General features: G+C 69.2%; 51 protein-coding genes and 2 pseudogenes (1 of these 53 cut by a window edge). 40 read left to right on the top strand and 13 right to left on the bottom strand.

What is annotated here, in order from left to right:
- The 3 genes in view from ABD017_RS10900 to ABD017_RS10890 are tightly spaced (each overlapping or abutting the next) and all read left to right on the top strand, a layout consistent with a single transcriptional unit that may run on beyond the window.
- Positions 1–2326: the final stretch of a hybrid sensor histidine kinase/response regulator gene (locus ABD017_RS10900; RefSeq protein WP_343882777.1), read on the top strand. It extends 3764 nt beyond the left edge of the window; only the last 2326 of its 6090 coding nucleotides appear in the window; the start codon falls outside the window, past its left edge; its stop codon occupies positions 2324–2326.
- Positions 2319–4016, top strand: coding sequence for a chemotaxis protein CheB (locus ABD017_RS10895; protein ID WP_343882776.1), 1698 nt, complete (start codon positions 2319–2321; stop codon positions 4014–4016). The genes ABD017_RS10900 and ABD017_RS10895 overlap by 8 nt, the downstream gene beginning before the upstream one ends.
- Positions 4013–4546, top strand: a complete 534-nt coding sequence (locus tag ABD017_RS10890; protein WP_343882775.1) for a chemotaxis protein CheW — start codon at positions 4013–4015, stop codon at positions 4544–4546. The genes ABD017_RS10895 and ABD017_RS10890 overlap by 4 nt, the downstream gene beginning before the upstream one ends.
- 9 nt (positions 4547–4555) lie before the next feature.
- Here the strand turns inward: ABD017_RS10890 and ABD017_RS10885 are convergent, their stop codons facing one another.
- The gene (locus tag ABD017_RS10885; protein WP_343882774.1) at positions 4556–5290 is read right to left on the bottom strand and encodes a 16S rRNA (uracil(1498)-N(3))-methyltransferase; all 735 of its coding nucleotides are present in this window, start codon (positions 5288–5290) and stop codon (positions 4556–4558) included.
- 24 nt (positions 5291–5314) lie between these two features.
- The gene (locus ABD017_RS10880) at positions 5315–6679 is read right to left on the bottom strand and encodes an adenosylmethionine--8-amino-7-oxononanoate transaminase (protein ID WP_343882773.1); all 1365 of its coding nucleotides are present in this window, start codon (positions 6677–6679) and stop codon (positions 5315–5317) included.
- Between the two features lie 63 nt (positions 6680–6742).
- Between ABD017_RS10880 and ABD017_RS10875 the strand changes: the two genes are divergently transcribed.
- The 5 genes and pseudogenes from ABD017_RS10875 to ABD017_RS10855 form a co-directional block, all read left to right on the top strand.
- Positions 6743–7504 carry a type II secretion system protein N gene (locus tag ABD017_RS10875; RefSeq protein ID WP_343882772.1) on the top strand — a complete coding sequence of 254 codons (762 nt, stop codon included), beginning with the start codon at positions 6743–6745 and terminating at the stop codon, positions 7502–7504.
- A gap of 29 nt (positions 7505–7533) precedes the next feature.
- On the top strand, positions 7534–8310 hold the full coding sequence (locus tag ABD017_RS10870) for an inositol monophosphatase family protein (protein WP_343882771.1): 777 nt from the start codon (positions 7534–7536) through the stop codon (positions 8308–8310).
- A gap of 61 nt (positions 8311–8371) precedes the next feature.
- Positions 8372–8926 carry an ADP compounds hydrolase NudE gene (gene nudE / locus ABD017_RS10865; protein WP_343882770.1) on the top strand — a complete coding sequence of 185 codons (555 nt, stop codon included), beginning with the start codon at positions 8372–8374 and terminating at the stop codon, positions 8924–8926.
- A complete protein-coding gene (gene cysQ, locus ABD017_RS10860) occupies positions 8923–9735 on the top strand; it encodes a 3'(2'),5'-bisphosphate nucleotidase CysQ (RefSeq protein WP_343882769.1) in 813 nt (270 codons plus the stop codon). The genes nudE and cysQ overlap by 4 nt, the downstream gene beginning before the upstream one ends.
- Positions 9736–9757: 22 nt before the next feature.
- Positions 9758–10165: pseudogene (locus tag ABD017_RS10855) on the top strand (MazG nucleotide pyrophosphohydrolase domain-containing protein); the annotation flags it as partial.
- Positions 10166–10219: 54 nt separating this feature from the next.
- On the opposite strand, the gene ABD017_RS10850 reads toward ABD017_RS10855, so the two are convergent.
- Complete coding sequence (locus tag ABD017_RS10850) at positions 10220–10738, bottom strand: hypothetical protein (protein ID WP_343882768.1); 519 nt, start codon at positions 10736–10738, stop codon at positions 10220–10222.
- 142 nt (positions 10739–10880) lie between these two features.
- On the opposite strand from ABD017_RS10850, the gene ABD017_RS10845 reads away from it, so the two are divergent.
- On the top strand, positions 10881–11654 hold the full coding sequence (locus tag ABD017_RS10845) for a DUF4097 family beta strand repeat-containing protein (RefSeq protein ID WP_343882767.1): 774 nt from the start codon (positions 10881–10883) through the stop codon (positions 11652–11654).
- Positions 11655–11663: 9 nt separating this feature from the next.
- On the opposite strand, the gene ABD017_RS10840 is transcribed toward ABD017_RS10845, so the two are convergent.
- Genes ABD017_RS10840 through ABD017_RS10830 form a run of 3 tightly spaced genes read right to left on the bottom strand, consistent with a single transcriptional unit; the run spans position 11664 to position 16013 of the window.
- Positions 11664–12794 carry an SLC13 family permease gene (locus ABD017_RS10840; protein ID WP_343882766.1) on the bottom strand — a complete coding sequence of 377 codons (1131 nt, stop codon included), beginning with the start codon at positions 12792–12794 and terminating at the stop codon, positions 11664–11666.
- A gap of 40 nt (positions 12795–12834) precedes the next feature.
- Complete coding sequence (locus ABD017_RS10835) at positions 12835–15318, bottom strand: ABC transporter permease (protein WP_343882765.1); 2484 nt, start codon at positions 15316–15318, stop codon at positions 12835–12837.
- Positions 15315–16013, bottom strand: coding sequence for an ABC transporter ATP-binding protein (locus tag ABD017_RS10830; RefSeq protein ID WP_343882764.1), 699 nt, complete (start codon positions 16011–16013; stop codon positions 15315–15317). Before ABD017_RS10830 ends, ABD017_RS10835 begins: the two co-directional genes overlap by 4 nt.
- Between ABD017_RS10830 and ABD017_RS10825 the strand changes: the two genes are divergently transcribed.
- From ABD017_RS10825 to ABD017_RS10815, 3 genes are all read left to right on the top strand, one after another.
- Positions 16012–16665 (top strand): arylesterase, encoded by a 654-nt coding sequence (locus ABD017_RS10825; RefSeq protein ID WP_343882763.1) that lies wholly within the window; start codon positions 16012–16014, stop codon positions 16663–16665. The two genes, ABD017_RS10830 and ABD017_RS10825, sit on opposite strands and share 2 nt — an antisense overlap.
- Positions 16666–16752: 87 nt before the next feature.
- A complete protein-coding gene (locus ABD017_RS10820) occupies positions 16753–17484 on the top strand; it encodes a response regulator transcription factor (protein WP_343882762.1) in 732 nt (243 codons plus the stop codon).
- A 19-nt stretch (positions 17485–17503) separates the two neighbouring features.
- The gene (locus ABD017_RS10815; RefSeq protein ID WP_343882761.1) at positions 17504–18499 is read left to right on the top strand and encodes a sensor histidine kinase; all 996 of its coding nucleotides are present in this window, start codon (positions 17504–17506) and stop codon (positions 18497–18499) included.
- Positions 18500–18522: 23 nt separating this feature from the next.
- Here ABD017_RS10815 and ABD017_RS10810 read toward each other — a convergent pair whose 3' ends face one another.
- A complete protein-coding gene (locus ABD017_RS10810) occupies positions 18523–19881 on the bottom strand; it encodes a 3-oxoacid CoA-transferase (RefSeq protein WP_343882760.1) in 1359 nt (452 codons plus the stop codon).
- Positions 19882–20491: 610 nt separating this feature from the next.
- Here ABD017_RS10810 and gspG point away from each other — a divergent pair.
- From gspG to ABD017_RS10740, 14 genes and pseudogenes are all read left to right on the top strand, one after another.
- Positions 20492–20881, top strand: a pseudogene (gene gspG, locus ABD017_RS10805) (type II secretion system major pseudopilin GspG); the annotation flags it as partial.
- A gap of 89 nt (positions 20882–20970) precedes the next feature.
- Complete coding sequence (locus ABD017_RS10800) at positions 20971–21417, top strand: GspH/FimT family pseudopilin (protein ID WP_343883097.1); 447 nt, start codon at positions 20971–20973, stop codon at positions 21415–21417.
- Between the two features lie 149 nt (positions 21418–21566).
- The gene (locus tag ABD017_RS10795) at positions 21567–21998 is read left to right on the top strand and encodes a type IV pilus modification PilV family protein (protein WP_343883096.1); all 432 of its coding nucleotides are present in this window, start codon (positions 21567–21569) and stop codon (positions 21996–21998) included.
- A gap of 92 nt (positions 21999–22090) precedes the next feature.
- Positions 22091–22804, top strand: a complete 714-nt coding sequence (locus tag ABD017_RS10790; RefSeq protein ID WP_425543718.1) for a prepilin-type N-terminal cleavage/methylation domain-containing protein — start codon at positions 22091–22093, stop codon at positions 22802–22804.
- Between the two features lie 35 nt (positions 22805–22839).
- Positions 22840–23670, top strand: coding sequence for a type II secretion system minor pseudopilin (locus ABD017_RS10785; protein WP_343882758.1), 831 nt, complete (start codon positions 22840–22842; stop codon positions 23668–23670).
- Entirely contained in the window at positions 23667–24827 is a 1161-nt protein-coding gene (locus ABD017_RS10780; protein ID WP_343882757.1) for a PilN domain-containing protein, read from the top strand. Before ABD017_RS10785 ends, ABD017_RS10780 begins: the two co-directional genes overlap by 4 nt.
- The gene (gspM, locus tag ABD017_RS10775; RefSeq protein WP_343882756.1) at positions 24824–25444 is read left to right on the top strand and encodes a type II secretion system protein GspM; all 621 of its coding nucleotides are present in this window, start codon (positions 24824–24826) and stop codon (positions 25442–25444) included. The genes ABD017_RS10780 and gspM overlap by 4 nt, the downstream gene beginning before the upstream one ends.
- Positions 25441–26106 carry a hypothetical protein gene (locus tag ABD017_RS10770; RefSeq protein WP_343882755.1) on the top strand — a complete coding sequence of 222 codons (666 nt, stop codon included), beginning with the start codon at positions 25441–25443 and terminating at the stop codon, positions 26104–26106. The genes gspM and ABD017_RS10770 overlap by 4 nt, the downstream gene beginning before the upstream one ends.
- Before the next feature lie 2 nt (positions 26107–26108).
- Positions 26109–28649: a type II secretion system secretin GspD gene (gspD, locus tag ABD017_RS10765; RefSeq protein WP_343882754.1), complete on the top strand. Its 2541-nt coding sequence runs from the start codon at positions 26109–26111 to the stop codon at positions 28647–28649.
- Between the two features lie 358 nt (positions 28650–29007).
- Positions 29008–31506: an ATP-dependent helicase HrpB gene (hrpB, locus tag ABD017_RS10760; RefSeq protein ID WP_343882753.1), complete on the top strand. Its 2499-nt coding sequence runs from the start codon at positions 29008–29010 to the stop codon at positions 31504–31506.
- Positions 31507–31611: 105 nt separating this feature from the next.
- Positions 31612–34314: a bifunctional diguanylate cyclase/phosphodiesterase gene (locus ABD017_RS10755; RefSeq protein ID WP_425543717.1), complete on the top strand. Its 2703-nt coding sequence runs from the start codon at positions 31612–31614 to the stop codon at positions 34312–34314.
- 94 nt (positions 34315–34408) lie between these two features.
- Positions 34409–35101, top strand: a complete 693-nt coding sequence (locus ABD017_RS10750; RefSeq protein ID WP_343882752.1) for an ArsR/SmtB family transcription factor — start codon at positions 34409–34411, stop codon at positions 35099–35101.
- Between the two features lie 76 nt (positions 35102–35177).
- Positions 35178–35504 carry a DUF1161 domain-containing protein gene (locus ABD017_RS10745; protein ID WP_343882751.1) on the top strand — a complete coding sequence of 109 codons (327 nt, stop codon included), beginning with the start codon at positions 35178–35180 and terminating at the stop codon, positions 35502–35504.
- A 79-nt stretch (positions 35505–35583) separates the two neighbouring features.
- The gene (locus tag ABD017_RS10740; protein WP_343882750.1) at positions 35584–36834 is read left to right on the top strand and encodes a TIGR03862 family flavoprotein; all 1251 of its coding nucleotides are present in this window, start codon (positions 35584–35586) and stop codon (positions 36832–36834) included.
- A 57-nt stretch (positions 36835–36891) separates the two neighbouring features.
- Here the strand turns inward: ABD017_RS10740 and ABD017_RS10735 are convergent, their stop codons facing one another.
- Both ABD017_RS10735 and ABD017_RS10730 read right to left on the bottom strand, forming a co-directional pair.
- Positions 36892–37536 (bottom strand): Vgb family protein, encoded by a 645-nt coding sequence (locus ABD017_RS10735; protein ID WP_343882749.1) that lies wholly within the window; start codon positions 37534–37536, stop codon positions 36892–36894.
- Between the two features lie 9 nt (positions 37537–37545).
- Entirely contained in the window at positions 37546–38766 is a 1221-nt protein-coding gene (locus ABD017_RS10730; RefSeq protein ID WP_343882748.1) for a helix-turn-helix domain-containing protein, read from the bottom strand.
- Between the two features lie 113 nt (positions 38767–38879).
- Here ABD017_RS10730 and ABD017_RS10725 point away from each other — a divergent pair, with 113 nt between their 5' ends.
- Together ABD017_RS10725 and ABD017_RS10720 are read left to right on the top strand one after the other, a co-directional pair.
- Positions 38880–39644: a DUF899 domain-containing protein gene (locus tag ABD017_RS10725; RefSeq protein WP_343882747.1), complete on the top strand. Its 765-nt coding sequence runs from the start codon at positions 38880–38882 to the stop codon at positions 39642–39644.
- A complete protein-coding gene (locus ABD017_RS10720; protein ID WP_343882746.1) occupies positions 39622–40482 on the top strand; it encodes a copper chaperone in 861 nt (286 codons plus the stop codon). The genes ABD017_RS10725 and ABD017_RS10720 overlap by 23 nt, the downstream gene beginning before the upstream one ends.
- Before the next feature lie 35 nt (positions 40483–40517).
- On the opposite strand, the gene dbpA is transcribed toward ABD017_RS10720, so the two are convergent.
- Complete coding sequence (gene dbpA, locus ABD017_RS10715; RefSeq protein ID WP_343882745.1) at positions 40518–41897, bottom strand: ATP-dependent RNA helicase DbpA; 1380 nt, start codon at positions 41895–41897, stop codon at positions 40518–40520.
- 223 nt (positions 41898–42120) lie between these two features.
- Between dbpA and folB the strand changes: the two genes are divergently transcribed.
- Both folB and folK read left to right on the top strand, forming a co-directional pair.
- Positions 42121–42480, top strand: coding sequence for a dihydroneopterin aldolase (gene folB, locus ABD017_RS10710; RefSeq protein WP_343882744.1), 360 nt, complete (start codon positions 42121–42123; stop codon positions 42478–42480).
- Entirely contained in the window at positions 42480–42968 is a 489-nt protein-coding gene (gene folK, locus ABD017_RS10705) for a 2-amino-4-hydroxy-6-hydroxymethyldihydropteridine diphosphokinase (protein WP_343882743.1), read from the top strand. The genes folB and folK overlap by 1 nt, the downstream gene beginning before the upstream one ends.
- Before the next feature lie 7 nt (positions 42969–42975).
- Here the strand turns inward: folK and putA are convergent, their stop codons facing one another.
- A complete protein-coding gene (putA, locus tag ABD017_RS10700) occupies positions 42976–46152 on the bottom strand; it encodes a bifunctional proline dehydrogenase/L-glutamate gamma-semialdehyde dehydrogenase PutA (protein WP_343883094.1) in 3177 nt (1058 codons plus the stop codon).
- Between the two features lie 337 nt (positions 46153–46489).
- On the opposite strand from putA, the gene ABD017_RS10695 reads away from it, so the two are divergent.
- The 5 genes from ABD017_RS10695 to ABD017_RS10675 all read left to right on the top strand — a co-directional run bounded on the left by ABD017_RS10695 (position 46490) and on the right by ABD017_RS10675 (position 50753).
- A complete protein-coding gene (locus ABD017_RS10695) occupies positions 46490–46930 on the top strand; it encodes a DUF2244 domain-containing protein (protein ID WP_343883093.1) in 441 nt (146 codons plus the stop codon).
- Positions 46931–46950: 20 nt separating this feature from the next.
- Positions 46951–47886: a cytochrome c oxidase subunit II gene (gene coxB, locus ABD017_RS10690; protein ID WP_343882742.1), complete on the top strand. Its 936-nt coding sequence runs from the start codon at positions 46951–46953 to the stop codon at positions 47884–47886.
- A gap of 70 nt (positions 47887–47956) precedes the next feature.
- Positions 47957–49573, top strand: coding sequence for a cytochrome c oxidase subunit I (gene ctaD, locus ABD017_RS10685; protein WP_343882741.1), 1617 nt, complete (start codon positions 47957–47959; stop codon positions 49571–49573).
- 53 nt (positions 49574–49626) lie between these two features.
- On the top strand, positions 49627–49752 hold the full coding sequence (locus tag ABD017_RS10680) for a hypothetical protein (protein WP_343882740.1): 126 nt from the start codon (positions 49627–49629) through the stop codon (positions 49750–49752).
- Between the two features lie 113 nt (positions 49753–49865).
- Positions 49866–50753, top strand: a complete 888-nt coding sequence (locus tag ABD017_RS10675; RefSeq protein WP_343882739.1) for a cytochrome c oxidase subunit 3 — start codon at positions 49866–49868, stop codon at positions 50751–50753.
- Between the two features lie 153 nt (positions 50754–50906).
- Here ABD017_RS10675 and ABD017_RS10670 read toward each other — a convergent pair whose 3' ends face one another.
- Positions 50907–51122 (bottom strand): twin transmembrane helix small protein, encoded by a 216-nt coding sequence (locus tag ABD017_RS10670; RefSeq protein ID WP_343882738.1) that lies wholly within the window; start codon positions 51120–51122, stop codon positions 50907–50909.
- Positions 51123–51181: 59 nt separating this feature from the next.
- Here ABD017_RS10670 and ABD017_RS10665 point away from each other — a divergent pair, with 59 nt between their 5' ends.
- The 4 genes from ABD017_RS10665 (at position 51182) to cyoE (ending at position 54658) form a co-directional block, all read left to right on the top strand.
- Positions 51182–51910 carry an SURF1 family protein gene (locus ABD017_RS10665; protein ID WP_343882737.1) on the top strand — a complete coding sequence of 243 codons (729 nt, stop codon included), beginning with the start codon at positions 51182–51184 and terminating at the stop codon, positions 51908–51910.
- Positions 51911–51923: 13 nt separating this feature from the next.
- A complete protein-coding gene (locus tag ABD017_RS10660; protein ID WP_343882736.1) occupies positions 51924–52508 on the top strand; it encodes a hypothetical protein in 585 nt (194 codons plus the stop codon).
- Entirely contained in the window at positions 52508–53683 is a 1176-nt protein-coding gene (locus ABD017_RS10655; RefSeq protein ID WP_343882735.1) for a COX15/CtaA family protein, read from the top strand. Before ABD017_RS10660 ends, ABD017_RS10655 begins: the two co-directional genes overlap by 1 nt.
- 63 nt (positions 53684–53746) lie before the next feature.
- Positions 53747–54658 carry a heme o synthase gene (gene cyoE / locus ABD017_RS10650; protein WP_425543716.1) on the top strand — a complete coding sequence of 304 codons (912 nt, stop codon included), beginning with the start codon at positions 53747–53749 and terminating at the stop codon, positions 54656–54658.
- A gap of 23 nt (positions 54659–54681) precedes the next feature.
- Here the strand turns inward: cyoE and ABD017_RS10645 are convergent, their stop codons facing one another.
- Positions 54682–56277 carry a tetratricopeptide repeat-containing sulfotransferase family protein gene (locus tag ABD017_RS10645; RefSeq protein WP_343882733.1) on the bottom strand — a complete coding sequence of 532 codons (1596 nt, stop codon included), beginning with the start codon at positions 56275–56277 and terminating at the stop codon, positions 54682–54684.
- Positions 56278–56646: 369 nt separating this feature from the next.
- On the opposite strand from ABD017_RS10645, the gene ABD017_RS10640 reads away from it, so the two are divergent.
- On the top strand, positions 56647–56838 hold the full coding sequence (locus ABD017_RS10640) for a hypothetical protein (protein ID WP_343882732.1): 192 nt from the start codon (positions 56647–56649) through the stop codon (positions 56836–56838).
- The last annotated feature ends 105 nt before the right edge of the window (positions 56839–56943 follow it).

Below are 56943 nucleotides of genomic sequence, written 5' to 3'. Positions count from 1 at the left end.
CCTGGACCACGCCGATGGCGTGCTGGCGCAATGGCGCGCCGAGCCGACGGAACTCAGCTACGTGGGAGAGCTGCAGCGCGACCTGCATACGCTCAAGGGCGGCGCGCGCATCTCGGGCCTCGCGTCGATCGGCGACCTGGCCCACGCCATCGAGACCTTGCTGGAAAAACCGGTCGAATCGGCCGGTACGGCCGCGTTGATCGCCGCGCTGGAATCGAGCTTCGACCAGCTCAATGCCATGGTGCAGCAGGTGGCGCATCGCCAGGCGATCGAGTACCCGCAGGCGGCGATCGACCGGCTGCTGGCGCTCGCTGGCGAACAAGGCTTCACCAGCGACGACGTACTGGCCGCCATTGCGATGCCCGAAACGGTGGCGCCGGCGTCGAAGGCGGCGCCGTCGTCCGAGCGTGCGCCGGCCGTCGACCTGCCGGAACTGTTGCCGGAAACGGAGGAAGAAGTCCGCCCGACGCAGGAGCAGATTCGCGTTCGTGCCGATCTGCTGGACAGCCTCGTCAACCACGCCGGCGAAGTGGCCATCTACCGTTCGCGGCTGGAACAGCAGGTGGCCGGCTACCGTTTCAACCTGGTCGAGCTGGAGCAGACCGTGGCGCGCCTGCGCAGCCAGTTGCGCATGCTGGAGATCGAGACCGAGGCGCAGATCATCGCGCGCTTCCAGCGCGAGCATCGCGAGGCCGGGCTCACCACCGTGTTCGATCCGCTGGAGCTCGATCGCTATTCGCAGCTGCAGCAGTACTCCCGTGCGCTGGCCGAGTCGGTGTCCGACCTGGTCTCCATCCAGAGCACGCTGGACGAACTGACGCGCCAGGCCGAGACCCTGCTGATCCAGCAGTCCCGCGTCAGCACGGACCTGCAGGACGGCCTGCTGCGCACGCGCATGCTGCCGTTCGACACCATGGTTCCCAACCTGCGCCGCACGCTGCGCCAGGCGGCCCAGGAGGAAGGCAAGCACGCGCAGCTCTACGTGGACGGCGCGCACGGCGAAATGGATCGCAACCTGCTCGATCGCATCAAGGCACCGTTCGAGCACATGCTGCGCAACGCCATCGCGCATGGCATCGAGACGCCGGCGGAGCGGCGCAAGGTCGGCAAGCCGGCCGAAGGCGCGGTGCATATCCGGGTTGCGCGCGAGGCGACCGAGGTGGTGGTGCGTGTCAGCGACGATGGCCGCGGCCTCGATCGCGAGGCGATCCGCAGCCGCGGCATCGAGCGCGGGCTGCTTCGCGCCGACAGCAACCCCAGCGACGACCAGCTGCTGGGCTTGATCACCCAGGCCGGCTTTTCCACCGCCGGCAAGATCACCCAGCTGGCCGGCCGCGGCGTCGGCATGGACGTGGTGGCCAACGAGATCAAGCAACTGGGCGGCTCGCTGTCGATCGAATCGACTGCCGGCAAGGGCACCACCTTCGTATTGCGCCTGCCGTTCACCCTGGCGGTGACGCAGGCGATCCTGGTGCGCATCGGCGAGGCCACGTTTGCCATCCCGATGACATCGGTCCAGGGCGTTGCGCGGATCGATGCCGAGGAAATGGCGGCATTGCTGGATCAGGGCGAGCCCACGTTCTCCCACGGCAACGAGTCCTACGCCATCCACGACCTGGCCGAACTGCTGGGCCTGCCACCGGGCCTGCCGCCCGAGGGCGAGCAGCAGCCCTTGCTGCTCACCCGTGCCGGCGACCTGCGCGCGGCCATCCGGATCGATGCCGTCCTGGGCTCGCACGAAATCGTGGTCAAGTCGGTGGGGCCGCAGATCAGTTCGGTGCCCGGCCTGCTCGGCGCCACCATCATGGGCGATGGCTCGGTGCTGATCATTCTGGATCTGGCGCCATTGGTCCGCCACGGCATCACCCGCCGTGAGCAGCGTCTGGCGGATGGGCTCAGCGCCTTGCAGGCGCCGGTCATCGAGGAAGCCCGGGTGCGGCCGCTGGTGATGGTGGTGGACGATTCCATCACCATGCGCAAGGTCACCAGCCGCGTGCTCGAGCGCCACGAATACGAGGTCAGCACCGCCAAGGATGGTGTCGATGCGGTGGAGAAACTGCACGAGCGGGTTCCCGACCTGATGCTGCTGGATATCGAGATGCCGCGCATGGATGGCTACGAGCTGGCGACGCTGATGAAGGCAGACCCGCGACTCAGCGGCGTGCCGATCATCATGATCACCTCGCGCAGCGGCGACAAACACCGCCAGCGGGCACTGGACATCGGCGTGGAGCGTTATCTCGGCAAACCGTACCAGGAGGCCGACCTGCTGACGCAGATCGGCGAGGTCCTGGAACAGCATGCGTCGGAGTCCGCCCATGAGTGAAACCGGCCCCGGGGTCGCGCTGCTTTTCGATGATGGCGAACTGGGTAGCCAGTTGCGCCTTGCACTGCAGGAGCATGGCGCGCGGATCGTGCACGAAGGCAGCGTGGGTGGTCTCAGCCGGGACCTGCTGATGGAAAGCGGGGCCGAGGTCGTGGTGGTGAACCTCGACGACGACGATGACGATGCCCTCGATCGCCTGTATGACGTGATCGATGGCGATACGCCGCGGGTCGTTTTCAATGACGGCCAGGCCAGCCGTGCGCTGGAAGGTTGGGATCGCGCCCGCTGGGCGCGCCACTTGGCGGCCAAGGTCATGGCCTCTGCCGACGTCGACCCGCCCCGTCCGCCCACCGCGGCCAGCCTGGTCGTGCCTGCGCTGGAGACGCCGGTGCCCGAAAGCGCCGATCTCGCGAGCGACAGCGCTTCCGTGCAGGAGGACACCACCGCCGCAGCTGCATCCGGCCTGCCGGAAATCGGCAGCGGCACCGCTTCTGACGACCTCGGACCGACCGGGCAGGCTCAGGACGTCGCCGACGATACCGACCCTGGCAGCCTGGAAGCCGAGCTCGAGGCCATGCTGGCTTCCGATGCCTTGTCGACCAACGAGGATGAGTTCGGCTCGGGCCTGCGTTATTTCGACAACGCCCCGGCATTGCACGACGGCGAGTTCGGCGACGTCACGGACCCATCCGACGTATCCGACGCCGTGGACGCACCGTCCGCTGATGAAGGCGCCGGTACCGATCGCCTTGCCGTGGAACCTGCCGCCACCACGGCCATGGACTTCGCTTTCGATCACCTGCCTTCCGATCTGTCCCTGACCGACGACACCGCACCCCTCGTGGAGAAGACGCCGGCACCGACCATCGTGAGCGCGCCCGACAGCTGGGCCCTGCTGGACGATGACGCTCCCGTCGAGTCCGTGCAGGTGCCCGGCACGGCCTCGGCCACGGATTTCGGCGTGGTCAAGCAGAGCGCCGCCGAGTTCCTTTCGCCCGAGGTCGAAGACGCCGCGCCGTCGACCGAGCCGGTGATGAATCTGCAGTTGCTGACGATGGAGGAGGCGGTTGCGCCGCAACCGTATTCGCACGGCAGCGAAATGCACCTGGACGACAATGGTCGCCGCCTGCACCGGATCGTGTTGCTGGGCGCGGCGGCGGACGGACTGGATTCCGTATGCGACTTCCTGTCCGCCTTGCCGGAACGCTCGCGATCGACCTTCGTGCTCGTCCAGCACCTGGGGACGCAGTCGATGGCCGGGCTGATGGAGCTGTTGTCCGTTTGTGGGGGGCCGCTGCCCGTGCGCCTTGCCACCGATGGCGACCAGGCAATGCCGGGCGAACTGCTGGTGGTGCCGGCGGCGTCCCAGCTGGCGTTGCGGCGCGATGGCGCGCTGACGGTGCAGGGCAATGCGCCCGAGGCCGGCGGCGAGTCGTCGATCGACGCCAATTTCAGCACGGTCGCCAACGTATTCGGGCGCGACGTGGTGGCGATCGTGTTCGCCGGACATTCCACCGACGCGGTAGCCGGTGCCCAGGCCGTGCACGATCTCGGTGGCGAGGTCTGGGTGGAGGCCGCGCCGGATGTGCAGTATTCCGATATGGTCGGCAGCATTTTTGCCGAGCGACTGGTCAGTTTTTCCGGTGCGCCGCATGAGTTGGCGGCGCACCTGATCGAGGTATATCCATGAGTGATCCGCTGCCGCGCGAAATCCGCTGCATCCTGGTGCCGGTGGGCCACATGCGCCTGTTGTTGCCCAATGCCACCGTGGCCGAGGTCATCACCTTGCCCGACGCGGAGCCGGTTGCCGGCGCGCCGCCCTGGTTGCTGGGGCGCATTGCGTGGCGCGGCTGGCGCGTACCGCTGGTGTCGTTTACCCGCCTGTCCGGCGCGGAGGAGGGTGACGCCGAGCTCAGCTCCCGCGTGGCCGTGCTGAAGACGCTGGGCGGCAACGCGCAGATGCCGTTCATGGCGCTGGTCACGCAGGGTTTCCCGCGCCTTACCACGCTCAACGCCGAGCTGATCATCCCGACCCACGACGGCACCGCATTGCCGCCGGGTATCCGCGCCAGGGTGCTGGTGCGCGACGACGTCGCGGTGATCCCGGACATGGAAGGCATCGAGGCGGAACTGCTGGCCTTGCTGGAACAGCAGATGGCATCGGACGAAACCACCGACGACGCCAACCTCGAACGGATCGACGCCGCGTCCGACGACTGAACGCGCGTTTCAGGCGTCGCCGTGCAGCGCCTGCAGCGCGGCAAGTGCCGCCATGCCCGCGGTTTCCGTGCGCAGGATGCGCGGCCCCAGGCACAGCCCGGCAAAGCCGCTGGCGCTCAACGCCTGCCTGTCGCGTTCGCCAAGGCCGCCTTCGGGGCCGATCACCAGGATGCCGCCGGCCGGGCCGAAATTCAGTTCGCGCGCATGGCTGGTGCCGTCGGGCAACAGCGCCAGACGCACGGCGCCGTCGTCGGCGAGCTGATCCAGCCAGGCCTGCAGCGGCTGTGCGGCAAGGACCTCCGGCAACCGCGCCCGCCCGCTCTGCTCGCAGGCACTGGCCACCACCGAACGCCAGTGGGCCAGGCGCTTCTCGGCGCGCGCGGCGTCGAGCTTCACCTCCGAGCGCTCGGTCAGCAGCGGCACGATCCGCACCGCGCCGAGCTCGGTGGCCTTCTGCATGATCAGGTCCATCTTCTCGCCGCGCGCCACGGCCTGCGCCAAGGTCAGCCGCAGCGGTGATTCCGTCCCCGCCGGTAGGCCGTCGCCCACGCGCACCACAACCTCGCGCTTGCCGGCGTGTTCGATGGTTGCCGGGTAGTCGTGGCCGTCGCCGTTGAACAGGGTCAATGGATCGCCGGCAACCAGGCGCAGCACGCGGGCGACGTGTTCGCCGGCCTGCGCCGGCAGGGCCAGGGTGTTGCCGGCAATCAGCGGTACGTCGACATGGATGCGAATGGTGCGCATGCGGGCGGTCCGTGATCGCGAGGCTCAGCCTGCCAGGGCGCGTTCGATGCCGGCGATCGCGGTATCGACCAGCAGGTCGATTTCCTGCCGGGTCACGACGTAGGGAGGCATGAAATACACCACGTTGCCCAGCGGCCGCAGCAACACGCCCTGCTGCAGGCCATGCAGGTAGACGCGCATGCCGCGCCGCTCGGTGCTGTCGAATGGCCGGCGCGTGGCCTTGTCGGCCACCAGCTCGACCGCGGCGATCATGCCGGTCTGGCGCACATCGGCCACATGCGGGTGTTCGCGCAGCGGCGCCAGTCGCTGCGCCAGATGGGCGGCCAGTTCCCGGTTGCGATCGAGCACCGGCTCGTCGCGGAAGATCGCCAACGTTTCCAGCGCCACGCGACAGGCCAGCGGGTTGCCGGTGTAGCTGTGCGAATGCAGGAACGCCTTGCCGGCGTTGTATTCGGCGTAGAACGCGTCGTAGACGTCATCGGTGGTGAGCACCACCGACAACGGCAGGAAGCCGGCGGTCAGCCCTTTCGACAGGCACATGAAGTCCGGCGATACGCCCGCCTGCTCGCAGGCGAACAGGCTGCCGGTGCGGCCGAAGCCCACGGCGATCTCGTCGGCAATGAAATGCACCGCGAATTCGTCGCAGAGCGCGCGCAGGCCAGCCAGATAATCCGGGTGGTACATGCGCATGCCGCCGGCACACTGCACCAGCGGTTCGACGATCACGGCACAGGTTTCGTGCGCATGGCGCTCCAGCAGGGTGCGCAGGTCGCGCAAGCGGCGGGCGGCTGTCTGCTGCGGACTTTCGCCCGGCTCGCCTTCGTAGGCATCCGGCGAAGGCGTCAGGATCGGCGTCAGCAGCAGCGGCGCATAGGTCTTGCGATAAAGCGCCACGTCGCTCACCGACAGCGCGCCCAGCGTTTCACCGTGGTAGCTGCCGCTGAGCGCAATGAAGCGGGTCTTCTCGCCGTGGCCCAGGTTGAGCCAGTAGTGGAAGCTCATCTTCAAGGCGACTTCGACCGCCGAGGAGCCATTGTCGGCGAAGAACACCTTGTCCAGGCCAGGCGGCGTCACGGCAACCAGTTTCTCGGCCAGTTCAATCGCCGGTGGGTGGGTGAAGCCGGCAAAGATGACGTGTTCCAGCGTGCGTGCCTGGTCGGCAAGTGCGGCGGCGATGCGCGGATTGGCGTGGCCGAATATGTTGGTCCACCACGAACTGATGCCATCGAGGTAGCGGCGGCCCTTGGCGTCGATCAGCCAGGCGCCTTCGCCGCGCACGATCGGCACCATCGGTACGCTTTCGTGGTCTTGCATCTGGGTGCACGGATGCCACACATGTTTCAGGTCGCGTGTGGCCAGGGCGACGTTGCTGCTTGCCGGCTCGGTCATCCGGTTATGATCCGCCCTGCGCCGCGATCACTCAAGTGGTGCGGTTTTTCTTCTGGAAGCGTCTTGACGTATTTGCGGAACATCCTGCTGGGCTTCGGCATCCTGCTGCTGGCCGTGGCGATCCTCCTGTGGTTTTTCCCGGCGCGGTGGGCGGTGGCGCTGCTCGCGCCGCGATTGCACGGCATGCAACTGCAGCAGGTCTCGGGTTCGGTATGGCAAGGCCATGCAGCCCACTGGCGGGACACCGGTGGCCACGATCTTGGGCGCGTGCAATGGCAACTGTCGCGTCGCGCGCTGTGGGGCGATGTACGTTTGCAGCTCGACATCGACGGGCCGCAGCTGGATTTCAGCGGCAGCATGCGCAGGATTTCATCGGACACCTACGATTGGCGAAACGTGCAGGCGCGCGTGACGCTGGGCGCGCCCTGGCAAGGCTGGCTGGCCGGCATCGGCCAGCCGCGCGGCGAAGTACGATTGTCGATCGACCGGGCGCGGCTGCGGAACGGCTGGCCCATGGACTTGCAGGGCACGGCACATTGGCGCCATGGCTCGCTTCGAGGCCCCAATGGCGAGATCGCGCTGGGTGACTGGCAGTTGCAGGCACAGGCGCGCGACGGGTGGATCAAGGCACAATTCCACAGCGAGGCTGACGCACCGCTGCGCGGTCACGGCCAACTGCAGGGAAACCTGCTGGGCTGGCGACTGCAGGCGACGTTGCAGCCGCGTGATCCCGGTGGCGCGCTGCGCCAGTGGCTGCATCGATGGGGAAGCGTCGATGCCGACGGCACCGTGCATGTCGATCGCCGCGGTGGCCTGGCCATCTGACATCCACTTTTCTACGAACAGGACGCAACATGGATTCCGCAACACTCGCCAAGGCGCTCGCCGCCGCCAGGGAAGCCGCCGCCGCCGCCGGTGAAGTCATTCGCCACTACTGGCAACAGGGTGTGGCGGTGGAACTGAAAGACGACGCCACCCCCGTCACCGTCGCCGACCGCGAGGCGGAGCAGGCGATCCGCAAGATCCTGCAGGCGGCTTTGCCGCAGGCGTCCATCTACGGCGAGGAATACGGCCTGGATGGCGAGCGTGGCGGCCTGATGTGGCTGGTCGATCCGCTGGATGGCACCAAGAGCTTCGTGCGGCGCACACCGTTCTTTTCCACCCAGATCGCGTTGATGGAAGGCGACGAGCTCATCCTCGGCGTGTCCAGCGCACCGATCTACGGCGAGACGATGTGGGCCAGCGCCGGCGGCGGCGCGTGGATGGATGGCGCGCGGGTGCAGGTAGCGGGCACCTCGGCGATGGCGCAGGCATCGGTCTCCATCGGCAACGTCAAGACGCTGACGACGGATGGGCGCTGGGACGCGCTGGGCGCGTTGATCCGCGACAGCAACCGCATCCGCGGCTACGGCGATTTCTGCCACTACCACCTGCTGGCACGCGGCGGGCTGGACCTGGTGATCGAGTCGGACGTGAACATCCTGGACATCGCGGCGCTGGCGGTGATCGTGCGCGAGGCTGGCGGCGTGTTCACCGAACTGGACGGCGCGCCGTTGACGCTCGACACGCGCAGCGTGCTGGCCGGCACGCCGGCCATCCACGCGCAGGCGCTGCAGCGGCTGCACCTCTGAGCACCACGGGCTGACGACGCCCAGCGTCGATTTCTGCGGTGCGGGCTTCTAGAATGACCGGATGCCCAAACTGCCGATCATCCACGCCACGCGCGACGTTAGCCACGGCCGTTTCCAGGTCGAACAGGTCGACCTGGAATTTTCCAATGGCGTGCGACGTACCTACGAGCGCCTGAAAGGGGGCGGCCTGGGTGCGGTGATCATCGTGCCGATGCTCGATGACGACACCGTGCTGCTGATACGCGAGTACGGCGGCGGTGTGGGCCGTTACGAACTGGGCTTGCCGAAAGGGCGCCTCGACCAGGACGAAACGGCCGAGCAGGGCGCCAACCGCGAGTTGAAGGAAGAGGTCGGCTACGGCGCGCGGGAGCTGAAAATTCTGCACAACCTGTCATTGTCGCCCTCGTACATGACGCACATGGCACATGTAGTGCTGGCGCAGGATCTCTACCCCGAGCGGCTGCCTGGCGACGAGCCGGAACCGCCCGAAGTGGTGCCCTGGAAGATGTCCGAATTGCACACGCTGCTGGGGCGCGACGACGTCACCGAGGGGCGGTCGATTGCTGCGTTGTTCATGGCGCGCGAGTACCTGGCCGGCCGGTTTCAGCGCTCATGATCGATCTGGCCTTTGCGCAAGAAGTCGGCGCCATTGCCCGCGCCGCCGGCGACGCCATCATGGCGATCTACAGCGGCGATTTCGCGGTGCAGACCAAGGCCGACGCGTCGCCGCTCACCGCCGCCGATCTGGCTGCCCAGCAGGTCATTGCCGCCGCGCTGGCCGGGCTCGATCCGCGGCTTCCGATCGTATCCGAGGAAGCCCGCGCGGCGGATTGGTCGCAGCGCCGGCAATGGTCGCGCTACTGGCTGGTCGACCCGCTCGACGGCACGCGCGAGTTCGTCAAGCGCAATGGCGAGTTCACCGTCAACATCGCCCTCATCGACAACCACCGGAGCGTGCTGGGCGCGGTGCTGGCGCCGGTGACGGGTGAGCTCTATGTCGCCGCGCGGGGCGCTGGCGCCTGGCTGCAGCAGGCGGTCGACGGACCATGGCAATCCATCCGCGCCCGCGCGCTGGTACAGCCGGCCACGGCGGCCGGCAGCCGTTCGCACGGCGGGGCGGAGCACGCCTTGCTGAGCCAGTTGGTGGGCGACGACTACGACCGCCTGCCGATGGGCTCCTCGCTGAAGTTCTGCCAGATCGCGCGCGGCGCCGCGGACGTCTATCTGCGCCTGGGGCTTACCAGCGAGTGGGATACCGCCGCCGCGCAATGCGTGTTGGAGGAGGCGGGCGGCGCGGTGCTCGACCTGGCCGGTGCGCCATTCCGCTACAACCGTGGGGAATCGCTGCTGAATCCCGAATTCCTGGCGGTCGGCGACGGCTCGCTCGACTGGTCCGCGCGCCTGCAAGCCGCCACGCGGGATTGACGTGGCGAACCGGCGCGCCTTCGACTCCAGCGCGCTGGCCGGCGTACCGCACGGCCTGCCCGCGTGGAAACGTGCGCTGCGGCTGCAGCAGCGCGCGGCGGCCACCGGCTTCGAATGGACTGAGCCGCAGCCGGTGCTGGACAAGCTGCTGGAAGAGGTCGGGGAGGTGCGCGCCGAGTTCGTCAACGGCGCCGATCCGGCGCGGCTGGAAGACGAGATCGGCGACGTGTTGTTCGTGATGGTCAACCTGGCGCGCCACGCCGGCGTGGATTTCCCGCGCGCGCTGCGCCACGCCAACGCCAAGTTCGAGCGCCGGTTTCGACGGATGGAACAGCTCGCCAGCGAAGACGGGCGCGAGCTGGCGACATGCAGCCTGGCCGAACAGGAGCGGCTGTGGCAGCGGGCGAAATCCGCCGAGCGGCAGCCATGAACGAAACGCGCGAAGGTCGCCCTTCGCGCGTTCCGCCCCGGTGCCGGCTTGCGTTTACCTGGCCGTTGTCGGCGTGGCACCCTTAGCGTGGCGCGATTGCCATTCGGCGCGCATCTTTTCCTTCGCTGCCTGCATCTTCGCGTCATTGGCCAGGCTTTCGTCCAGCCCCTTGCGCAACGTGGCGATCGCCTGGTCCACGTTCACCGGGCGCGCCTGCAAGCGGGCCAGGTGGTGATAGACGTAGTTGCGCACGCGCGGGTTCTGCGACTTGGCCAGCACGTCGTTGTACAGCGCGGTCAGCTCCTTGCTGCGACCGGACTCCAGGTACAGGCGCTCCAGCTGGCGCAGGTCGCCGATCACGCCGGCGCGGTCGCGATCGAAGCCGTGCCGCTGCATGCCGTGGCCGCGCATGCCGTGATGCATGCCGCGGGCGTCGTGCATCTTGCCGGCGCTTTGCGGGGCGGTGGCTTGCGGGGCGGTTGTCGGGGCGGTCGCATTCTGCGCGATGGCAAACGAAGCGGTGCCGGCCATCAGCACGGTCAGCGCGGAAGCGAGCAGGGTCTTGCGATGCATGGCGGATCTCCGTCGGTAGGTGGTGGGAAAAACGTGCGCCTGGCAGGTGCGTTGACAGGACCGTTCAAGCACCACTCAGCTTTGCAACCCTTTCGGCGCGCGCTGCATCGAAGGCCCATTGCCCACCGTCGAGGAATCGCCCATGCGTCGTCTGCCGTTCGCCGTGTTGTTTTTCGCACCCCTGGCCGCGATGGCCGGCACGCCGTGCGAGTACCAGGCGCCGCGTCATCTGCAGTTGGATCTGACCGGCGTGCGCGGGGTGCAGATCGAGGTGAACAGCCACACGCTGCACGTGCGTGGTGGCGATGCCAAGGGCCTCACGCTGGACGGCCGGGCCTGCGCCTCGGATGCCGCGTCGCTGGCCTCGCTGCAGGTGACCCATCGGCGCGAAGGCGACCAGCTGATCCTGGACATGGGCGGCGACAGCGGTGCCGTCGTCCATCGGATCGGCGGGGTTTACCGCGACCTGGAGGCCACGGTGCAGTTGCCCGCCAACCTGCCGCTGCGGCTGGACGTGGGCTCCGGCGACGCGGACGCGCAGGATCTAGGCCAGTTGCGCGGCAGCGTGGGCTCGGGCGACCTGCGGGCCAGCCGCATTGCCGGCGTTTTCGATGCCAGCGTGGGCTCCGGCGACATCGACGCCAGCGACATCGGTCGCCTGAACCTGGGCTCGGTCGGTTCGGGCGACGTTCGGGCGAAGGCGATCAAGGGCGACGTGCGCATCGGCAGCATCGGTTCGGGCGACGTCAGCCTGGACCAGGTCGGCGGCTCGGTGCGCGCCGACACGCTCGGTTCCGGCGACCTGAAAGTGCGCGACGTGGCCGGTGATTTCACTCTTGGCGCCAAGGGCAGCGGTGATGTCGACCATCGTGGCGTCAAGGGCAGGATCGACGTGCCGCACAGCGATGACGATTGACGCGCACGGCTAGCCCAGCCAGCGCCACGCCAGATACACCAGCGGCGCGGCCAGCAGCAGGAACGGGATCGATACCGCGTGCAGCAGCCGCAGGCCGTGCGGCTGTCGCGCCAGGCGCAGCGCGATCAGGTTGGCCAGCGAGCCGATCACCAGGCCGAAGCCGCCCACGTTGACCGCCACCGCCAGCGCTACCGCGTCCGGCGCGTGATCGAGCAGCAGGACGGTGGCCGGCACGTTGCTGATCGCCTGCGAGGCGACGATGGCGCCAAGGTAGACCGTCAACGGCTGGCTGAAATCCGTGGACTGCAGGATGCCGCGCACCCACGGCAGCTCGGCGAAGTGTCCCAGCCCCACGAAAATCGCGGCGAAGGTCAACAGCAGCAAACCGTCCACCCGCCGCAGGCTCGGGCGCGCGCCCAACGCAAACACCGCCAGCAGCACGGCGGCGCCCAGCGGCGCCAGGCCGTACTCCATCGCTACCACCATGCCGACCAGCGCCAGCGTCGAGCCGATACCGAGGCGCAGGGAAATCGTGGCGTGTTCGAGCCGTTCGCTGGTCAACGCCACTCGACCGCGCGGCAGCCACAGCACGGTCAGCAACGCGACCATCGCCAGCATCACCGCGGCAGCCGGCAGCATCGCCGCCACGAACTGCGCGAAGCCCAGCGCCGAGTGCTGCCACAGCAGTAGGTTCTGCGGGTTGCCGATCGGGCTCAGGGCCGAGCCCGCGTTCACCGCCAGCGCCTCCAGCACCACCATGCGCAATACCGGCAGGTTGGACATCGTGCCGATGGCTAGCGTCAACGGCACCACCAGGAACAGGCTCACGTCGTTGGTCAGCACCATCGACAACACGGCAGTGGCAGCCACCAGGCCCAGGCCGAGCCCGCGCAGCGAATGCGCCCGCGCCATCGCCGCCGCCGCCGCGCGCTGCACCAGGCCGCTGTCGCGAATGCCCTGGATCGCCAGCAGCAACCCCGCGAGCCCGGTCAGCGTGGGCCACTGCAGCCAGCGCCGGTAGTCGGCGATGGGTCGGGGATCGAGCAACGCCAGTGCGCCGGCAAAGGCGGCGAACAGCAGCAACAGCCATTCGTCGCGCAACCATCGGCGCCATGGCAGCGAGGGAACGTCAGGCGTCATGGCGAGCGGCGTCTGCGGTTGGGTGTCATCGGAGGAAACCTCACCCCTCCCGCAGCAACCGCATCGGCGGCGTGCGGCTGACCTTGCGCGTACCGACCAGTCCCAATGTCATCACCACCAGCGCGGCGATGATGGCGGCCAGTGCCAGCGGGGCCAGCGGCGGCACGAAGTGTTCGATATGGAACACGGCCCGGCCCAGCCACCAGCCGGCACCGGCGGCGCCCAGCGCGGCGGTGAGGCTGGCGATCAAACCCAGCAGCGCGAACTCGCAGGCCGCCGCCACGCGCAACTGCGCTCGGCGGGCGCCCAGCGTGCGCAGCAGTGCGGCCTCGTGCTGGCGTTCGGCCGCGCTGGCGGCCAGCGCGGCCGCCAGCACCAGGGCGCCGGCCAGCAGGCTGAAGCCGAGTATCCAGCGCACCGCGTTGCCGACCCGGTCCACGATCTCGCGCACGCGGTCCAGCAGCGAATCCACGTCGATCAGGCTGAGGTTGCCGTATTCGCGCGACAGTTGCGCCAATCCTTCGGCGTGCCCCGGTGGCAGGTAGAAGCTGGCCAGCCAGGTGTGCGGCAGGCCGCTGGCGTGGGCCGGGTCCAGCATCAAAAAGAAGTTGACCCGGAACGAACTCCAGTCGACCTTGCGGATGCTGGTGATCGTCGCGTCGATGCGGCCCTCGCCGATGTCGAAACGCAGCGTGTCGCCCAGCTTCAGCGCAAACATGTCGCGCCACGTGGTATCGATGGATGCCTCGGCCTGCGCCGGGTGCGACTCCGGCCAGCGTCCGGAAATCACCTGGTTGCTCGGCGGCAAAGCGTCGGCCCATGACAGCCGCAGCTGGCGATCCGCGCGGTCATTGGCGCGTTCGTCCTCGAAGTGCAGCTGGTCGATCGGCTGGCCATTGATCGCCATGAGCTTGCCTACCGCCAGCGGCATCATGTTGAGCTTCTCGCCGCCGATCGCTCCCAGCGCCCGGGCGAAGCCCTCGCGTTGGTCGTCCTGCAGGTTCATCGCAAACCAGTTGGGCGTATCGGCGGGCAGCTCCTGGCGCCAGCCCTGCAGCAGGGATGGCGCCACGATCGCCAGCAACAGCAGCGCGCACAGGCCCAGGCTGAGCGCGGTGGCCTGGATCAGGCTCAAGATGCGCCGCCGCGCCAGCGCCGCCAACCCCAACCGCAGGGCCGGATGCGCGCCCGGCGCCACGCGTCGCGCCAGCCACAGCATCAAGGCCGCCAGCAGGGCCGCAACCACGGCCACGCCGAGCAGGCTGGCAGCGAGGATGCCGGCCAGCGTCAGCGACCGGCTTTGTGCCCAGATCAAACCCAGCGCCACCAGCAGAGGTACCAGGTACAGCGCGTCGAAGCGTCGCGTTGTTCGCGTGGCGCTCTGGCGAAACACCGCCACCGGCGGCACCTCGGCCAGCCGCGCCAGTGGCGGCAGCGCAAAACCTGCCAGTACCGCCAGGCCCATGGCCGCCGCCGCGAACGACGGCGCCAGCGGCAACGCGGTGGGCACCGAGCCGAACAGCGTGTTGGCGAACACCCACGCCAGCTGCGACAGGCCCAGGGCCAGCACCGCCCCCAGCGCCGTGGCCGGTATCGCCAGCGCACCCAGGGTGCCCAGCAGCAGGCCCATCACCTGCCGGCGCGGCGTACCCAGGGCGCGCAGCAGGGCGACCTCGGCGGTCTTGCGCCGCGCGTAGCGTTGCGCCGACAGCGCGATGGCGATGCCGGCCAGCAGCGCCGACAACAAGGCGGTGAGGCGCAGGAAGGCGCCGGCGCGGTCGAACGAGGTGCGCATGCGCTCCTGCGTCTGTTCGGGCGTGATCAGCTGGGCGCCTTGCGGCAACGCCGATGCCTGCACCTGCTGGTGCCACGCCTCCACCGCCGCCGGTTCGCCTGCCAGCAGCAATTGATGGCGGGCGCGGCTGCCGGGATCGAGCAGCCCGGCCTGGCGGGCATCGGCCAGGTTCATCAGCGCGCGTGGGGCCAGCGCCAGCAGCTGGCCGCCGTCGGGCTGGCGCTGCAGTTCCGCGGCGATAGTCAACTCGCGGCCGCCCAGCTGCAGCGGCTGGCCCACTTTCAGGTTGAGCGCCACCAGCGCGCGATGGTCGAGATAGACCTGGCCCGGCGCCGGCGCGTGGCCCACCTCACTGCGACCGGCCGCATCACCGATCTGCAGCGTACCGCGCAGCGGGTAGTGCGGCCCGGCGGCCAGCACGTCGAGCAACTGGGTCTGCTCCCCGGCAAAGGCCACGCTGGGGAAGCTGGCGCTGTGCGCCACCTGCAGGCCGCGCTGGCGCGCCGCTTCGGCGTAGCTTTCGGGCAGCGCCTGCGGCGAAGACAAGCCGACGTCGCCGCCGATCAACTCGGCCGCGCCGGCCAGCATGCCGCGCTCGATCCGTGCCGCCAGCGTGGCCACCACGCCCAGCGCCACCACCGCCAGCACCAGCGATGCGGCCAGCGTGCGCAGCTCCGGCAGATGCCATTCCCGTCGCAGGCTGCGCATGGCCAGCCACAGCGGCCTCACGAGCGGGCGTCCGCGGTGGTCACGACGCGGCCCTCTTCGAGCTCGATCCGGCGGTCGCAGCGCGCGGCCAGTTCGGCGTCGTGGGTCACCAGCACCAGCGTGGTGTGGTGATCGCGGTTCAATGCGAACAGCAGGTCGCAAATGTGGTGGCCGGTGCGCTGGTCGAGGTTGCCGGTGGGCTCGTCGGCGAACAGCACGCGCGGGCCATGCACGAACGCGCGGGCGATCGCCACGCGCTGTTGTTCGCCACCGGACATTTGCGCCGGGTAGTGCCGCCGCCGCGACGCCAGACCCACCGCGTCCAGCGCCTGCCGGGCGCGTGCACGCGCGTCGCTGGCGCCTTCCAGTTCCAGCGGCAGCATCACGTTTTCCTCGGCGGTGAGCGCCGGCAGCAGGTGGAACGACTGGAACACGAAACCCACCAGGCGCCGGCGCAGGTCCGCTCGCGCTTCCTCGTCCAGCGACTCCAGCGCATGGCCGTCCAGACGGATGCTGCCGCTGCTGGACGTATCCAGCCCGGCCAGGAGGCCGAGCAGGGTGGTCTTGCCGGACCCCGATGCGCCCACGATGGCGAAGCTTTCGCCGGAAAGGACCTGCAGGTTCACTCCGCGCAGGATGTCCAAGGCGCCCTCGGGGCCAACGACCGACTTGCTAACATCGCAGGCCACGACAAGCGGATGGGAAGAATCACTCATGCATCGATGCCCTGGTTGGAGGATATGGAGCGTATGGGTGCTGCTTTGTTGCATCGGCATCGGCAGCGCGCAGGCCGCCACGCCGAAAACGGTGCTGGTGCTGGGTGATTCGCTGTCCGCCGCGCACAACATTCCGGTCGAAGCCGGCTGGGTGCACTTGCTGGACGCGCGTCTGCGCAAGATGGTGCCGGAATGGCGCGCGGTCAATGCCAGCATCAGCGGCGAGACCTCGCTCAGCGGCCGCAACCGCCTGCCCGGACTGCTGCAGAAATACCGGCCGCAGGTGCTGGTGATCGAGCTGGGCGCCAATGACGGGCTGCGCGGTTTGCCGTTGCCGGCCCTGCGCGACAACCTGGAGGCGATGATCGCCATGGCGCAGGAAAGCCACGCCCGGGTCCTGCTGGTGGGCATCGAATTGCCGGTGAATTACGGGTCGCGCTACCGTGACGGCCTGCGCGCGATCTACGCCGACCTGGCCGCGAGTCGGAACCTGGCGCTGGTGCCTTTCCTGCTCAAGGGCGTGGCGATGGACCCCGCCCTGATGCAAAACGATGGCCTGCACCCCGTCGCGGCGGCGGAACCGACCGTGCTGGAAACCGTGTGGCAAGGGCTGCGCCCGCTGCTCGACGGTCGCCGTCCCAACGGTTCCTGAACCGCCCGGAACCATTTCACGCGCCCCTCACCCCACAACCGTTTAGATCTTCACATTTGTGAAATCCCAACGCGCGAGGACGACGATATGACCGTACACGACGAGCAAGCCGGGTTGATCCTGTTGGTCGAAGACAATCGCCAGATAGCGGAAATGGTGGGCGAATTCCTCGAACGCCGCGGGTATTCGGTGGATTACGCGGCCGATGGCGTCAGCGGCCTGCACCTGGCGGTGTCCAACAGCTACGACGTGATCGTGCTCGATCTGATGCTGCCGGGGCTGGACGGGCTGGAGGTCTGCCGCAAGCTGCGCAAGGAGGCGCAGAAATCGACGCCGGTGCTGATGCTTACCGCGCGCGACACGCTGGACGACAAGCTGGTCGGGCTGGAAGCCGGCGCCGACGACTACCTGGTCAAGCCGTTCGAGGTGCGTGAACTCGAAGCGCGTCTGCGCGCGCTGATCCGCCGCGATCGCCGCCAGGTCTCCACCGAAGTGCTCACCGTGGGCGATATGACGCTGGATACCGCCACGCTGCGCCTCACCCGCGACGGGCAGGAGCTGGTGGTGTCCCCGATCGGCCTGAAGCTGCTGGCGATCCTGATGCGCGAATCGCCCCGCGTGGTCAGCCGGCGCGACATCGAGCGCGAGATATGGGGCGACACCTTGCCCGATTCCGACACCTTGCGCTCGCACCTGTACAATCTGCGGCGCGTCATTGACAAGCCCTTCCCGCGGCCCCTGCTACATACCATTCACTCGGCCGGCTACCGCCTCGCGGATCTTGAATCGGAGGTGGCGCTGACCGCCCAGACGGCTTGAAACCGATACGGCGAAGTCAATGGACGAAAGGGTGAAAACGGCGACCACCTGCCGGGTGGGAGCCTTCCGTCGGCGCATCACCTGGGTGTTCGGCTTGCAGTTCGTGGCCGTGGTGATCATCTGCATCATGGGCATCTACGACGTGGCGCCGACCCTTGCCGTCGTCACCGTGATCATCCTCACCACCACGCTGGGCTGGTTCGCCACCCGCCGCGAATGGCGGCCGGTACGGGCGCTGGCCCGGCTGGTGGCGGGCTGGGATGGGCAGCAGCCCGATCCCGATGCGCTGCAACTGCACAAGCTGTCCACCCATACCGATGCCGACGTGGCGTCGCTGGCGCGCGGGTTGCACGGGTTCGCCACCCGCATCGCCGGCTACAACCAGCGCGAGCGCAATTTCACCCGCGACGCCAGCCACGAGCTGCGCAGCCCGCTCACGGTGATCAAGATGTCGGTGGACATGCTGGCTGACGAGGAGGGCCTGACGGAATTCGGCACGCGTTCGGTGCACCGCATCCGCCGCGCCACCCGCGAGATGGAAGTGCTGGTCGAGGCGATGCTGATTCTGGCACGCGAGTCCGACACGGTGATCGACAACGAGCGCTTCGTGGTCAACGACGTGCTGCAGCAGGAGTTGCAATCGGCCCGCGAACTGCTGGTTGGACGGCCGATCGAACTGGAGCTGGAAGAACCCGCACGCTTCGCGCTGGAAGGCTCGGCGCGGGCGTTTTCGGTGCTGTGCTGGCAGCTGATCCGCAACGCCTGCCAGCAGACCGAGGAGGGCCGCGTCATGGTTACCGTGACGCCTGGCGTGGTCAGCGTCAGCAACCACGTACCGGCGCCATCGATGGACGACACCCATCCCAAACGCTTGCACGCCGCCGACCGGCACGGTTTCGAGCTGGCCATCGCGCAGCGCATCAGCGACCGCTTCGACTGGCCGCTGGAGCTGCAGACCCAACCGGGCCACGAGAACGTCGCCCGCATCCGTTTTCCGCACCCGTTGCCGGATTAGTCGCCGGCGGGAATGCCGCGCCTTCAGCCCTGCAGCGATGGCGACACGTTGAACGCGCAGCCGGTTTTCGCCTTCACGTCGTCCAGCGAGACGCCGTCGTTGAGCTCGATCAGCGTCAGCCCCTTGCCCTTGGCCACCTCGAACACGCACAGGTCGGTGATGATCAGGTCAACCACCTGCTTGCCGGTGAGCGGCAGGTCGCATTGATCCTTGATCTTGGGGCTGCCGTCCTTCGCGCAGTGCTCCATCAGCACCACCACGCGCTTGACGCCGCTGACCAGGTCCATCGCGCCGCCCGGGCCCTTCACCATCTTGCCCGGCACCATCCAGTTGGCCAGGTCGCCGTGCGCGGAAACTTCCAGGCCACCCAGGATCGACAGGTCGATATGGCCGCCGCGGATCATCGCGAACGAATCGGCGCTGGAGAAGAAACTGGAGCCGGGCAGGGTGGTGATGGTCTGCTTGCCGGCGTTGATCAGGTCCGGATCGAGCTGGTCCTCGGTGGGGAACGGGCCGATGCCGAGCAGGCCGTTCTCCGACTGCAGGGTGACGCTGACGCCCTCGGGAATGTGGTTCGCCACCATGGTGGGAATGCCGATGCCCAGGTTCACGTAGAAGCCGTCGCGCAGTTCCTGCGCGGCGCGCTTGGCCATCGCCACGCGAGTGGGGTTTTCCTTGCCGGAGACCACGCCCGCGATGGTGCGGAATTCGATCCGCTTCTCGTACTTTTCGCCCTGCACGATGCGGTCGACGTAGATGCCCGGCACGTGGATGTTGTTCGGGTCCAGCTCGCCAACGGGTACCAGATGCTCCACCTCGGCCACGCAGGCCTTGCCGCAGGTGGCGATCATCGGGTTGAAGTTGCGTGCGGTCTCGCGGAATACCAGGTTGCCGTGGGCGTCGCCCTTCCACGCCTTGACGATCGACAGGTCGGCGGTGATCGCCTCCTCCAGCACGTATTCCTTGCCGCCGAAGACCTTGGTCTCCTTGCCCTCGGCCAGCTTGGTGCCGAACGCGGTGCGCGTATAGAAACCGGGGATGCCCGCACCACCGGCACGAAGTTTCTCCGCCAGCGTGCCCTGCGGCGTAAGGTGCAGCTCCAGTTCGCCGGCCAGCGTCTGCCGCTCGAATTCCTTGTTCTCGCCCACGTAGGAGGCATACACGCGCTTGACCTGATGGGTCTTCAGCAACGGACCCATGCCGAAATCGTCCACGCCGGCGTTGTTGCCCACGATGGTCAGGTCTTTGGTGCCGGCCTCCAGCAAGGCACCGATCAGGTTTTCGGGAATGCCGCACAGGCCGAAGCCGCCGGCCGCGATCGTCATGCCGTCGAACAGCAGCCCATCGAGGGCTTGCGCGGCGCTGGGATAAACCTTGTCCATTGCATGTATTCCTGCAGCAAGAGTCGTCGCAAGAATACGACGGAATGCTTCGACGAGCTTTCCGCCTGCTGAACTGCGCGCTGTGGGAGCAACTTCAGTCGCGATGCTCTTGCCGTTTGTAGGAGCGACTTCAGTCGCGATGCTTTTGGGTTTCGTGTGGCCTCAGAGCAAGAGCAAGAGCAAGAGCTTTCGATCGCCTACGGCGCTCGAGTTACTTTTCTCTTGCGTGGCCAAGAGAAAAGTAACCAAAAGAGAAGGCCACCCCGCTTCCGCGCCTTGCGGGCATCCTGCCCGCAAGGTTCGCGGGCGGGCTACGGGGTTTGTCGACAGTCCATCCATGGACTGACGCCAAACTGGCTTGCATCCATGCAAGCCACCCTGCGGGCTGATCCTCCGCCCGCCCGCCGCTGCAGAGGGGCCCCGGGAAGAGCGCCGCGCCATCGTGGCGCGGACTCGGTGCGCCGCGGCTGTGCCCCGGGGGGGGGGGGGGGGGGGGGGGGGGGGGGGGGGGGGGGGGGGGGGGGGAACGGGTACAGCGAAAAGCTGGCGCTCCCCCGCCTTTCCCGCTCCCCGTTCCCCGTTCCCCGTTCCCGGGCGCGCTTCGCGCGCCAAAGGTTTCACCCTGCTGGAAATGCTGGCCGTGATCGTGCTGATCGGCATCGTGGGCACCATCGTGGTGCGGCAGGTGGGCAACAGCGTGGACAAGGGCAAGTACGGCGCGGGCAAGGCGCAATTGCAGGTGCTGGGGCAGGCGATCGACAGCTACGCGCTGGACAACGGCATGCCGCCGCGGCAACTGCAGGACCTGGTGGCCAAGCCCGCCAACGCGCCCAACTGGCAGCGTCCCTACGCCAAGCCATCCCAGTTGCTGGACCCCTGGGGCCATCCGTTCGGCTACACCGCACCCGGCGAGCACGGCAATTTCGACCTGATCTTCTACGGCCGCGACGGCAAGCCCGGCGGCGAGGGCTACGACAAGGATGTGGGTAGTTGGCAGTGAGGCCGGGAATGGGGAATCGGGAATCGGGAATAGGCAAAGCCGGCAAACACCGGCTTTTCGCTCTTCCGATTCCCGATTCCCGATTCCCCATTCCCGGGCGCGCTTCGCGCGCCCAAGGCTTCACCCTCCTCGAAATGCTCGCCGTGATCCTGCTGATCGGCGTGGCCACGGCGGCGGTGGCGTTCTCGGTGACGCAAGGCCTGGCGGGCGCCCGCGCCGCGTCGGCCAGCGCCGACCTTGCCGCGGCGCTGCGCGCCACCCGCGCCCAGGCGATCGTGCGCGGCCAGACCCGGGTGTTCGACCTGGATACCCGCGCCAACCGCTGGCGCAATGCGCGCGGGCAAACCGTGACCCTGCCGCCCGACATGCGCCTGAGCATCACCAGCGCCCGCGAGGATGCCCCCGACGACCACACCGGCCGCATCCGCTTCTTCCCCGACGGCAGCTCCACCGGCGGCCACATCGTGGTGCAGCGCGGCCAGCGCCAATGGCGGATCGACGTGGCGTGGCTCACGGGCGCGGTGGTGGTGCGATGAGAGCGGGGAATCCCACAAGGGGACTTCCTTACGGTCGTGGGGAATGGGGAATCGGGAATCGGAAAGGCCGGCAAGCACCGGCTTTTCGCTCGTCCCATTCCCCATTCCCCATTCCCCATTCCCGGCTCTCAAACCATTCCCGATTCCCGATTCCCGATTCCCCGCGTGCTTCGCGCGCCGCCGGCTTCACCCTCCTCGAAGTCCTGGCTGCCATCGCGCTGCTCGGCATCGCCTTCGCCGTCCTGATGCAGGTGGCCGGTGGCGCGATCGGGCTTACCGGTCAGGCGGCCGATGCCAGCCAGGCGGCGATGTGGGCGCGCAGCAAGCTCGACAGCGCCTATGTGGTGGAACCGCTGCAGCCAGGTCGCAGCAGCGGGCGCTTCAACCGCAAGTTCCAGTGGCAACTGAATGTGACGCCCTGGCATGCAGAGGGCGCCACCGACCCGACGTCGCTGCAGCTTTACCAGCTGGATCTGCAGGTCAGCTGGGGCGCCGCCGCGCATCCGCATACGGCGAATTTCCGCACCCTGCGTCTGCTTGCGACCCGTCCGGGCGCCGATCCGATGGCACCGACGCCATGATGGGGCGCGGCGAGGGTGCGATGGGAACCGGAGCTCGGTGGACCGCGCCCGGGAACAGGGAACGGGGAACGGGGAACGGGAAAGGCCGGACAGTGCCAGCTTTTCGCTCTTTCCGTTCCCCGTTCCCCGCTCCCCGTTCCCTGCGCGCCACGCGCGTCCACGGCTTCACCCTCCTCGAAGTGCTCGCGTCGCTGGCCCTGCTGGGCCTGCTGATGCTGGGTGTCTACGCCGGCGTGGGCATCGCCACGCGCAGCGTGCATGCGGGCACCGCGCGGGTGGAGCGGCTGGACGAGGTGCGTGCGGCGCAGCAGCTGTTGCGGCGCGAGCTGGCGCAAGCGATGGCGCAGACGATCGATCACGACGACCGGGGCGTGCCGCTGGTTTTCGAGGGGGCTCCCCGGCAGATGCGCTACGTGGCGCCGCTGCCCGGTTACCTCGGGGCGTTGGGGCCGCAATTGCAGACCTTGCGCCTGGCCGACGACGGCGACAACGGCCTGCGGCTGGAACTCGGGCTGGCACTGTTGCCGCCCGATGGCAGCCAAGCGCAACCGGTGGGCAAGCCGCAGCTGCTGGTCGATCACGTGCGCTGGGCGCGCTTCAGCTACCGCGGCGTCGATGCGCGCGGCCGCGCCACGCCATGGCTGGCGCGCTGGACCGACGGTCGCACGCTGCCACGGCTGGTACGCGTGGAGCTGCAACTGGACGGCCAGGTGCCCTGGCCCACGCTGGAGGTGCCGCTGCGGGTGGATGCCGGCACGGGCGGCAGCACCTCGCTCCTGCCGATGCGCCGGGCGGGCACGCTGTGAGGCGCACGTGGCCATCATCCCGACGCCAGCGCGGCGTGGCCTTGCTGCTGGTGCTGTGGGCCTGCGCGCTGCTGGCCGTGCTGCTGGGCGGCTACGCGGCCGTGACGCATACCGAGGCGGTGCTGGCGCGGTACCAGCTGGCCCATGCCCGCGCCCACTATGCCGCCGAGGCCGGGCTCATGCGTGCGCTGCGCGGCCTGCACGACCCCGACGCCGCACGGCGCTGGGTCGGTGACGGCCGTCTCTACACGCTGCGTTTCGGTGACGCCGAACTGCGCATCCGCGCGGTGGACGAGGCGGGCAAGGTGGATCTGAACAGCGCCTCGCCGCAGGTGCTGCAAGGCCTTTTTCGCGCCGCGGGGATGGCGGCGCAGGAGGCCCAGGCGCTGGCGACGCGCGTAGTGGCATGGCGCACCCGTCCCGAAATCGAGGGCACGGCCGACGATGGCGCCGACTACGCGGCGGCAGGGCGGCACTACGCCCCGCGGCACGGCCCGTTCGCCAGCATCGAGGAGCTGCAGATGGTGCTCGGCGTAACCCCGGCGCTGTATCGCACGCTGGCCCCGCACCTCACGCTGTGGTCGGGCCAGCCCGGCCCCGATCCCAACGTTGCCACCTCGCTGGCGCTGGCCGCGATCCCCGGCATGACGCCGTCGCGGATGCAGGAAATCATCGCGGCCAGGCAGCGCAACGCGGCTGATCCGGCGTTGGCCGTGGGCGTGGGCGTTACCCACAGCGTGCGTTCGCAAGCTACGCTAGCGGACGGCACACGGGCCGTGCTGCGCGCCACCATCCGATGGCAGGCGGCGCGTATCGGCGGAACACCTTACACAGTGCTGCGCTGGCAGGAGGGAGACCAGGAATGAGTACGCTGCCGCCATCGCCGCCGTCGGGGCGCGAGCGCCTGCGCCAGGCGTGGCGCGGCTCGCGCGTGCCGGCGTTCCTGGCCGCCTGGGGCGCCGAATTGCAGGCGGCGCTGCCGCCACGCTGGCGAGGATGGGTCGTCTCCGCCGCGGTGTGGCATGGCCTGCGCCGCGACCGGCACGAGTGGGTGCTGTACCGCATGGGGCAGGCGCAACCGCTGGCCCGCTGGCGCGCCGATGACCCCGCCACCGCGCAACAGGCGGCGCTGCAGGCCGCGCTGCAGGCAGTGGATCGCGAAGACCGCCGGCTCGCGCTGCTGCTGGACCCGCACGACGTGCTGCGCCGCGTGGTCAGCCTGCCGCTGGCCGCGCGCCATCACCTGGCCCAGGTGATGGCGTTCGAGATGGACCGGCAGACGCCGTTCACGGTCGACCAGGTGCATTACGCCGTGCGCGAGCTGGCCCCCGCCGAAGCCGGCCCGGCCGGCCATCTCCAGGCCGAGCTGCTGGCCACCCCGCGGCGCGTGCTCGATCCGCTGCTGGCGCAGCTGGGCGCCAGCGGCATCGTCATCGACGCGGTGGACCTGGCCGAGGGCGAGCATCGGCTGGGCGTCAACCTGCTGCCACCCGCGCGGCGGCCGCGCCACGCCCACCCGCGGCGGCGCCTGAATGCCTTGCTCGCCGCCGCCTGCGTGCTGCTGGCGCTGCTGGCGCTGGGCCAGTACCGGCACAACCGGCAGCAGTTGCTCGATCGCATGCAGGCCCGGGTGGAATCCATGCGCGCCGACGCGCAGGAGGTGATGGCGCTGCGCCAGCAACTGGCCGACAACGCCGGCGCCGCCGGTTTCCTGGTGGCGCGCAAGCAGCGCTCGACCACCATGCTGGCGTTGCTGGCCGATCTCACCCGCCGCCTGCCCGACACGGCCTGGCTGGAACGCCTCAGCATCGACGCCAGCGGCCAGCTGGGCCTGCAGGGTCAGAGCCAGCGGGCCGCCGGCCTGCTGGATGCGCTGAAGGATTCGCCGCTGATCACCGGCGCCGCGTTCCAGGGCGCGATCCAGCCCGATGCCACCACCGGCAAGGAGCGGTTCTACCTGGTGGCGCAGTTGCGCAACGCGCCGGCGTCCACCGCCCCCGCCGCCAGCGGCAGCGCGCCATGAGGCCGTTGCTGGCCAGTGCGCGCCAGCGCCGGATCGGCGCCGTGCTGTTGTTGCTGCTGGCGCTGCTGCTGGCCTATGTGTTGCTGGTGCACTGGTGGCTGGTGGCGCCGCTGCGGCAGATCGATGCGCGCATCGACGAGCTGCAACAGACCCACGCCCGCTACGCGGCCGCAATCGCGGAGAAACCGCGACTGCAGCAGCGCATCGCCGCGCTGGGCGCGGGGCAGGCCGCCAGCAGTGCCTTCCTGCCCGAGGACGACACGAACACCGCGGCGGCCGGCCTGATGCAGCGCGTGGTCGACGTGGTGGCCGCGCAGACCGGCGAGGGCGGCTGCGTGGTCAGCCAGAAAACGCCGATCGCCAATCCGCCGGCCACGCCCGGCGAGCCGTATCGCAAGGCCGCCGCCAGCATCAGCCTGAGCTGCTCGATCGAATCGCTGGCTGCGGTGCTGCATGCGCTGGAGCAGGGCACGCCGTACCTGTTCGTCGACGAGCTCAGCATCTACCGCAACCCGGTGGCGGTGCAGCAGGATCGCCGCGCGCCGCTGGAGGCGCAGTTCACCGTATCGGGCTATGTGCGCCCCGCGCGCGCATCCGCCACGCAGGTGCAGCCATGAACGCCGCCGGCCAGCGTCGCCTCACCCCGGTGCTGATGCTGGCGCTGGCCGCGCTCGGCGGGCTGTGGCTGGCCTTGCTGGGTGGGTGGGGCAGCGAACCGCGGTGGTCGACGGTAGCCGCCGCCACGCCGGCGCCGGCGGCCGATCGCGCGACACCGTTGCCGCCGCCGGCGCCTCTGGGCCAGTTTGCGCTGATCTGGCAGCGGCCGTTGTTCAGCCCCGACCGCCGGCCCGCCGCGCAGGAGCTGCAGGGCAGCAGCATCGGCGAGCTGCAGCTCACCGGCGTCATCCTCACGCCGACGCTGCAGCTGGCGCTGCTGCACGATCGCCAGGGCGATCGGGAACTGCGCCTGCACCGCGGCGAATCCGCGCCGGGCGGCCAGGTCACCCTGGTCGAGGTGCGCCCGCGCTCGGCCGTGTTCGACACCCCCAACGGGCGCGTGGAGCTGCACCTGCCGGCCGGGGCGCCGATCGATGCCAACGCGCCGCCCGCGGCGCCCGATGCCGCGCCCGCGGAACCGGCCGCGGCGCCCGCCACCGACGCGCCCGCAGCAGGCCGCGCGCCCGACCAGACCCAGGCGCAGCGCATCCGCGCGCTGCGCCAGATCATCCAGAAACGCCGTGCCGCCCAGGCCGCCGCGGTACACGAAGGAGACCATTGAGCATGCATCGCACGCACAGACAGGTACTGCCGCGGCGGCTGCTACGCGCGTTGGCGCTCGCCCTGGCGGTTTGGCTGGTGGGCTGCGCCAGCCTGCCGCAGCCGCGCGACGACAACGCCCTGCAACGCGAGGCCGTGGCCGGCACCCGGGACCCGGTGCCCTCGCCGCTGCCGCTGCCCGCCACCGCGGCGCCGGATGCGGCCTCGGCGCTGCGCCCGCAGCTGAGCCAGGGCAACGGCCAGTTCATCCGTCCCACCGGCCTGGCCGCGCCGCGCGCGTCGGCGGCCGGGCCCGAAGGCGTCACCTTCAACTTCGAGAACCAGCCGGTGCAGGCGGTGGTGAAGGCGATTCTCGGCGACCTGCTCAACAAGAACTACACCATCGTGCCCGGCGTGCAGGGCAACATCTCGTTCTCCACCGCCGAGCCGGTCGATGCCAGCGAGGCGCTGCCGATCCTGGAGACGCTGCTGTCGTGGACCGGCAACGCGCTGATCCAGCGTGGCGACAGCTACGTGGTGCTGCCGGCGAAGGACGCGCTGGGCGGCAACCTGGTGCCCAGCCTGGGCGCGGCCGCGCCGCAGGGCGGCCTGCAGGCGCGGCTGTTTCCGCTGCGCTACATCTCGGCCACCGAGATGCAGAAGCTGATCAAGCCGTTCGCGCGGCCGGATTCGATCCTGCTGGTCGATCCGGCGCGCAACCTGCTGGTGATGTCCGGCACCGCGCAGGAGCTGGCCAATTACCAGCGCACCGTGCGCACCTTCGACGTGGACTGGCTGCGCGGCATGTCGGTGGGCGTGTTCAGCCTGCAGCGCGCCAGCGTCGCCGAGCTGATGCCCAGGCTCGACAGCATGTTCGGCCCCAAGGGCGACACCCCGCTGGCGGGCATGCTGCGCTTCATCCCGATCGAGCGCACCAACGCGCTGGTGGTGATCAGCACCCAGAGCGACTACCTGCGCGAGGTGGGCGACTGGATCGCCCGCATCGACCGCGGCGGCGGCAACGAGCCGCAGCTGTTCGTCTACGACGTGCGCAACATCAAGGCCTCCGACCTGGCCCGCTACCTGGCGCAGATCTACACCAACGCCGCGGCCGGTGGCGGTGGCGCTGGTGAAGGAGGCGAGGTCGGCCCCGGCCTGACCGCAGGCACGCTGGGCAACGCCGACAACGGCACCGGCGACGCGATGGGCCGCGTCGGCGGCAACCTGGGCGGCAATGCCTACGCCAACGGCACGGGCGCAGGCGGCGGCTTCGGCGACAGCGGTGGCCTGGCGCATACCACCAGTGCCGCCAGCGACCAGCAGTTCAGCTCGTCCGACGGTTCGATCCGGATCTCCTCCGTCGATGCCAACAACCAGTTGCTGGTGCGCGCGCGACCCTCGCAGTGGTCGGAGATCGAGACGGCGATCAAGCGGCTGGACACCGTGCCGCTGCAGGTGCAGATCGAGACGCGCATCCTGGAGGTGCAACTGACCGGCAAGTTCCAGTTCGGCGTGCAGTGGTACCTGGAAGGCCTGGCCGGCGGCGCGCCCAACAGCAGCGGCGGCATCACCCCCGGCCAGCCCGGCAATCGGCAGCAGTGGGCGCTGGGCAAGGGCGGCATGAGCTACAACCCCACCGGCGACTCGTTCTTCTACTCCTTCCTCAACAACAACCTGCAGGTCGCGCTGCACGCGCAGGAGGAGAACGGCAACGTCAAGACCTTGTCGGCGCCCTCGCTGGTGGTGATGAACAACCAGGTGGCGCGCATCCAGGCGGGCGACCAGATTCCCGTCAACCAGACCTTCTTCACCCCCGGCCTGGGGAGCGTGGCCAACGGCGCGCCGACCACGGTCGGCCAGGTGCAGTACATCAGCACCGGCGTGATCCTGGACGTGCAGCCGCGGATCAATCCGGGCGGCCTGGTCTACCTCAACATCAAGCAGCAGGTGAGCGTGCCCGGCACCAAGGACGCCAACGGCAACTACACCATCCAGCAGCGCGAGATCGCCACCCAGGTCGGCGTGCAGAGCGGCCAGACCGTGCTGCTCGGCGGCCTGATCCGCCAGGACGAGGGCAATACGGATACCGGCATACCCGGGCTCAACCGCATCCCGCTGGTGGGGCGCCTGTTCGGCAGCACCGACCGCCACCGCAACCGCTCGGAACTGATCGTGCTGATCACGCCGCGCGTGATCGGCTCCAGCGAGGACGCCCGGCGCGTCACCGACGAGTACCAGGCCAAGTTCGAGTCGCTGGCCCCGCTGCGTGCCGAGCAGGCGAGACAGCCGCCACCGCCGGCCGCCTCGCCGGCGGACGTGCCGCTGCCCCGGCCACCGGCAACGGCCGAGCAATTGAGCGACCAGGCGGCCGCCGCGCTGGCGCAGGGCGACTACGCCAGCGCGCAGCGCCTGGCGCTGGAGTCCTGGCGCAACGGCGCCCAGGAGGGGCGGCTGTGCGCCCGCAACTGGCAGCTCATCGCCAGCGTGCGCACGCAACTGGGCGACACACGCGGCGCGGAAACGGCGCACCGGTGGGTGACCCAATGCATCGCCGGCGACAAGTAGTGCTCGGGGCAGGGTGAAAGCCGGAGCTTGGGGCGTCTGAGGTTCTGACGGAGGTCGGGGGTCTCTGCTTCCTCTCCCCCGTGGGGAGAGGACCGAGGAGAGGGGCCGGTGCTTGCGGGGAAGCTGATGGTGGGCTCCTGGCGTCGTGGGCAGCGTCGTTGGGGGTTCGACGCGGCGTGGCTCGCTTCGTTGGCAGTTCCCCGCGGCATGTCCCCCTCTCCCCAGCCCTCTCCCCAGCCCTCTCCCCGCAGGGGAGAGGGGATTACGGTTTTCTTCCAGTTCGCGGCGCGGCGCGCGGTCGCTTCCCACGCTGCGGCGGGGCGCGGGCAGCCGCACCCTCGCCGCTATCATTCGCTGGATGACCGCGTTCCCCATCAGCCCGCTGCTGCCCGACATCTGCGCCTCGCTGGCCGCCCACCCGCGACTGGTGCTGGAGGCGCCGCCGGGCGCCGGCAAGACCACCCAGGTGCCGCTGGCCCTGCTCGACCAGCCGTGGTTGGCCGGCGGCAGGATACTGATGCTGGAACCGCGCCGCATCGCGGCGCGCGCGGCGGCGCAATACATGGCGCGGCAGCTGGGTGAAACGGTGGGGCAGACGGTCGGCTACCGCATCCGTTTCGAGGCGAAGGTCGGCCCCGCCACGCGGATCGAGGTGGTCACCGAGGGCATCCTCACCCGGCTGATCCAGCGCGATCCGGAGCTGGTCGGCATCGGTGCGATCGTGTTCGACGAATTCCACGAGCGGCACCTGGCCGGCGACCTGGGCGCGGCGCTGGCGCTGGACATCCAGGCGACCTTGCGACCGGATCTGCGGCTGCTTCTGATGTCGGCCACGCTGGATGGCGAGCGCATCGCGCAATGGCTGGATGCGCCGCGCATCACCAGCCCCGGCCGCAGTTTTCCCGTGCAGGTCGTGCATCCGCCGGCGCGCACGCAGGAGAGCATGGAGCAGCAGCTGGCGCGCGTGACCCGGCTGGCGCTGCAGGAAGATGCCGGCGACGTGCTGGCCTTCCTGCCCGGCCGGCGCGAGATCGCGCGGGTGCAGGCCTTGCTCGCCTCGGTCGCCGACGACTACCCCGAGCTGGAGATCGTGCCGCTGCACGGCGAGCTTTCGCTGGCGGAGCAGCAGGCGGCCCTGGGCGATGCGGAGCCGGGCACGCGCCGCGTGGTGCTGGCCACCAACGTGGCCGAATCGAGTATCACGCTGCCGGGCATCCGCGCGGTGATCGACAGCGGCCTGGCGCGCGAGCCGCGCTTCGATCCCAATTCCGGCTTTACCCGCCTGCAGACGGTGAACATCTCGCAGGCCTCCGCCGACCAGCGCGCGGGCCGCGCCGGCCGCGTCGCCGCGGGCACGGCGTACCGGTTGTGGCCGCAGAGTCGGCGGCTGGAAACCGCGCGCACGCCGGAAATCGCCCAGGCCGACCTGTCCGGCCTGGCGCTGGAACTGGCGGCCTGGGGCAGCGACGCGCTGCCCTGGCTGGACCTTCCGCCGCCCGGCGCCCTGGCGCAGGCGCGCGACCTGCTGCGCGCGCTGGCCGCGGTGGACAACGACCACCGCATCACCGCGCTGGGCCGCGACTTGCTGGAGCTGGGCGCCACGCCGCGTCTCGGTGCGGCCGCGTTGCGCGCGCCGGCCACGCTGCGCCCGCTGGTTGCCGACCTGCTGGCATTGATGGAGGCGCGCTCGCCACTGCGCGGCGAGTCCTCGCGCAGCGACGATTTCCGTGAGCGGGTCAGCGTCCTGCATGCGTGGCGCGACCGGCGCGGCACGCTGCCCCGTGGCGCGGTGGATGCCGGCGCGCTGGCCGCCATCGAGCAGGCCAGCAAGGGCTGGCGCAGACGTCTGGACGTCCATACGTCTGCCAGCGGCACGCCCGGAAGCCACGCCGTGGGCGACCTGCTGCTGCACGCCTTTCCCGACCGGGTGGCGCACCGCAGCGGCAACGATCCGCTGCGCTACACGCTGGCCAACGGCCGCGGCGCGCGATTGCACGAGAACACCGCCCTGCACGGCGAGCCGTGGCTGGTGGCGCTGGATCTGCGCCACGAGGCGCGCGACAGCCTGATCCTCGCCGCGGCACCGCTGGACCCGGACGTGCTGGAGCGCGACTACCCCGCGCTGTTCACCCGCCAGCGCACGCAGCGCTGGAACGACGAGCGCGGCGCGGTCGAGGCATTCGAGGAACGCCGCTTCGGCGCGATCGTGCTGGAGCGGCGCAGCGTGCCGGTGGATGCGCGCGACACCTTGCCGACCCTGCTTGCCGCGCTGCGCGCGGGCGGGCTCGGCCTGCTGCCGTGGAGCGAGTCGGCCCGGCGGCTGCGCGCGCGCCTGCAGGCCGTGCGCGAGTGGATGCCCGAGCTCGGCCTGCCCGACGTTTCCGACGCGGCGTTGCTGGCCACGCTGGAACAGTGGCTGGCGCCGTACCTGGATGGCGTGCATCGGCTCGACGCACTGGATGCCGGCAGCCTGTTGCAGGCGCTTTCGGCGCTGCTCGATCATGCGCAGCGCCTCGCGCTGGATCGCCACGCGCCCGAGAGCCTGGTCGTTCCCAGCGGCCAGCAGCGGCGGCTCGACTACGTGCCCGGCGAGCCGCCGGTGCTGGCGGTGAAGCTGCAGGAGTTGTTCGGCCTGGCCGACACGCCGCGCGTGGGCGGCGGCCGCGTCGCGGTCACCCTGCACCTGCTGTCGCCGGCGGGGCGGCCGATCCAGGTGACGCAGGATCTTGAGGGTTTCTGGCAGCGCACCTATCCGGAGGTCAGGCGCGAGCTGAAAGGCCGTTATCCGCGCCATCCGTGGCCGGACGATCCGTGGACGGCGCAGCCCACGCATCGCGCCAAGCCGCGCCCGCGCTGAAGATCGCCCGATCGTTCCCGCCCGCTTCGTCCGGGAGGCTGCGGTATTCGTGCTGCGTGGTTATCTGTACCATCGATTGCGCCATGGCCATCCGTGGGGGACGTCTTGCGCGCCATCAAACGCTCCACCGCTCCAGCGCCGCCGGACACGAGGCCCGGCCAGGACCGGGATACGCCGACGCCCGCGCCACGGCGTTTCTCTCCCTACGGGTGGAGTCTGCTGGCGTTGCTGCTGGGCCTGGCACTGACGATGCTGCTGCGCCATCAGCAGATCCAGCGGGAACAGGCTGCGCAGGAGCTCGCCCGCAGCGCCCTGGTCGACAAGAGTTCCGTGGCGCTGGTGACGCAATTGCAGTCGGCCGAAACCCTGCTGCGTGCGGTGCAGAGCCTGTTCCTTTCCTCCGACGAGGTCAGCGAGCGGGAGTTCGCCAACATCTATGCCAACCTGCAGCCACGCCGCCGGTTCCCCTCGCTGCAGGCGTTGGCCTACGCGCGAAAGGAGGTGCGCGCGGATGGCGACCACTACGTCACCACCTGGGTGCAGCCGCTGACAGGCAACGCCGCCCTGGCCGGGCTGGACGTCAACGCGCAGCCGAACAACCTGCTGGGCGTGATCGAATCGCGCGATTCCGACCTGCCCACCTTGTCGGCGCCGTTCCGGTTGGCGCAGCAGGTGGGCACGATGCCGCGCGACGACGGCATCACCTTGCGCATACCGATATTCAGCCCCGGGCCGCCACCGGTGTCGGTGGGCGAACGGCGTCGGCGCGAGACCGGATCGCTGGCGGTGTCGTTTCGCCTCAGCGGCCTGATCGGCAATGCGCTGTCACCGGACGTCACGCAGATATTCCGCGTGCGCATCACCGACGTCACCGATGCCAGGGAGCGGCTGTTGTTCGATTCGACCACGACGGCACCGGTCGATGGCAGCAAGGACTTCCAGCGCCGGATTGCCTATGGTGGGCGGGTGTGGCGGATGGACATGCAACCGCACGTGGTCGCCCAGACCGGATTCGACCTGGGCGACTCGGCGTTGCCCGTCGGCGTGCTGGCCAGCCTGCTGCTGGCGATGCTGGTATTCACCATTGCCAGCACCCGCCAGCGGGCGATCGCGCTGGCCTGGCACATGACCCGCCGCTACCGCGAGAGCGAGGAGCGCTTTCGCGCCCTGAACGAGCTGCTGCCGGCGCTGGTGCTGCTGGCCGACGCGGATGACGGAGCCATCACCTATGCCAACCGCGCGTCCCGCGAGCGCTTGGGCGAGAGCGTGGACCGGCGGCGACTGTCGGACCTGTTCGAGGATGCGCGCCTGCTGCCGGACCTGCGGCAGCCGGACACGCGCGATTTCCACCGCATCAGCGCCGCGCTGTGCGACGAGCAGGGGCTGCGCTTCTGGGCCGACGTGGCGCTTTCGAAAGTGGTGCTGGACGGTGCCGAGAAGTTGCTGATGGTGGCGATCGACGTCACCGAGCAACGGCAGCTCAACGAGATGCTGAGCTTCCAGGCCAGCCACGATGCGCTGACCGAGCTGTACAACCGGCGCGAGTTCGAGAGCCGCCTGCAGGGCATCCTCAACGCCACCGAAACCGGCGCGCCGATGGCGGTGCTGCTGTACATCGACCTTGACCAGTTCAAGCTGATCAACGACACCTCCGGCCATATCGCCGGTGATCACCTGCTGGCGCAACTGGCCGCCACCATGCACAAGCAGCTCTCGGCCAGCGACGTGCTGGCGCGGCTGGGCGGCGACGAGTTTGGCGTGCTGGCGCTGGACATCCCCGACCGGCAGGCGGCCGAGGCGGTGGCCGAGCGCGTGCGCCATTGCATCGACCAGTGGGTGTTCGTGTGGGAGCAGCGCAGCTACACGGTCAGCGCCAGCATCGGCGTGGTGATGATCGACCAGCCCGGCATGACCATGAAGGACCTGCTGGCCCGCGCCGACACCGCCTGCTACATGGCCAAGGAGCTGGGCCGCAACCGCGTGCATTTCTATTCCGAACGCGACGACGAGGCGGCGCGCCGCCGCGGCGAGATGGAATGGGCCAACCGCCTGCGCTGGGCGGTCGACGAACAGCGCCTGGTACTGGTCTACCAGGAGCTGACGCCGCTGTCGCCGCGGCTGGAGTCCGGTCCGCGGGTGGAGCTGCTGCTGCGCTTCCGCGACGATTCCGGCACCCTGGTATTGCCCGGCGTGTTCATGCCTGCCGCCGAGCGCTACAGCCTGATGCCGATGCTCGACCGCTGGGTGGTGGAGACCGCGCTGGCGCACTTCGACCAGCTGCACCCGGCCGGCGCCGACCTGCGGCTGGCGACGATCAACCTGTCCGGCGCCAGCGTCGAGGACGACGCGCTGGCCGACCTGATCATCGCCTTGCTGAAGAAACACCGCGTGGCACCGTCGCGCGTGTGTTTCGAGATCACCGAAACCGTGGCGGTGCGCAACCTGTCCCGCGTGGCCCGTTTCATGGAGCAACTGCGCCAGGTCGGCTGCAAGACCGCGCTGGACGATTTCGGCGTGGGCATGTCGTCGTTCGCGTACCTGAAGAACCTGCCGATCGACATCATCAAGATCGATGGCAGCTTCATCCGCGACATGCTCACCGACCCGGTCAGCCACGCCATCGTGCGCGCGGTGGCCGACATCGGCCAGCGGCTGGGGCTGGAAGTGGTGGCCGAGTGGGTGGCCGACGAGGAAACGCTGCGCGTGCTCACCGCGATGGGCGTCAGCCATGCGCAGGGCTTCAGCCTGCACGCGCCGGAGCCGGCGCGGTTCCAGTACGCGGCGGCGCCTTCCGCATCGCCGCCCTGACCACCGCCGGTTCGATGCGCCGGGCCGTGCCATGCCCGGGATGTTTCGCTCCGCGACGAAGCGTGCGGCCGCCCGCGCTGGGTAGACTGCGGCCATGACCGATGCCGCCGGACCCAACCGCTACCAACTGGCCGAGATGGGCGCCTTGCTGGCCGAGCCGGCGCGGGCGGCGATGCTGCTGGCGCTGATCGACGGCACCGCCCGCCCCGCCGGCGAGCTGGCACGGGCCGCGGGGGTCAGCGCCGCCACCGCCAGCGCCCACCTGAAGCGGCTGCTGGAAGGCGGGCTGCTGGGCGTGCACGTGCAGGGCCGGCATCGCTACTACCGCCTGGATGACGACGATGTCGCCGCCTGGCTCGAAGCCATGGCGCTGCCGCGCGCTGGCGGCGTGCGTTCCGTTCCGCGCGTCGACCCGCCGCTGCGCCGGGCGCGCACCTGCTACCGCCATCTCGCCGGCCAACTCGGCGTGGCCGTGTGCGAAGCGTGGCTGGAGCGCAACTATCTGGCTGCCGACGGCGGCGGCCTGCGCCTGCTGGGGGCGGGCGCGCAGGCACTGGCGGAGGCGGGCCTGGCACTGCCGCCTTCCGCCAAGCTGCTGGCCCTGCGCGGACGCGGCTGCCTGGACTGGACCGAACGCCGCCTGCACCTGGGTGGCCCGCTCGGCGTGGCGGTAACCGGCGCGATGCTGGACGCCGGCTGGCTGCGCCGCGCGGCGCAGGGCCGTGCCCTGCGGCCCAGCGCGGAGGGCCTGCGGCGACTGGCCCTGCTGGGTGCACGGCTGGACTGACGCGACGGCGTTCTTCGACGCGGCGTTCATCCGCCGCGGCGTCTGATGCGCGGACATATCATCCCTGGAGGGCACCATGAACATGCGTATCGGACTGGGAATCCTGGCGCTGGCGCTGCTGCCGCTGCTCGCGCACGCCTCCTGCGACAGCGTGAAGGCAAACATCGACGCCAGGATCAAGGCCAACGGCGTGGCCGACTACACGCTCGCGGTCGTGCCCGCGGGCCAGGAGCCGGCGTCGGGCAAGGTGGTCGGGCATTGTGAGGGCGACCAGCAGATCGTCTACACGCGCGGCGCCGCCGCATCGAGCATGGGCGACAGCGCGGCCAAGCCGGCGATGCCGATGAACGACGGCAACGCCAGCGACAGCGAGCCGTCGCCGTCGTCCACCGCGGGCCATTGATCCGGGAGCTGCGCCCATCGCGGTGCGCCAGGGCTGACCGCGCCGAAGACGTGGAGGGCCGTCGTGCGACCATGGCCGCATGACGCAACAAAAAACTCCCCCGCGCCTGGCCATCATCGGCGGCGGCCCCGCCGGATTGATGGCGGCCGAGGCCGCCGTCGCCGCCGGCGTGGCGGTCGACGTGTACGACGCGATGGGCTCGGTCGGACGCAAGTTCCTGCTCGCCGGCAAGGGCGGCCTCAACCTCACCCACGGCGAACCGCGGGCCGACTTCGTGCGGCGCTACGGCGAACGCCAGCAGGCCGTGGCGGCGTGGATGGCGGCGTTCGATGCCGACGCCCTGCGCGCCTGGGCGCGCACGCTGGGCGTGGAAACCTTCGTGGGCAGTTCCGGCCGCGTGTTCCCGCGCGACATGAAGGCCGCGCCCCTGCTGCGCGCGTGGCTGCGCCGGCTGCGCGAATCGGGCGTGCGTTTTCACATGCATCATCGCTGGCTGGGCGGCGATGTCCGCGACGCGCTGCGCTTCGCCACGCCCGCCGGCAAGCGTGACGTGCAAGCCGATGCCGTGCTGCTGGCGCTGGGTGGTGCCAGCTGGCCGCGGCTGGGTTCCGATGGCGCCTGGGTCGACGCGCTGCAACGTCTCGGCGCCGCGGTGGCGCCGCTGCAACCGGCCAACGGCGGTTTCGACGTGCGCTGGAGCGAGCATCTCGTGCAGCGTTTTGCCGGCGCGCCGTTGAAGCCGGTGGTGGCGCACTGGCGCGATCGCGCCGGGCAGGATCACGCCCGCCAGGGCGAATGCGTGATCAGCGAATACGGCATCGAGGGCAGCCTCATCTACGCCATTGGCGCCGAACTGCGCGAGCAACTGGCCACGCGCGGCGAGGCCACGCTGAGGCTGGACCTGGTGCCCGGCTACAGCGAGCGCGTGCTGGCCGAACGCCTGGCCGCACCGCGCGGCAAGCACAGCATCGGCGACTGGCTGCGGCGGCGGGCGGGGCTGGATGGCGCCAAGGCGGCCCTGGTGTTCGAGTTGACCGACAAGCCCACGCTGGCCGATCCGGTGGCGCTGGCGGCGCAGCTGAAGGCGCTGCCGCTGCGCCTGTGCGCGCCGCGCCCGCTGGCCGAAACCATCAGCACCGCCGGCGGCGTGCGCCTGGAATCGCTGGACGATGCCCTGATGCTGCGCAGCCGCCCCGGCGTCTTCTGCGCCGGCGAAATGCTGGATTGGGAAGCCCCCACCGGCGGCTACCTGCTGACCGCCTGCTTCGCCAGCGGCGTGGTCGCCGGGCGCGGGGCCGCGCAGTGGCTGCGCGCCGGGGTGCACGGCTGAAGCCGGCATGCCGCCGAACCGATCGCCAACCCGCCCGCACCCAAGCGCCTGCCGACGCTAGTTGCGCGGGCTACCCGCCGGCCGGCTGACTGCGCGCACCTTGCCGCTGTTGCCGCCGCCACAGAAAAAGCGGTCGCCGCAGGCCTCCAGACCGGAGACGCCCACGCCGGCGGGCATGGTCAGCCGCTCCAGCACCGTGCCGCTTTCGGGATCGATCCGCCGCAGCTCGCTTTCGTCACCTTCCCAGGTGCCGTGCCAGAGTTCGCCGTCGAGCCAGGTGACGCCGGTGACGAAGCGGTTGGACGCGATGGTGCGCAGGATCGCGCCCGTCGACGGATCGACCTGGTGGATCGTGCGCTCCCGGTACTGGCCTACCCAGAGCGTGCCTTCGGCCCATGCCAAGCCCGAGTCGGCGCCGCCACCGGGCGCCGGGATGGTGCCCAGCACGCGGCCGCTGCGCGGATCGATCTTGCGGATGCGATCCTCGGCGATCTGGTACAGGTGCTGGCCGTCGAACGCCGTGCCCGCGTGGGCCGGCGTATCGATCGACCGCTGCGTCTCGCCGCTGGCGGGGTCCAGCGCCTGCAGCCGGTCGCCGCTGGCAAACCACACCTGCTGGCCGTCGTGGGTGACACCGTGCACGGCATCGGTGTCGGGAAAAGGGCCGTATTCACGGATGATGGTGGCGGGTGCGGTAGTCATGCCGCGATCCTAGTCAATCGGCAGGGCCGAGGGGAGTAACAAGGCCGTCGCGAATCCCGGCATCGGCGCGGCCATCCAGCGCCGTGACCGGCCACGCCCGACCGGCTGCACCTTGCCGCTGGCCGCCAGCGCCTCGAGCGCGCGCTGCATGGTGCGCTGGCTGCTGCCCAGCGCCAGCGCCAGGGCGGAGCTGGACCACGATTCGCCGTCGGCAAGCAGCGCCAGCACCGTCGCGTGCGCTTCCTCGACGGGCAGCGCCAGCACCACCACCTCGCCGGAGTGGTGCGGACGCAGGATGAAGCCGCGCCCGGTGGCGTGCACGTCCGCCAACGGGCGCAGCGCCCGGCGCAGCCGCCCGATTTCCACCCGCAGCCGCGCGCGGTGCGATTCGTCGGCCAGCTTCAGCCGGAACGCGCGCGCCACCAGCGCGTCGCGCGCCACGTCGTGCGGCCAGGCCTCGGCCAGCGCCCGGACCAGCGCAAACAGCACTGGCCGCGTCGCCAGCGACACCACCGTGTCCGCGTGACGCACGGCAAGACGGCAGGCGTCCACCACCAGCGTGGGCGAAGCCAGCAACGCTTCCACGTCCCGCGGCAGCAACCGTTGCTCCCGGTCGCGTGAAAGCAGGCGCGCGGCCGGCGTGTCCAGCACCTGCAGCGCGCTTTCGACCTCGGCCGAGAGTGCGGGGATGCCGGCACGGCCGGACGCCTGTGCCGCCCGCTGCAGGGCAACGCGTGCCTCGCCGCTGCGCAGGCGGCGCAGCGCGATGCCGGCGACGGCCAGTTCATAGACCGCCCTCGAGGCTGGGGGGAACGGCGTGGGATCGAGATCGGCCAGCGCGCGCTCGGCCTCGTCCAGCCGCCCGATCAGCAGCAGGCGCCGGATCGCCAGGTGCCGGGCGTGCGCCACGTTCAGGCGATCCCCGTGGGCCTCCAGGGTGGCCCGTGCCGCGTCGAGCGCCTTCGCCGGCCAGCCCAGGTCGCGCGAGGCCAGTGCGATCTCGGCCTCGGCCACGACGCATCGGGCGCGGGCCAGCGCCTCTTTCGCACCGAAGGCGCGTGCCGCGCGGCGCAGGAGCGCCTTCGCCCGTGCCAGGTCGCCGAGCTGCGCCATGGCGATGCCGCGCAGCGCCAGCGCGGGTGCGTCCTCGCGCAGGGCCACGCGGTTCAGTGCGCCAAACGGATCGCCCGCGGCAAGCGCCCGCGCTGCGGCGGTGATCAGCGAATCCATCCGAATCCCGCCACGCTTGTCACTCCCACTCGTCGGGTTGGCCGTTCCAGTCTATGTCACCACCCCCGCCCACTGGCATCGGCGAACGATGCCACCGACGACTGGAGAGAGACATGCCCACGCATCACACCGGAACCCGCGACGAATGGCTGGCCGCGCGCATCGCCTTGCTGGAGGCGGAGAAGGCGCACGTGCGCCGCGGCGACGAACTGGCGCGACAGCGACAGGCGCTGCCGTGGGTACGGGTGGACAAGGCCTATCGCTTCGACACCGACGAGGGCCCGGCCACGCTGGCGGATCTGTTCCGCGGCTGCTCGCAGCTGCTGATCTACCACTTCATGTTCGGGCCCGACTACAGCGCTGGCTGCCCATCCTGCTCGGCCATTGCCGACGGGCTCGATGGCAACGCCGTCCACCTGGCCAACCACGACGTGATGGTGTCGGCGGTGTCGCGGGCGCCGCTGGCAAAACTGCGCGCCTACAGGCGGCGAATGGGCTGGACGTTTCCCTGGGCTTCATCGGCCGACAGTGATTTCAACTTCGACTTCAACACCTCGTTCACCGAACAGCAGCAACGCCACGACGCGGTGGACTACAACTACCAGCGCGGCGGTCACGCCATGGACCGCACGCCGCCACTCGAACCGGTGGCGCAGTTTGCCGCCACCTGCGGCACCGACGCGCTGACCTACGCCCGCGACCGGCCCGGGCTCAGCGCGTTCGTGATCGAGGACGGCGTGGTCTACCACACGTATTCCACCTACGCGCGCGGCCTGGACGGCCTGTGGGGCATGTACCAGTGGCTCGATCGGGCGCCCCGCGGCCGCAACGAGAGCGGCATCTGGTGGCGCCGCCATGACGAGTACGCCACGGCCTGACGCCGCCATCGCGATCGCCGCCACTGGCGCGGTGGGCCGCGACCGGTCGGTGGGCGGGCAAGTGTCACGGCGCTGTTTCGAGGCCGGCTCGCTGGCGCTGCTGCTTACCTGCGCCATGGCCACTGTGGACTGGTGCGCCGACATGGCGGCCATGGGCGAGCTGCCGATGCCCGGCGGCTGGTCGCTGTCGATGATGTGGACGCCGATGTGCGGGCGCGCCTGGGCGGATCTCGCCGCGTCGTTCATCGGCATGTGGACCGTGATGATGATGGCGATGATGCTGCCCGCGCTGTTGCCGGCCTGGTGGCGCTACCGCCAGGCCGGCTGCGCTGCCGGCGCGCGATGTCCCGGCTGGCTGGCGGTCCAGTGGGGCGTGGGCTATTTCCTGGTGTGGGCGGCGCTGGGCGCGGCGGTGTTCGTGGCGGGCGCCGCGCTGGCGGCAAGCGCACTGCGATTGCCCATGCTGGCGCGCGCCGCACCATTGGCCGGCGCGGTGGTGGTGCTTGGCGCCGGCGCGTTGCAGTGCTCGGCATGGAAGGCGCGCCGCCTGGCCCGGTGCCGGGCGCGGCCCGGGCCAATCGGGCGTGGGTCGATGGTCAGCCTTGCCGCCTGGCGATCCGGCCTGCGCTTGGGGCTCCACTGCGCCGGCAGCTGTGCGGGCCTGATGGCGGGGCTGCTGGTGGCTGGCGTCATGGACCTGGGCGCCATGATCCTGCTGACTGCGGCTGTCGGCGCCGAGCGCCTCGCGCCGCCGGACTTGCGCGCCGAGCGCGTGGTCGGTGCCATCGCCATCGCGGCGGGGCTGATGATGCTCGCCGCCGCCATCGGTGCGGACTGAAGCAAGCAACACGATCGCCCGGTTCGGGCCGATGCTCAGCCCAGCGCGCGCACCCGGAAATTCCGCCCCTTGATCCGGCCCGCGCGCAGCCGCTCAAGCGCCTTGTTCGCCAGCGCGCGGGTGATCGCCACGTAGGCGCGGGTGGCGAACACGTCGATCTTGCCGATGTCCTTCGCGTTCAGTCCCGCCTCGCCGGTGAGCGCGCCCAGGATGTCGCCGGGGCGCAGCTTGTCCTGGCGGCCGGCGTCGATCACCAGGGTTTTCATCGGTGCCAGGTGCAGGGTCTTGCCGCGCGACGGCGCGACTTTCAGCGGACGCCACGGCAGCGGCGCGCCGCCGAGTTCCTCGATGTTGGCGGCTTTCGGCCGCTCGCGCGGCGTGCACAGCGTGATCGCCAGGCCTGCCTGGCCGGCGCGACCGGTGCGGCCGATGCGGTGGGTGTGGGTTTCCGGATCGTGGGCAATGTCGTAGCTGACCACCAGCGGCAGCGCCGCGATGTCCAGCCCGCGGGCGGCCACGTCGGTGGCCACCAGCACGGCACAGCTGTGGTTGGCGAAGCGCACCAGCACCTCGTCGCGGTCGCGCTGCTCCATGTCGCCGTGCAGGGCCAGCGCGGAGAAGCCGCGGCGGTCCAGTTCCTGCGCCACCGCATCCACCTCGCGGCGCATGTTGCAGAACACCAGCGCCTGCCCGGCGTGCGCGGCGCCCAGCAATTGGGTCAGCGCGTCGATCTTCTGCGCCGGCTCCACTTCGTGGAAGCGCTGCTCGATCGCTGGCTTCTCATCCGCGGGCGCATCCACCGTCACCTCGACCGGATCGGTCTGCACGCGCTGGCTCACCGCGCGGATTTCCTCGGGGTAGGTGGCCGAGAACAACAAGGTCTGATGATGCTTCGCGATGCGCCCGATGATGTCGTCGATGGCATCGGTGAAGCCCATGTCCAGCATGCGGTCGGCCTCGTCCAGTACCAGTACCTTGATGCCGCCGCCGTGCAGGCTTTGCCGTTTCAGGTGTTCCTGCACGCGGCCGGGCGTGCCCACCACGATGTGCGGATCGTGCGTCAGCGAGGCCAGTTGCGGACCCAGCGGCATGCCGCCGCACAGGGTCAGCAGCTTCACGTTGGGGATGTTGGCGGCAAGCCGGCGGATCGCCTTGCTGACCTGGTCGGCCAGCTCGCGGGTGGGGCACAGCACCAGCGCCTGCAGCCGGATCGTGTCCACGTCGACCGCCTGCAGCAGGCCCAGCCCGAACGCCGCGGTCTTGCCGCTGCCCGTCTGTGCCTGGGCGATCACGTCGCGGCCGGCCAGCATCGGCGGCAGGCTCTGCGCCTGCACCGGGGTCATGTCGGCGTAGCCGAGCGCTTCGACGCTGGCGAGCAGGGCGGGTTTGAGCGGGAGCGAGCTGAAGGAAGTCATGCGCGCATGATCGCATCTATGCCGCGCGCTCGTAGCGTGTACGGCTGGCGGCCCTTCGACTCCGCTGCGCTACGCTCAGGGTGATCGGCGAGTAGCGGCGCAGCCCAACCACCGTTCTCCCTGAGCGTAGCGCAGCGGAGTCGAAGGGCCACGCATCGCCACGCTTGCATCCATCCGCGCGCTGACCGACCCTGTGCGGCTGTCGTCATCAGTGATTACCGCCATGGATATCGTTTTCATCGAGGACCTGCGCGTCGATGCCGTCATCGGCATCTACGACTGGGAGCGGCGCGTGCGCCAGACGCTGTCGCTGGACGTGGAGATGGCGTTCGACAACACCGTGCCCGCGGCCGACGACGACATTGTCAAGACGCTCAACTACAAGGACGTGTCCAAGCGCCTCAGCGCCTACGTGGGCGAATCCAGCTTTGGCCTGGTGGAGACGCTGGCCGAGCGCTGCGCGGCGATCATCCGCGAGGAGTTCGGCGTGAGCTGGGTGCGGCTGAAGTTGTCCAAGCCCGGCGCGGTGCGCGGCGCGCATGCGGTGGGCGTGCGGATCGAACGCGGCGAGCGGCCCGCTTGATGGCACGTGTCTACCTGAGCCTGGGCTCCAACATCGAGCCACGCCGCTACCTGCCCGCCGCATTGGCGGAACTGCGGCAGGCGTTTGGCGACATCACCGTGTCGCCGGCGTACCGCAGCCGTTCGGTGGGTTTCGACGGCGCGGATTTCGTGAACCTGGCGGTGGGGCTGGATACACCGCTGTCGCCGGCCGCGCTGAACGACTGGCTGCACGCGCTGGAGGATCGCCACGGCCGCCGCCGCGATGGCCCGCGCTACTCCGACCGCACGCTGGACCTGGATATCGTGTTCTACGACGCGCTGGTCATCGACGGCCCGGGCCATCTGCAACTGCCGCGCAAGGAGCTGAGGCATGCGTTCGTACTGCGCCCGATCGCCGACATCGCACCGGATTTCCGCCACCCGATCAGCGGCCAGCGCATGGCCGAGCTGTGGGCCGCGTTTCCGGCCGAGCGCGAGCCGCTGACGCCGGAACGGCTGCCGGATTGATGCCCGCTTATTCCCCGATGGTCAGTAGCGACGCGTTGCCGCCAGCGGCCGTGGTGTTGATGGTCAGCGTGCGTTCGGTGGCGAAGCGCAGCAGGTAATGCGGGCCGCCCGCTTTGGGGCCGGTGCCGGAAAGGTTCTCGCCGCCGAACGGCTGCACGCCCACAACCGCGCCGATCTGGTTGCGGTTGACGTAGCAGTTGCCCACGCGGGTGTGCGTGGCCAGGTAGTCGACGGTGTCGTCGATGCGGCTGTGGATGCCCAGGGTGAGGCCGTAGCCGGCGGCGTTGATCTGCTCGACCACGCCGGCCAGGTCGTTGGCCTTCCAGCGGATCACGTGCAGCACCGGGCCGAAGATCTCCCGCTGCAGGACGTCGAGCGAGGCGATCTCGTAGGCGCGTGGCGCGAAGAAACTGCCGTGCTCCGTGCGCGCGGGGTCGAGCGTCACCTCGGCGATCTTCTTCGCCTCGCGATCCATCCGCGCGGCATGGTCGACCAGGATTTTCAGCGCATCCTCGTCGATCACCGGGCCCAGGTCGGTGGAGAGCAGGCCGGGGTCGCCCACCTGCAGCTCGGCCATCGCGCCGGCCAGCATCGCGATCACCTTGTCGGCGATGTCGTCCTGCACGAACAGCACGCGCGCGGCCGAACAACGCTGGCCGGCGGACTGGAACGCCGAGGCGATCACGTCCTTCACGATCTGCTCGGGCAACGCGGAGGAGTCGGCGATCATCGCGTTCTGGCCGCCGGTTTCGGCGATCAGCGCGGCGATCGGCGCGTTGCGCGCGGCCAGTGCGCGGTTGATCGCCCAGGCGGTATCGGTGGAACCGGTGAAGGCCACGCCGGCCACGCGCGGGTCCTTGGTCAGCGCCACGCCCACCACGGCGCCGTCGCCCGGCACGAACTGCAAGACATCGGCGGGCACGCCGGCCTCGTGCAGCAGCTTCACCGCCAGGTGGCCGATCAGGCTGGTCTGCTCGGCGGGCTTGGCGATCACCGCGTTGCCGGCGGCCAGCGCCGCGCTGACCTGGCCCAGGAAGATCGCCAGCGGGAAATTCCACGGGCTGATGCTGACGAACACGCCGCGGCCGTTGAGGAACAACTGGTTGCTTTCGCCGGTGGGGCCGGGCAGTTGCTCCGGCTGGCCGAACAGGCGCCGCGCCATGGCGGCGTAGTAGCGCAGGAAATCGGCCGCCTCGCGGATTTCGGCGATCGCATCGGGCAGGTTCTTGCCCGCCTCGCGCACGCACAGCGCGATGAACTCGCCCCGACGCGCTTCCAGCAGGTCGGCGGCGTGCTCCAGGATGGCGGCGCGGCTGGCGGCCGGCAGGCGATCCCAGCCCGGCTGCGCGGCCAGCGCATTCTTCAAGGCGATGTCCACCGTGGCGGCATCGGCACTGACGTAGCTGCCCACGCGCTGGCGGCGGTCGGCCGGGTTGGTTACCGGCACGGTCACGTTGCCGGCGGCAGCGCCGGGCACCAGCGGCTCGGCCGTCCACGGGCCGGCGTGCGCGTTGACCGCCTCGGCCATCGCCTTCAATTCGTTGTCGTTGGAAAAGTTGACGCCCATGGAATTCTTCCTGGAGACAGCGTTTGGATTCGGCGCAAGCGCCGTGCTCTCGGCGTAGAGGTTCACCGGCAGCGGGATGCGCGGATGCGGGATCGAGGCGAACGCGCGCACCGTCTCGCACGGGTCGGCCACCAGCTCGCGCACCGGCACGCTCTCGTCCACCACGCGGTTGACGAAACTGGTGTTGGCGCCGTTCTCCAGCAGGCGGCGCACCAGGTAGGGCAGCAGATCCTCGTGCGTGCCTACCGGCGCGTACACGCGGCAGGGCACGTTGAGGTTGTCCGGCCCGATCACCTCGGCGTACAGGTCGGTGCCCATGCCGTGCAGGCGCTGGTATTCGAACGCGCGGCCCTGGGCGATGTGATGCACGGCGGCGATGGTGTGCGCGTTGTGGGTGGCGAACTGCGGATAGATCAGGTCGCTGCCGGCGTCGAACAGGCGCCGCGCGCAGGCCAGGTAGGACACGTCGGTGTTCGGCTTGCGCGTGTAGACGGGGTAGCCGGCCAGGCCGGTTTCCTGTGCGCGCTTGATCTCGGCATCCCAGTAGGCGCCCTTCACCAGGCGCACGTACCAGCGGCGGTTGGCGGCGCGCGCGGTCTCGATCAGCCAGTCGATCACGAACGGCGTGCGCTTGGCGTAGGCCTGCACCACGATCCCTAAGCCGTTCCAGCCTTCCAGCGACGGGTGCGCGAAGACGTCGCCGATGATGTCCAGCGACAGCTCCAGCCGATCGGCCTCCTCGGCATCCACCGACAGCGCGATGCCTTGCTTCATCGCCAGCTGCGACAGCTCCAGCAGTTTTTCGCCGAGCGCGCGACGGGCCAGCTCGCGCCTGGCCACTTCGTAGCGCGGGTACAGCGCCGACAGCTTCACCGAGATCGACGGCGCATCGGTGTGGTTGGCGAACGGGCCGCGCGCGCCGATGGCGGTGATGGCGCGGCGGTAGTCCTCCTGGTAACGCTCGGCGGTTTCCGCGGTGATCGCCGATTCGCCCAGCATGTCGTAGGAATAGCGGTAGCGCGCGTTTTCCTTCTTCGCGCAACGGTCCAGCGCTTCGTCGATGGTGCGTCCCATCACGAACTGATGGCCCATGATGCGCATGGCCTGGCGCACCGCCAGGCGGATCGCCGGCTCGCCCGCGCGACCCACCAGCCGCCGCAGCGAGCCGGCGAAATCGTGGCGGGTGTCCTCGCTCAGGTTCACCAGCCGGCCGGTCAGCATCAATCCCCAGGTGGAGGCGTTGACGAACAGCGACTCGCTCTGGCCCAGATGCTTCTTCCAGTCGGCGTCGCCCAGCTTGTCGCGGATCAGCTTGTCGGCGGTGCCCTTGTCCGGGATGCGCAGCAAGGCCTCGGCCACGCACATCAGCAGCACGCCTTCCTCGGAGGAGAGGTCGTACTGGCGCATGAAGGATTCGATCGCGCTCTGGTCATTCGATCGCGCACGCACGCGCGTGACCAGGCCGGCGGCCACGTCGATCACCTGCTCGCGTTCGACCGGCGGCAACGTGGCTTGCGCCAGCAGGTCGTTCACCGCTTCGGTTTCGTCGCGCAGCCAGGCGGCGGTGATGCGCGCGCGGGCGGGCTCGACAGCCTCCGGCAGTTCGGGGCTGAGGATGGGTCGTGCAGGGGGAGGGAGGTTCACGGAAGGACCGCAGGTTCGCTGGGGAAATCGCCGGGGTGGGGCGGGAATCGGCGGGATTGTACGCCGCGGCATGTCGACCCGGACCCCTGCCAAAAGGGGGGGTATGGCACGGCGTCGTGCGCGCGTCCGGCCAGCCGCGGCAGGCGTTGACGGCGCCGCGCGATGGGCCGCGTTTCGGGCTGATCCAGGTCAGCAGGGTGCGACATTCTTGCCCACTGCCTCGCCGGGGCCTATCATTCCGTCGTTCCAGGCGCGCCGGATGTTCATGATCGTGCTTCGACCAAATGCCGCCGGGCTGCCGTGCGTGACGATGTGGCTTCGACCCAATCGCATGCTGAGCCGGAGGGGTCTGGTTCGGCTCATCATGATCCTGGTGGCGCTGGCGCTGATGACGGCGGGGCTTGGTGCGTGGCAGGGGAATGTATTCGCCCCGTTGTTCGCCGTGATCGAATCGGTCGCCGTGGCCTGCGCGTTGAGCGTGGCCTGGCGTGCCGGCGATCGGGGCGAGCGCATCACCATCGACGAAGCGTCGCTGGAGGTGCAGTCGCTGCCGGGCCGGCGCTGCATGCGGTTCCAGTCCTACTGGGTGCGCGTGTTGTTGGAGCCGGGCGACGGACGCCAGCGGCTGCTGCTGACATCGCATGGAAACGCGTTGGAAATCGGGGCGTTCCTGGCGGAACAGGAGCGCGTCGAGCTGTCGAAGAAACTCATGGTGTTGCTGTCCGCCATCCGCGGCCAGCGGCGCAGGTAGGTACAACAAAGGTGCAAGACATGACATCTGGCAGCATCCGGCATCACGGCATCAGGCGGGCATTCACCACGCTGACCATTGGCGCGCTCGCGTTGTTCGGTGGCGCCGCCCAGGCCAATCCGCACTCCTGGCAGTTGAACCTCACGCGCGGCGCGAGCACCTGGTCGCCGGTGCCGTACCACTTGAACAACATCTCGCTGGCCGTGTGCACGGTGATCGGCCTGCTGGTGTTCAGCGCGATGTTCATCGCCATGTTCCGTTTCCGCAAATCGCGCGGCGCGGTGGCCGAGAAGTGGTCGCACAACACCATGGTCGAGGTCATCTGGACCACCATCCCGGTGCTGATCCTGATCACGCTGGCCTGGCTGGCCACCGCCGGCGTCACCTCGTGGGCCGACACCACCGGTTCGCAGATGACGGTCAAGGTCACCGGCTACCAGTGGAAATGGCGCTACGACTACGTCGACTACCTGGGCAAGCCGGTCAACAAGGTCGGCTTCATGTCCAAGCTGGACCAGCAGAGCGACGACACCCGCCAGCTCGACTCGGGCATGGACCCCTACGCGGTCAAGGTCGGTGACGAGAACACCTACCTGCTCAACGTCGACAAGCCGCTGGTGGTGCCGGCCGACACCAAGATCCGTTTCGTCATCACCAGTGGCGACGTGATCCACTCCTGGTGGGTGCCGGCAACCGGCTGGAAGATCGACGCGATCCCCGGCATCGTCAACTCGGCGTGGGCCAACTTCACCACGCCGGGCACCTACCGCGGCCAGTGTGCCGAGCTCTGCGGCCAGGACCACGGCTTCATGCCGATCGTGGTGGTGGTCAAGTCCAAGGCGGATTTCGCCACCTGGCTGGCCGGGCAGGAAGCCGCTTCCGGCGCGCCGGCAGCGGCGCCGCAGACCGCGCAGGCGGCCGCACCCGCGCCGGTACCCGCTGGCGGGCAGGGCTGATCGCCCACGTTCTTTTCGCCCAGGCAGTTTCGCAGTCGCATTCAATATTTCAGGTTAGAGGTGCACGGCCATGTCCTACGCAGCCACCCATGATCAGCACGACGATCACCACGGCGCGCCGAAAAGTTTCTTCCAGCGTTGGTGCATGTCCACCAACCACAAGGACATCGGCACGCTGTACCTGATCTTCGCGCTGGTGATGTTCTTCATCGGCGGCAGCTTCGCCATGCTGATCCGTGCCGAGCTGTTCAAGCCCGGCCTGCAGCTGATGCAGCCGTACTTCTTCAACGAGCTGACCACCATGCACGCGCTGGTGATGATCTTCGGCGCGATCATGCCGGCCTTCGTGGGCCTGGGTAACTGGATGATCCCGTTGATGGTGGGCGCGCCGGACATGGCGCTGCCGCGCATGAACAACCTCTCGTTCTGGATCCTGCCGTTCGCGTTCCTGCTGATGCTGTCCACCCTGTTCCTGCCCGGCGGTGGCCCGGCCGGCGGCTGGACGATGTATCCGCCGCTGTCGCTGCAGAGCAATTCGCTGGCCTACGTGGTGTTCGCCATCCACCTGATGGGCATCAGCTCGATCATGGGCGCGATCAACATCATCGCCACCATCCTCAACATGCGCGCGCCCGGCATGGACCTGATGAAGATGCCGGTGTTCGTGTGGAGCTGGCTGATCACCGCCTTCCTGCTGATCGCCGTGATGCCGGCGCTGGCTGGCGCGGTGACGATGCTGCTCACCGACAAGTATTTCGGCACCAACTTCTTCAACCCGGGCGGCGGCGGCGACCCGGTGCTGTACCAGCACATCTTCTGGTTCTTCGGTCATCCCGAGGTCTACATCATGATCCTGCCGGCATTCGGGATCATCTCGGAGATCGTGCCGACCTTCGCCCGCAAGCCCATCTTCGGCTACAAGGCGATGGTGTTCGCGATCGCCTGCATCGCGTTCCTGTCGTTCATCGTGTGGGCGCACCACATGTTCGCGGTGGGCCTGCCGCTGGGCGCCGAAATCTTCTTCATGTACGCCACCATGCTGATCTCGGTGCCGACCGGCGTGAAGGTGTTCAACTGGGTCGCTACCATGTGGGGCGGTTCGATGACGTTCGAGACGCCGATGCTGTTCTCGATCGCCTTCATCATCCTGTTCACCATCGGCGGCTTCTCCGGCCTGATGATGGCCCTGGTACCGGCCGACTTCCAGTATCACGACACCTACTTCATCGTGGCGCACTTCCACTACGTGCTGGTGACCGGCGCGCTGTTCGCGATCATTGCCGCCGCGTACTACTGGATGCCGAAGTGGACCGGCAACATGTACAGCGAGTTCTGGGGCAAGGTGCACTTCTGGTGCTCCGTGGTGTTCGTCAACGTGCTGTTCTTCCCGCAGCACTTCCTGGGCCTGGCGGGCATGCCGCGCCGCATCCCCGACTACAACGTGGCGTTCGCCAACTTCAACATGATCAGCTCGATCGGCGGCTTCCTGTTCGGCGCCTCGCAGCTGATCTTCATCGGCGTGCTGATCCATTGCGCGTTCTTCTCGAAGAAGAAGGCCACCGACCGCGTGTGGGAAGGCGCCAAGGGGCTGGAGTGGACCGTGCCGTCGCCGGCGCCGTACCACACCTTCGAGTTGCCGCCGGTGATCCATGACGACGAGCTGGCGCACGGCCACGTGAACGACTGATGCCTGCGCACCCTTGCGCCTGGCGGCGGCAAGGGTGCAGGGAGCCGACGAACATGACCGATCATCAACAGGACGACGACGCCAGCCGCAAGGGTGTAAAGCGCACCGTGAAGATACTTCTCGTCATCGTGCTGGTGTTTTTCGCGCTGTCGTTCGTGCAGATCCTGCTGATGAAGTAGCGGTTGCGGTTGTACAAGTTTTCCTTTCAACCGGTCGGTTCGTGACCGGCATGCAGTTCCCCGGGCGGCACGACGGGGCAAAAGTCATCAAGAGAAATCCACGGGGTCTCACCATGGGTCAGCAGCACGACGCGTATTTCGTTCCGACCAAGAGCCAGTGGCCGATAGTGGCCGCGCTGGTCATGTTCATCACCGTGTTCGGTGCCGCGCACTGGTTGAACGCCGGCCCCGGTGAAGCCGGCTTCGGCAAGGGCGTGCTGACCATCGGCGTGATCGGCATCATCGGCATGTTCTTCGGCTGGTTCCGTTCGGTGATCAACGAATCGCTGGCCGGCAGCTACAACGCCCAGGTGGACACCTCGTTCCGCATGGGCATGATGTGGTTCATCTTTTCCGAGGTGATGTTCTTCGGGGCCTTTTTCGGCGCCTTGTTCTACGTGCGCATGTATTCGCTGCCCTGGCTCGGCGGCCATGGCCACGGCGTGCTGACCCACCAGTTCCTGTGGAGCGACTACGTCGCGTCGTGGGGCGCCAATGGCGGTGGCGGTCCGGAGCAGGCCGGCGGCGCCTTCCGCACCGTGCCGGCGTGGGGCCTGCCGCTGCTCAACACCCTGCTGCTGCTCGCCTCCAGCGTCACCGTCACGATTGCCCACCACGCGCTGCGCGCGGGTCAGCGCGGCAAGATCCTGGTCTTCCTTGGCCTCACCGTGCTGCTCGGCGCCACGTTCCTTTACTTCCAGGCCCACGAGTACATGGAGGCCTACAACGAACTGAACCTCACCCTGCGCAGCGGCGTCTACGGTGCCACCTTCTTCATGCTCACCGGCTTCCACGGCCTGCACGTGACGCTGGGCACGATCATGCTGCTGGTGATCTGGTTCCGCGTGCTGAAGGGCCATTTCGACAAGGATCACCACTTCGGTTTCGAGGCGGTGGCGTGGTACTGGCATTTCGTCGACGTGGTCTGGCTGTGCCTGTTCCTGTTCGTCTACATCCTCTGACGACAGCGCCGCCTCACGAAAAAACCCGCCATCCGGCGGGTTTTTTTTGGGGCCGCCGCTTCGGCATGTACTGCAGGTGCGAGCGGCGGATGCGGCATCGAGACTTGCGCGGAATGTCGCGCGCGGCGCGCGGGCGGCGCCGGGGCAGTACAATCAGCCGCCGACATCGTGCGGCTGCAGCCATCCCATCCAGATGCCGAAGGCGACCATGCCGATCAGCAGGATCGACAGGCCGATGCGCCGGGTCAGCGCCCACACCGTGCGCTTGTCGTCGTCCTTGTCGGTCATCATGAAGTACAGCGCCTGGCCGAGGCTGAAAATCACTACCAGCAGCATCACCACCAGCGCATATTTGTAGATGGTTTCCACGTGATTGATCCGAGGGAAGTCGACATCGCCAGTATAACCGCCGCCGGTGGGCGCCCCGCATGATGCGGTTGCGCCGTCCGCCCTGGTGGGCGCTGCTGCTGACCGCCGCCGGAGCGGCGCTGTTCGTGTATCTGGGCGTGTGGCAGCTGCATCGGGCCGACTACAAGGAGGCCCTTCTGCGGCGCTATGCCGCATCGGTTTCGGCCGTGCCGCAGGACTTTGCCGGCGTCGCCATGCGGCCTCCGGCCGACATGTTTCCGCGCGTGCGCGTGCGTGGTCATTACCTGCTCGATCGCATCTACCTGCTGGACAATCCGCACCACGATCATCGCGGCGGGGTCGAGGTGTTCGTGCCGTTCGCGGTCGAGGGGGAAACCAGCCTGCTGCTGGTCGATGCGGGTTTCCTGCATGCCGGCACCCGCGGCACCACGCCGGCGCTGCCGCCACTGCCGAAGGCGGAAACGACGCTGCAGGGTCTGTACGTGCCGCCGCCACCGGTCGGTTTCGAGATGGGTGGCAATGCGCTGGCGCGGCAGACACGCTGGCCGAAGGAAAGCATTTTTCTCGACCCGACCGAACTCGCCGCCGACCTGGGCCGCCCGCTGTTTCCGCGCGTACTGGCGCTGGATGCCGATCCCGCATCCGGCTACATCCGCCAGCATTCGCTCGAACTTTCGATGACGCCCGCGCGCCACCGCGCGTATGCGTTCCAGTGGTTTTCGTTCGCGCTGGCGGCGGCGGCGATCCTGCTGGTGTTGAATCGCGACAAGCGCCACCGCTCCCCTTGAATGTGCCCGACCCATGACTGAAACCCGCTCCCCTTCGCCCCCTCTGTCGCGCAAGCGAAGCCGCCTGTACCTGGTGCTGATCGCACTGGTGTTTGCCGCGCCCATGCTGGTGGCCGGCCTGCTGACGCTGGCGGGCTGGCAGCCCGGCACCAAGGGCAATGGCGAGCCCATCGTGCCGCAGCGGAATTTCGTGGCGGAGAAGCTCGACGTGCAACTGGCCGACGGTCACCCGTACGCGTGGCGCGACAGCAAACCGCGGCTGACCCTGGTGGCGCTGCCCGGCCCCGATTGCGCGGCGCAGTGCTTCGAACTCCTCACCGGCCTGGCCAAGGCGCGGTTGATGCTCAACCGCAACCAGTCGCGCCTGCGCCTGCTCTATCTCGGGACGCCGCCCGCCGACCCTCAGCGCCGCGCGGCAATGCAGCCGTTCTGGCTGGTGGGCAGCGACGTGGACGGCAAGCTGGCAAGCTTCCGCCCGAGTGCGCCGGACAGCCTCAGCGTGATCCTGGTGGAATCCAATGGCACGGCGCTGTCGTACTACCCGGCCGGCTTCGACGGCCCCGGCCTGGCGCGTGACCTGCAGAAGGTGATCAAGTGATGTCGTTGCGAATGAAGCGATGGTTGCGTTGGCTGGCCGCGTTTGCGGCCTTGTTCGCGTTCGGGCTGGTGATGTTCGGCGCCTTCGTGCGGCTGTCCAACGCCGGGCTGTCGTGCCCGGACTGGCCGACCTGTTATGGCCAGGTCACCTGGCCGCAGCATGCCCAGGCCGTGGCGCATGCCGACGCCAGCTTTCCCGATCGCCCCTACGAGGCGCACAAGGCCTGGCGCGAACAGGTGCACCGCTTTCTTGCCGGCACGCTCGGCGTGATGGTGCTGGTGCTGGCCTTGCTGGCCAGCTGGCGGCGTCGCCGTGCGCTGGCGGCGGTGGTAGCCGGCGCCGTGTTCGCGGCCGTCGGGGTGGGCATGTACATGCACGGCGAGCACCTGTGGTCGTCGGCGCTGGCGGCCTGCGCCATCGCCCTGCCGCTGTTCGCGTCGCTGGGGCTGAACCGGCCGGGCGCATGGAAGATCAGCGTGCTGGTGCTGGCGGTGATCATCTTCCAGGCCATGCTGGGCATGTGGACGGTGACGCTGCTGCTGAAGCCGGTGGTAGTGACCAGCCATCTGCTGGGCGGCATGACCACGTTCGGCCTGCTGGCCTGGGCGGCGCTGCGCTTTGCCGGCGTGGGTGCGGCGGATTACGGCCTGGCCAGCCTGCGCAAGCTGGTGGTGATCGGCGTGGTGTTGCTGGCCTGCCAGATCGCGCTGGGCGGCTGGACCTCGGCGAACTATGCGGCGCTGGCCTGCGGCTACGGCCCGGGCTCGTTCCCCAAGTGCCTGGGCCAGTGGATGCCGGCGACGGATTTCAAGCAGGGCTTCATCCTGTGGCGCGGCATTGGCGTCAATTACGAGGGCGGCGTGCTGGACCTGCCGGCGCGCAGCGCGATCCAGATCGCGCACCGGCTGGGCGCGCTGGTGGTGTTCTGCTACCTGGCCTGGCTGTCGTTCAAGGCCTGGGCGAGGGGGCTGCGCGGGTTCGGCATCGCGATCGCGGTGGCCCTGGTCTGCCAGGTCCTGCTGGGCATCAGCAACGTGCACTTCGGCCTGCCGCTGCCGGTGGCGACCGCGCACAATGGCATGGCGGCGCTGCTGCTGTTTGCCCTGCTGGCCACGCTGGCGCGCACCCAGCCCCGGGTGACGATCGCGGCCGACGTACCGGCGCGTGGCGGATGAACCACCGCGCGCCATGCCGGTGGCTGCGCCAGGCATTACACTAGGCAGTCGCCCGTCGCCGAGTTGCCCGTGAAGCTGTCCCTCTCCCAGTACCTGCAACTGACCAAGCCGCGCATCGTGGCGCTGCTGGTGTTCTGTGCGGTGATCGGCATGTTCCTGGCCGTGCCCGGCCTGCCGTCGTGGCGCGCGCTGGTGTTCGGCACGCTGGGCATCTGGCTGGCGTCCTCGTCGGCGGCGGCATTCAACCAGCTGATCGACCAGCGCATCGACAAGGTGATGGTGCGCACCGCGCACCGGCCCCTGGCCACCGGCAACCTCAACCCGCGCCAGGTGTTCGTCTTCGCGATGGTGCTGGGCATCGCCTCGATGGTGGTGCTGGTGCTGCTGGTCAACACGCTGACCGCGGTGCTGACCTTCGCCGGCCTGATCGGCTATGCGGTGATCTACACCGCATTTCTCAAGCGCGCCACGCCGCAGAACATCGTGATCGGTGGCTTGGCCGGCGCGATCCCGCCGGTGCTGGGCTGGACGGCGGTCACCGGCTCGCTGCATCCGTATGCCCTGCAGCTGTGCCTGATCATCTTCGTGTGGACGCCGCCGCATTTCTGGGCGCTGGCGATCTTCCGGCGCGACGACTACTCGCGCGCGCAGGTGCCGATGCTGCCGGTGACCCACGGCGTGGTCTACACGCGCTGGCACATCCTGTTCTACACCGTGCTGCTGGTGCTGGTGACCTTGCTGCCGGCGTTGACCGGCATGAGCGGGCTGATCTACCTGGGCGGCGCGGCCGTGCTGGGCGCGGCCTTCCTGTATTACGCGGTGCGCCTGCTGAACCCGCCCGACGAGCGCTTCGCGATGAAGGTGTTCAGCTATTCCATCGTCTACCTGATGGCGCTGTTCGCGTTCCTGCTGGCCGACCACTGGCTGGTGGAGCCCATCATGCAGCAGGGGCAGATGCTGCAGCAGACGGTCTGATCGGCCGGCCGCGTTCACGGCGACTACCGGTCGCAATCGATCCCGGCCTCGGTCAGCAGGCGGCGCAATTCGCGCAGCTGTTCCTCGTACTTCGTCCAGCGCCGCATGGCGTCGCGGTGCATGGGCGCGCGCACCTGCACCGAGCTGGCCGTGGTCGACGGCGCCTGGTTGCGTTCGAAGTGCAGGCAGGCCTCGTTCCACGGCAGGTCGCAGTGGTCCAGCAACTGGCGCGTGCTGGCTTCCTGCGTGGTCACCAGGGTTTCGTAATCCACTTCCAGGATGCGACCGGGCAGGACGCGTTTCCAGTGCGCCATCAGGCGGTCGAACAACACGTAATAGCGGCCGGTGTCGAGCAGGTCGAAGGAGTAGCCGTGCAGGGGCGAGGTCTCCGAGAACGGCTCGCGGAAATTGCTGAGGCAGCTGTCCAGCGGATGGCGCCGCAGGCAGATGATGCGGGCATTCGGCAAGGCCCGGGCAATGAAGCCGGCATAGAGAAAATTGTGCGGCAGCTTGTCGACGAAGCGCGGTTTCATGCCGGTCGCCGGACGGGTGCTGGCGATATAGACCTCGCCCAGGGTTTCCCACGAGATGCCGCCGGCGCGGCGGATCACGTCCGGGCTCAGCATCACCGGCGAGTTGGCGCCCGAGAGGCGCTCCAGCGCGACCCCGAAGTTTTCCAGTTCGCCGGCGGCATGGACCTCCGGGTGGCTGGAGAGGATGCGTTCCACCAGGGTGGTGCCGGTGCGCGGCAGGCCCATCACGAAGATGGGCTCGTGCGACGGATGCCCCGCCGATGGCGGCTGCGGTTCGGGGAAAGCGTCGATCAGGGCATCCACGATGGCCTGGTCGCGGTCGATGCTGTAGCCGATGGCCGCCTTCACCGCGCGCTTGCCGGTCACGAGATGGTCGAAGGCCTTCGCGAAATCGCCCAGATCCTCGTACTCCTTGCTGAGCGCGACATGCGCATGCATCGAGGCCACCGGCTCGTCACCAACGTCCGCAAGCAGCGAGAGCAGCGTGTCGATGTGGTTGTGCGCCCGAGTCTGGTGGCGCAGGCGCGAGAGCGTGGCATGCGCGCGCCAATGCCCGGGTGCCAATGCCAGGCAGGCTTCCAGCTCGGTTTCGGCCTGGGCAATGTCGCCGGAAAAGATCAGCGAGGTGGCGTGGCTGTAGCGGCAGGCCGGGTTGTCCGGCGCCCGCGTGGCGGCCAGGCGAAACGCCGCCGCGGCCCGCTCGTGGGCGTGGCATTGCGTATACGTGGTGCCCAGGCTGTGCAGCAGCTGGGGATCGTCCGGTGCCAACCCGAAGGCGACGTTGGCCACCTGCAGCGCATCGCCGCTGCGGTGGGCCGCGGCCAGCGCCCGCGCGAAATGCACGGCGTAAGCGGCGTGCCGGGGCATCGCACTGGCCGCGCGGTGCAGGTGGTCCAGCGCCTCGGGCAGCCGGCGCAGCGCCAACGCGGCCATGCCGGCGATGTATCGCCCTTCCGGCTGGTCGGCATCCATCTGCAGCGCCTGCAGCGCACGCTCCCTCGCCCTGACCGGGTCACCCTGGTGCAGTGCGGTACGAGCTTCGACCAGCAACGGCGCGACAGGCGGCCGGGGTGCGGATGACGTCATGGGATTCCCGGGGGATGCGTGGTCGTGGCGGTGCATGGGGAGGGCGGCGCATCTTAGCAAACGGATCCGTGGCGACCGTTGGTCGGAGCGGCGAAACCACCGCGAAATGCATTGACAGCCGCACCACCCGGCACAACAATGCGCGCGCCCTCCGGCGCGCCCGCGCCGACGGGCATCCAGTCCTGACTGATCAAGGCCTATGGACGTCTACCCTAGTCGCATCGTCGACATCCGCTTGCTTCGGATGCCGGCGTCGCATGTCACATTGAACGCCTGCAGCGATCGCCTGCGGTCGGTTGGCGCTTTCCGCTAGGGAAGTCCGGCCCTCCCCCTGACGACGCCGCGGCGTCGTTACGAGGAGATGGGCCGATGAAGCTCATACGTGAATTCTGCCGCCGCCGTCTCGCGGCCCGGCGTTGGCTGATCGTCGGTGCCGGCCGGCGCGAGCGCGGCTTCGTGGTGACCGTGCCGCCCCCGCTGGCCGCGAGCGCGGCTGCGGTTGCGGCCGAAGTGGCGAAACCGCCAGTGCCGGGCCCGTCCTTCGCGCCATTGGGGCGCTGAGCGTCTGGTCGACCCCCCCGCGCGGCCCACGGCTTCTTTCGCGTTCCTTCCGGATGGACGTCCATACGTCCATCTGACTGCGCGCCAAGCCTGCGATTCCACCGC

The sequence above is a fragment of the Rhodanobacter caeni genome (assembly GCF_039523575.1).
Lineage (GTDB): Bacteria > Pseudomonadota > Gammaproteobacteria > Xanthomonadales > Rhodanobacteraceae > Rhodanobacter > Rhodanobacter caeni.
This window is presented reverse-complemented; position numbering and strand designations above follow the sequence as displayed.

Excerpts from the sequence above, each read along its gene's own strand:
- dbpA (WP_343882745.1), bottom strand. The coding sequence starts at position 41,897 with ATGACTTCCTTCAGCTCGCTCCCGCTCAAACCCGCCCTGCTCGCCAGC.
- ABD017_RS10720 (WP_343882746.1), top strand. The coding sequence starts at position 39,622 with ATGACGAGTACGCCACGGCCTGACGCCGCCATCGCGATCGCCGCCACT.
- ABD017_RS10890 (WP_343882775.1), top strand. The coding sequence starts at position 4,013 with ATGAGTGATCCGCTGCCGCGCGAAATCCGCTGCATCCTGGTGCCGGTG.
- ABD017_RS10780 (WP_343882757.1), top strand. The coding sequence starts at position 23,667 with ATGAGTACGCTGCCGCCATCGCCGCCGTCGGGGCGCGAGCGCCTGCGC.
- ABD017_RS10655 (WP_343882735.1), top strand. The coding sequence starts at position 52,508 with ATGTCGTTGCGAATGAAGCGATGGTTGCGTTGGCTGGCCGCGTTTGCG.
- ABD017_RS10640 (WP_343882732.1), top strand. The coding sequence starts at position 56,647 with ATGAAGCTCATACGTGAATTCTGCCGCCGCCGTCTCGCGGCCCGGCGT.
- ABD017_RS10825 (WP_343882763.1), top strand. The coding sequence starts at position 16,012 with ATGCATCGATGCCCTGGTTGGAGGATATGGAGCGTATGGGTGCTGCTT.
- ABD017_RS10870 (WP_343882771.1), top strand. The coding sequence starts at position 7,534 with ATGGATTCCGCAACACTCGCCAAGGCGCTCGCCGCCGCCAGGGAAGCC.
- ABD017_RS10770 (WP_343882755.1), top strand. The coding sequence starts at position 25,441 with ATGAACGCCGCCGGCCAGCGTCGCCTCACCCCGGTGCTGATGCTGGCG.
- ABD017_RS10695 (WP_343883093.1), top strand. The coding sequence starts at position 46,490 with ATGTGGCTTCGACCCAATCGCATGCTGAGCCGGAGGGGTCTGGTTCGG.
- ABD017_RS10820 (WP_343882762.1), top strand. The coding sequence starts at position 16,753 with ATGACCGTACACGACGAGCAAGCCGGGTTGATCCTGTTGGTCGAAGAC.
- ABD017_RS10725 (WP_343882747.1), top strand. The coding sequence starts at position 38,880 with ATGCCCACGCATCACACCGGAACCCGCGACGAATGGCTGGCCGCGCGC.
- ABD017_RS10675 (WP_343882739.1), top strand. The coding sequence starts at position 49,866 with ATGGGTCAGCAGCACGACGCGTATTTCGTTCCGACCAAGAGCCAGTGG.
- ABD017_RS10660 (WP_343882736.1), top strand. The coding sequence starts at position 51,924 with ATGACTGAAACCCGCTCCCCTTCGCCCCCTCTGTCGCGCAAGCGAAGC.
- ABD017_RS10750 (WP_343882752.1), top strand. The coding sequence starts at position 34,409 with ATGACCGATGCCGCCGGACCCAACCGCTACCAACTGGCCGAGATGGGC.
- ABD017_RS10840 (WP_343882766.1), bottom strand. The coding sequence starts at position 12,794 with ATGACGCCTGACGTTCCCTCGCTGCCATGGCGCCGATGGTTGCGCGAC.
- ABD017_RS10730 (WP_343882748.1), bottom strand. The coding sequence starts at position 38,766 with ATGGATTCGCTGATCACCGCCGCAGCGCGGGCGCTTGCCGCGGGCGAT.
- ABD017_RS10665 (WP_343882737.1), top strand. The coding sequence starts at position 51,182 with ATGATGCGGTTGCGCCGTCCGCCCTGGTGGGCGCTGCTGCTGACCGCC.
- gspD (WP_343882754.1), top strand. The coding sequence starts at position 26,109 with ATGCATCGCACGCACAGACAGGTACTGCCGCGGCGGCTGCTACGCGCG.
- ABD017_RS10880 (WP_343882773.1), bottom strand. The coding sequence starts at position 6,679 with ATGACCGAGCCGGCAAGCAGCAACGTCGCCCTGGCCACACGCGACCTG.
- ABD017_RS10885 (WP_343882774.1), bottom strand. The coding sequence starts at position 5,290 with ATGCGCACCATTCGCATCCATGTCGACGTACCGCTGATTGCCGGCAAC.
- ctaD (WP_343882741.1), top strand. The coding sequence starts at position 47,957 with ATGTCCTACGCAGCCACCCATGATCAGCACGACGATCACCACGGCGCG.
- folB (WP_343882744.1), top strand. The coding sequence starts at position 42,121 with ATGGATATCGTTTTCATCGAGGACCTGCGCGTCGATGCCGTCATCGGC.
- ABD017_RS10830 (WP_343882764.1), bottom strand. The coding sequence starts at position 16,013 with ATGAGTGATTCTTCCCATCCGCTTGTCGTGGCCTGCGATGTTAGCAAG.
- coxB (WP_343882742.1), top strand. The coding sequence starts at position 46,951 with ATGACATCTGGCAGCATCCGGCATCACGGCATCAGGCGGGCATTCACC.
- ABD017_RS10850 (WP_343882768.1), bottom strand. The coding sequence starts at position 10,738 with ATGCATCGCAAGACCCTGCTCGCTTCCGCGCTGACCGTGCTGATGGCC.
- folK (WP_343882743.1), top strand. The coding sequence starts at position 42,480 with ATGGCACGTGTCTACCTGAGCCTGGGCTCCAACATCGAGCCACGCCGC.
- ABD017_RS10735 (WP_343882749.1), bottom strand. The coding sequence starts at position 37,536 with ATGACTACCGCACCCGCCACCATCATCCGTGAATACGGCCCTTTTCCC.
- ABD017_RS10745 (WP_343882751.1), top strand. The coding sequence starts at position 35,178 with ATGAACATGCGTATCGGACTGGGAATCCTGGCGCTGGCGCTGCTGCCG.
- ABD017_RS10645 (WP_343882733.1), bottom strand. The coding sequence starts at position 56,277 with ATGACGTCATCCGCACCCCGGCCGCCTGTCGCGCCGTTGCTGGTCGAA.
- ABD017_RS10895 (WP_343882776.1), top strand. The coding sequence starts at position 2,319 with ATGAGTGAAACCGGCCCCGGGGTCGCGCTGCTTTTCGATGATGGCGAA.
- gspM (WP_343882756.1), top strand. The coding sequence starts at position 24,824 with ATGAGGCCGTTGCTGGCCAGTGCGCGCCAGCGCCGGATCGGCGCCGTG.
- ABD017_RS10845 (WP_343882767.1), top strand. The coding sequence starts at position 10,881 with ATGCGTCGTCTGCCGTTCGCCGTGTTGTTTTTCGCACCCCTGGCCGCG.
- ABD017_RS10810 (WP_343882760.1), bottom strand. The coding sequence starts at position 19,881 with ATGGACAAGGTTTATCCCAGCGCCGCGCAAGCCCTCGATGGGCTGCTG.
- cysQ (WP_343882769.1), top strand. The coding sequence starts at position 8,923 with ATGATCGATCTGGCCTTTGCGCAAGAAGTCGGCGCCATTGCCCGCGCC.
- nudE (WP_343882770.1), top strand. The coding sequence starts at position 8,372 with ATGCCCAAACTGCCGATCATCCACGCCACGCGCGACGTTAGCCACGGC.
- ABD017_RS10740 (WP_343882750.1), top strand. The coding sequence starts at position 35,584 with ATGACGCAACAAAAAACTCCCCCGCGCCTGGCCATCATCGGCGGCGGC.
- ABD017_RS10815 (WP_343882761.1), top strand. The coding sequence starts at position 17,504 with ATGGACGAAAGGGTGAAAACGGCGACCACCTGCCGGGTGGGAGCCTTC.
- hrpB (WP_343882753.1), top strand. The coding sequence starts at position 29,008 with ATGACCGCGTTCCCCATCAGCCCGCTGCTGCCCGACATCTGCGCCTCG.
- ABD017_RS10680 (WP_343882740.1), top strand. The coding sequence starts at position 49,627 with ATGACCGATCATCAACAGGACGACGACGCCAGCCGCAAGGGTGTAAAG.